Origin of the sequence: Arcobacter sp. CECT 8989 (assembly GCF_004116715.1) — a bacterium.
Classification (GTDB): Bacteria; Campylobacterota; Campylobacteria; order Campylobacterales; family Arcobacteraceae; genus Halarcobacter.
Map to the genome: position 1 here is coordinate 57,672 of NZ_PDKE01000010.1, position 57,671 is coordinate 115,342.

Annotated in this window: 62 protein-coding genes, 1 tRNA gene and 1 pseudogene (2 of these 64 cut by a window edge); 34 read left to right on the forward strand and 30 right to left on the reverse strand. The window is 28.4% G+C overall.

What is annotated here, in order from left to right; all coding sequences use genetic code 11:
• The 4 genes from CRV02_RS10265 to CRV02_RS10280 form a co-directional block, all read right to left on the reverse strand.
• Positions 1–752, reverse strand: the 5' portion of a protein-coding gene (locus CRV02_RS10265) for an efflux RND transporter periplasmic adaptor subunit (protein ID WP_129085597.1). It extends 244 nt beyond the left edge of the window; the window shows 752 of its 996 coding nt (coding positions 1–752); its start codon is at positions 750–752; its stop codon lies off the left edge, out of view.
• On the reverse strand, positions 752–982 hold the full coding sequence (locus tag CRV02_RS10270; protein WP_129085596.1) for a DUF2798 domain-containing protein: 231 nt from the start codon (positions 980–982) through the stop codon (positions 752–754). The genes CRV02_RS10265 and CRV02_RS10270 overlap by 1 nt, the downstream gene beginning before the upstream one ends.
• Entirely contained in the window at positions 979–1,581 is a 603-nt protein-coding gene (locus tag CRV02_RS10275; RefSeq protein WP_129090258.1) for a TetR/AcrR family transcriptional regulator, read from the reverse strand. The genes CRV02_RS10270 and CRV02_RS10275 overlap by 4 nt, the downstream gene beginning before the upstream one ends.
• 182 nt (positions 1,582–1,763) lie before the next feature.
• Positions 1,764–3,218 carry a YdiU family protein gene (locus CRV02_RS10280; RefSeq protein ID WP_129090259.1) on the reverse strand — a complete coding sequence of 485 codons (1,455 nt, stop codon included), beginning with the start codon at positions 3,216–3,218 and terminating at the stop codon, positions 1,764–1,766.
• 115 nt (positions 3,219–3,333) lie between these two features.
• On the opposite strand from CRV02_RS10280, the gene CRV02_RS15035 reads away from it, so the two are divergent.
• From CRV02_RS15035 to CRV02_RS10295, 4 genes and pseudogenes are all read left to right on the forward strand, one after another.
• Positions 3,334–3,465: a hypothetical protein gene (locus CRV02_RS15035; protein ID WP_258239098.1), complete on the forward strand. Its 132-nt coding sequence runs from the start codon at positions 3,334–3,336 to the stop codon at positions 3,463–3,465.
• A gap of 15 nt (positions 3,466–3,480) precedes the next feature.
• Positions 3,481–3,699 (forward strand): annotated as a pseudogene (locus CRV02_RS10285) (thioredoxin family protein); the annotation flags it as partial.
• A 125-nt stretch (positions 3,700–3,824) separates the two neighbouring features.
• A complete protein-coding gene (locus CRV02_RS10290; RefSeq protein WP_129090261.1) occupies positions 3,825–4,979 on the forward strand; it encodes a PLP-dependent aspartate aminotransferase family protein in 1,155 nt (384 codons plus the stop codon).
• A gap of 2 nt (positions 4,980–4,981) precedes the next feature.
• On the forward strand, positions 4,982–6,478 hold the full coding sequence (locus tag CRV02_RS10295; RefSeq protein ID WP_129090262.1) for an aminotransferase class I/II-fold pyridoxal phosphate-dependent enzyme: 1,497 nt from the start codon (positions 4,982–4,984) through the stop codon (positions 6,476–6,478).
• A 1-nt stretch (position 6,479) separates the two neighbouring features.
• Here CRV02_RS10295 and CRV02_RS10300 read toward each other — a convergent pair whose 3' ends face one another.
• From CRV02_RS10300 to CRV02_RS10310, 3 genes are all read right to left on the reverse strand, one after another.
• On the reverse strand, positions 6,480–6,821 hold the full coding sequence (locus CRV02_RS10300; RefSeq protein WP_129090263.1) for a cupin: 342 nt from the start codon (positions 6,819–6,821) through the stop codon (positions 6,480–6,482).
• A gap of 62 nt (positions 6,822–6,883) precedes the next feature.
• Positions 6,884–8,356, reverse strand: a complete 1,473-nt coding sequence (locus tag CRV02_RS10305) for a nickel/cobalt transporter (protein ID WP_129090264.1) — start codon at positions 8,354–8,356, stop codon at positions 6,884–6,886.
• Entirely contained in the window at positions 8,331–9,341 is a 1,011-nt protein-coding gene (locus CRV02_RS10310) for a metal ABC transporter solute-binding protein, Zn/Mn family (protein WP_129090265.1), read from the reverse strand. Before CRV02_RS10310 ends, CRV02_RS10305 begins: the two co-directional genes overlap by 26 nt.
• A gap of 140 nt (positions 9,342–9,481) precedes the next feature.
• Between CRV02_RS10310 and CRV02_RS10315 the strand changes: the two genes are divergently transcribed.
• The 11 genes from CRV02_RS10315 to CRV02_RS10365 all read left to right on the forward strand — a co-directional run bounded on the left by CRV02_RS10315 (position 9,482) and on the right by CRV02_RS10365 (position 18,276).
• Positions 9,482–9,856 carry a Fur family transcriptional regulator gene (locus CRV02_RS10315; RefSeq protein ID WP_129090266.1) on the forward strand — a complete coding sequence of 125 codons (375 nt, stop codon included), beginning with the start codon at positions 9,482–9,484 and terminating at the stop codon, positions 9,854–9,856.
• Positions 9,857–9,859: 3 nt separating this feature from the next.
• Positions 9,860–11,140, forward strand: a complete 1,281-nt coding sequence (nhaA, locus tag CRV02_RS10320; protein WP_129090267.1) for a Na+/H+ antiporter NhaA — start codon at positions 9,860–9,862, stop codon at positions 11,138–11,140.
• Between the two features lie 55 nt (positions 11,141–11,195).
• Positions 11,196–11,660 carry a copper chaperone PCu(A)C gene (locus CRV02_RS10325; RefSeq protein ID WP_129090268.1) on the forward strand — a complete coding sequence of 155 codons (465 nt, stop codon included), beginning with the start codon at positions 11,196–11,198 and terminating at the stop codon, positions 11,658–11,660.
• A 4-nt stretch (positions 11,661–11,664) separates the two neighbouring features.
• Positions 11,665–12,153, forward strand: coding sequence for a hypothetical protein (locus CRV02_RS10330; RefSeq protein ID WP_129090269.1), 489 nt, complete (start codon positions 11,665–11,667; stop codon positions 12,151–12,153).
• The gene (locus CRV02_RS10335) at positions 12,153–12,725 is read left to right on the forward strand and encodes an SCO family protein (protein ID WP_129090270.1); all 573 of its coding nucleotides are present in this window, start codon (positions 12,153–12,155) and stop codon (positions 12,723–12,725) included. The genes CRV02_RS10330 and CRV02_RS10335 overlap by 1 nt, the downstream gene beginning before the upstream one ends.
• 45 nt (positions 12,726–12,770) lie before the next feature.
• Positions 12,771–13,544 (forward strand): AraC family transcriptional regulator, encoded by a 774-nt coding sequence (locus CRV02_RS10340; protein WP_129090271.1) that lies wholly within the window; start codon positions 12,771–12,773, stop codon positions 13,542–13,544.
• Positions 13,545–13,661: 117 nt separating this feature from the next.
• The gene (locus CRV02_RS10345; RefSeq protein ID WP_129090272.1) at positions 13,662–14,396 is read left to right on the forward strand and encodes a hypothetical protein; all 735 of its coding nucleotides are present in this window, start codon (positions 13,662–13,664) and stop codon (positions 14,394–14,396) included.
• Positions 14,374–15,555 (forward strand): M48 family metalloprotease, encoded by a 1,182-nt coding sequence (locus CRV02_RS10350; protein ID WP_129090273.1) that lies wholly within the window; start codon positions 14,374–14,376, stop codon positions 15,553–15,555. Before CRV02_RS10345 ends, CRV02_RS10350 begins: the two co-directional genes overlap by 23 nt.
• A complete protein-coding gene (locus tag CRV02_RS10355; RefSeq protein WP_129090274.1) occupies positions 15,552–16,112 on the forward strand; it encodes a hypothetical protein in 561 nt (186 codons plus the stop codon). Before CRV02_RS10350 ends, CRV02_RS10355 begins: the two co-directional genes overlap by 4 nt.
• 72 nt (positions 16,113–16,184) lie before the next feature.
• Positions 16,185–17,084: a DMT family transporter gene (locus tag CRV02_RS10360; RefSeq protein ID WP_129090275.1), complete on the forward strand. Its 900-nt coding sequence runs from the start codon at positions 16,185–16,187 to the stop codon at positions 17,082–17,084.
• Positions 17,074–18,276, forward strand: a complete 1,203-nt coding sequence (locus CRV02_RS10365; RefSeq protein ID WP_164968992.1) for an APC family permease — start codon at positions 17,074–17,076, stop codon at positions 18,274–18,276. The genes CRV02_RS10360 and CRV02_RS10365 overlap by 11 nt, the downstream gene beginning before the upstream one ends.
• Before the next feature lie 9 nt (positions 18,277–18,285).
• Here CRV02_RS10365 and CRV02_RS10370 read toward each other — a convergent pair whose 3' ends face one another.
• Positions 18,286–19,578, reverse strand: a complete 1,293-nt coding sequence (locus CRV02_RS10370; protein ID WP_129090277.1) for a dicarboxylate/amino acid:cation symporter — start codon at positions 19,576–19,578, stop codon at positions 18,286–18,288.
• 130 nt (positions 19,579–19,708) lie between these two features.
• Here CRV02_RS10370 and CRV02_RS10375 point away from each other — a divergent pair, with 130 nt between their 5' ends.
• Positions 19,709–20,392, forward strand: a complete 684-nt coding sequence (locus CRV02_RS10375) for a hypothetical protein (protein ID WP_129090278.1) — start codon at positions 19,709–19,711, stop codon at positions 20,390–20,392.
• A gap of 22 nt (positions 20,393–20,414) precedes the next feature.
• On the opposite strand, the gene CRV02_RS10380 is transcribed toward CRV02_RS10375, so the two are convergent.
• Complete coding sequence (locus CRV02_RS10380) at positions 20,415–21,119, reverse strand: SDR family NAD(P)-dependent oxidoreductase (protein ID WP_129090279.1); 705 nt, start codon at positions 21,117–21,119, stop codon at positions 20,415–20,417.
• An 86-nt stretch (positions 21,120–21,205) separates the two neighbouring features.
• Here CRV02_RS10380 and CRV02_RS10385 point away from each other — a divergent pair, with 86 nt between their 5' ends.
• Positions 21,206–21,901, forward strand: a complete 696-nt coding sequence (locus tag CRV02_RS10385) for a rhodanese-like domain-containing protein (protein WP_129090280.1) — start codon at positions 21,206–21,208, stop codon at positions 21,899–21,901.
• 5 nt (positions 21,902–21,906) lie between these two features.
• On the opposite strand, the gene CRV02_RS10390 is transcribed toward CRV02_RS10385, so the two are convergent.
• Positions 21,907–24,024: a hypothetical protein gene (locus tag CRV02_RS10390; RefSeq protein ID WP_129090281.1), complete on the reverse strand. Its 2,118-nt coding sequence runs from the start codon at positions 24,022–24,024 to the stop codon at positions 21,907–21,909.
• Between the two features lie 208 nt (positions 24,025–24,232).
• Here CRV02_RS10390 and CRV02_RS10395 point away from each other — a divergent pair, with 208 nt between their 5' ends.
• Positions 24,233–24,547, forward strand: coding sequence for a F0F1 ATP synthase subunit C (locus CRV02_RS10395; RefSeq protein WP_079579822.1), 315 nt, complete (start codon positions 24,233–24,235; stop codon positions 24,545–24,547).
• Between the two features lie 272 nt (positions 24,548–24,819).
• Positions 24,820–24,904, forward strand: a tRNA-Leu gene (locus CRV02_RS10400).
• A gap of 31 nt (positions 24,905–24,935) precedes the next feature.
• Here CRV02_RS10400 and katG read toward each other — a convergent pair.
• From katG to CRV02_RS10420, 4 genes are all read right to left on the reverse strand, one after another.
• Complete coding sequence (gene katG, locus CRV02_RS10405; protein ID WP_129090282.1) at positions 24,936–27,146, reverse strand: catalase/peroxidase HPI; 2,211 nt, start codon at positions 27,144–27,146, stop codon at positions 24,936–24,938.
• Between the two features lie 100 nt (positions 27,147–27,246).
• A complete protein-coding gene (locus CRV02_RS10410) occupies positions 27,247–28,410 on the reverse strand; it encodes a GGDEF domain-containing protein (protein WP_129090283.1) in 1,164 nt (387 codons plus the stop codon).
• Positions 28,407–28,868, reverse strand: a complete 462-nt coding sequence (locus CRV02_RS10415; RefSeq protein ID WP_258239285.1) for a hypothetical protein — start codon at positions 28,866–28,868, stop codon at positions 28,407–28,409. The genes CRV02_RS10410 and CRV02_RS10415 overlap by 4 nt, the downstream gene beginning before the upstream one ends.
• A complete protein-coding gene (locus tag CRV02_RS10420) occupies positions 28,865–30,781 on the reverse strand; it encodes a TonB-dependent siderophore receptor (RefSeq protein WP_129090284.1) in 1,917 nt (638 codons plus the stop codon). The genes CRV02_RS10415 and CRV02_RS10420 overlap by 4 nt, the downstream gene beginning before the upstream one ends.
• 175 nt (positions 30,782–30,956) lie before the next feature.
• On the opposite strand from CRV02_RS10420, the gene CRV02_RS10425 reads away from it, so the two are divergent.
• Entirely contained in the window at positions 30,957–31,967 is a 1,011-nt protein-coding gene (locus CRV02_RS10425) for a GGDEF domain-containing protein (protein ID WP_129090285.1), read from the forward strand.
• Here CRV02_RS10425 and CRV02_RS10430 read toward each other — a convergent pair.
• Positions 31,949–33,379: a sensor domain-containing diguanylate cyclase gene (locus CRV02_RS10430; RefSeq protein WP_129090286.1), complete on the reverse strand. Its 1,431-nt coding sequence runs from the start codon at positions 33,377–33,379 to the stop codon at positions 31,949–31,951. The genes CRV02_RS10425 and CRV02_RS10430 overlap by 19 nt on opposite strands.
• Before the next feature lie 131 nt (positions 33,380–33,510).
• Between CRV02_RS10430 and CRV02_RS10435 the strand changes: the two genes are divergently transcribed.
• Genes CRV02_RS10435 through CRV02_RS10445 form a run of 3 tightly spaced genes read left to right on the forward strand, consistent with a single transcriptional unit; the run spans position 33,511 to position 36,232 of the window.
• Positions 33,511–34,344 carry an ATP-binding cassette domain-containing protein gene (locus tag CRV02_RS10435; protein WP_129090287.1) on the forward strand — a complete coding sequence of 278 codons (834 nt, stop codon included), beginning with the start codon at positions 33,511–33,513 and terminating at the stop codon, positions 34,342–34,344.
• A gap of 1 nt (position 34,345) precedes the next feature.
• Positions 34,346–35,956, forward strand: coding sequence for a DUF4857 domain-containing protein (locus CRV02_RS10440; protein WP_129090288.1), 1,611 nt, complete (start codon positions 34,346–34,348; stop codon positions 35,954–35,956).
• A gap of 21 nt (positions 35,957–35,977) precedes the next feature.
• Entirely contained in the window at positions 35,978–36,232 is a 255-nt protein-coding gene (locus tag CRV02_RS10445; protein ID WP_258239096.1) for a hypothetical protein, read from the forward strand.
• 22 nt (positions 36,233–36,254) lie between these two features.
• Here CRV02_RS10445 and CRV02_RS10450 read toward each other — a convergent pair whose 3' ends face one another.
• From CRV02_RS10450 to CRV02_RS15040, 9 genes are all read right to left on the reverse strand, one after another.
• Positions 36,255–38,366: a heavy metal translocating P-type ATPase gene (locus tag CRV02_RS10450; RefSeq protein WP_129090289.1), complete on the reverse strand. Its 2,112-nt coding sequence runs from the start codon at positions 38,364–38,366 to the stop codon at positions 36,255–36,257.
• 2 nt (positions 38,367–38,368) lie between these two features.
• Entirely contained in the window at positions 38,369–38,770 is a 402-nt protein-coding gene (locus CRV02_RS10455) for a YtxH domain-containing protein (protein WP_258239286.1), read from the reverse strand.
• Positions 38,771–39,133 (reverse strand): hypothetical protein, encoded by a 363-nt coding sequence (locus tag CRV02_RS10460; RefSeq protein ID WP_129090290.1) that lies wholly within the window; start codon positions 39,131–39,133, stop codon positions 38,771–38,773.
• Positions 39,133–39,396 (reverse strand): hypothetical protein, encoded by a 264-nt coding sequence (locus CRV02_RS10465; RefSeq protein ID WP_129085562.1) that lies wholly within the window; start codon positions 39,394–39,396, stop codon positions 39,133–39,135. The genes CRV02_RS10460 and CRV02_RS10465 overlap by 1 nt, the downstream gene beginning before the upstream one ends.
• 3 nt (positions 39,397–39,399) lie before the next feature.
• A complete protein-coding gene (locus CRV02_RS10470) occupies positions 39,400–40,077 on the reverse strand; it encodes a DUF2202 domain-containing protein (RefSeq protein ID WP_129085561.1) in 678 nt (225 codons plus the stop codon).
• A complete protein-coding gene (locus CRV02_RS10475; RefSeq protein WP_129090291.1) occupies positions 40,078–40,392 on the reverse strand; it encodes an HMA2 domain-containing protein in 315 nt (104 codons plus the stop codon).
• A gap of 84 nt (positions 40,393–40,476) precedes the next feature.
• Positions 40,477–42,330, reverse strand: a complete 1,854-nt coding sequence (locus CRV02_RS10480) for a GGDEF domain-containing protein (RefSeq protein WP_129090292.1) — start codon at positions 42,328–42,330, stop codon at positions 40,477–40,479.
• 8 nt (positions 42,331–42,338) lie between these two features.
• Positions 42,339–42,788, reverse strand: coding sequence for a Fur family transcriptional regulator (locus tag CRV02_RS10485; RefSeq protein WP_129085558.1), 450 nt, complete (start codon positions 42,786–42,788; stop codon positions 42,339–42,341).
• Positions 42,789–42,790: 2 nt separating this feature from the next.
• Complete coding sequence (locus CRV02_RS15040) at positions 42,791–42,913, reverse strand: hypothetical protein (RefSeq protein WP_258239094.1); 123 nt, start codon at positions 42,911–42,913, stop codon at positions 42,791–42,793.
• A gap of 142 nt (positions 42,914–43,055) precedes the next feature.
• On the opposite strand from CRV02_RS15040, the gene CRV02_RS10490 reads away from it, so the two are divergent.
• The 9 genes from CRV02_RS10490 to CRV02_RS10530 all read left to right on the forward strand — a co-directional run bounded on the left by CRV02_RS10490 (position 43,056) and on the right by CRV02_RS10530 (position 51,835).
• Positions 43,056–43,445, forward strand: a complete 390-nt coding sequence (locus CRV02_RS10490; RefSeq protein ID WP_129090293.1) for a hypothetical protein — start codon at positions 43,056–43,058, stop codon at positions 43,443–43,445.
• Positions 43,446–43,550: 105 nt separating this feature from the next.
• Positions 43,551–44,891, forward strand: coding sequence for an imelysin family protein (locus CRV02_RS10495; protein WP_129090294.1), 1,341 nt, complete (start codon positions 43,551–43,553; stop codon positions 44,889–44,891).
• A complete protein-coding gene (locus tag CRV02_RS10500) occupies positions 44,860–46,260 on the forward strand; it encodes a di-heme oxidoredictase family protein (protein ID WP_129090295.1) in 1,401 nt (466 codons plus the stop codon). The genes CRV02_RS10495 and CRV02_RS10500 overlap by 32 nt, the downstream gene beginning before the upstream one ends.
• A gap of 1 nt (position 46,261) precedes the next feature.
• Positions 46,262–47,263 (forward strand): imelysin family protein, encoded by a 1,002-nt coding sequence (locus CRV02_RS10505; RefSeq protein WP_129090296.1) that lies wholly within the window; start codon positions 46,262–46,264, stop codon positions 47,261–47,263.
• 2 nt (positions 47,264–47,265) lie between these two features.
• Positions 47,266–48,168, forward strand: coding sequence for a sterol desaturase family protein (locus tag CRV02_RS10510; RefSeq protein WP_258239287.1), 903 nt, complete (start codon positions 47,266–47,268; stop codon positions 48,166–48,168).
• Positions 48,168–49,325, forward strand: coding sequence for a cytochrome-c peroxidase (locus CRV02_RS10515; protein WP_258239288.1), 1,158 nt, complete (start codon positions 48,168–48,170; stop codon positions 49,323–49,325). The genes CRV02_RS10510 and CRV02_RS10515 overlap by 1 nt, the downstream gene beginning before the upstream one ends.
• A 124-nt stretch (positions 49,326–49,449) precedes the next feature.
• The gene (locus CRV02_RS10520; protein WP_129090297.1) at positions 49,450–49,857 is read left to right on the forward strand and encodes a RimK/LysX family protein; all 408 of its coding nucleotides are present in this window, start codon (positions 49,450–49,452) and stop codon (positions 49,855–49,857) included.
• Positions 49,858–49,867: 10 nt separating this feature from the next.
• Positions 49,868–50,791 (forward strand): 30S ribosomal protein S6--L-glutamate ligase, encoded by a 924-nt coding sequence (gene rimK / locus CRV02_RS10525; RefSeq protein WP_129090298.1) that lies wholly within the window; start codon positions 49,868–49,870, stop codon positions 50,789–50,791.
• Positions 50,792–50,794: 3 nt separating this feature from the next.
• On the forward strand, positions 50,795–51,835 hold the full coding sequence (locus CRV02_RS10530; protein WP_258239091.1) for a succinylglutamate desuccinylase/aspartoacylase family protein: 1,041 nt from the start codon (positions 50,795–50,797) through the stop codon (positions 51,833–51,835).
• Between the two features lie 55 nt (positions 51,836–51,890).
• On the opposite strand, the gene CRV02_RS10535 is transcribed toward CRV02_RS10530, so the two are convergent.
• The 6 genes from CRV02_RS10535 to CRV02_RS10555 form a co-directional block, all read right to left on the reverse strand.
• Positions 51,891–53,006, reverse strand: a complete 1,116-nt coding sequence (locus CRV02_RS10535) for an Opr family porin (RefSeq protein ID WP_129090299.1) — start codon at positions 53,004–53,006, stop codon at positions 51,891–51,893.
• A 99-nt stretch (positions 53,007–53,105) separates the two neighbouring features.
• Positions 53,106–53,597: a flavodoxin gene (locus CRV02_RS10540; RefSeq protein WP_108561364.1), complete on the reverse strand. Its 492-nt coding sequence runs from the start codon at positions 53,595–53,597 to the stop codon at positions 53,106–53,108.
• Between the two features lie 16 nt (positions 53,598–53,613).
• Positions 53,614–54,369 (reverse strand): hypothetical protein, encoded by a 756-nt coding sequence (locus CRV02_RS10545; RefSeq protein ID WP_129090300.1) that lies wholly within the window; start codon positions 54,367–54,369, stop codon positions 53,614–53,616.
• Positions 54,370–54,546 (reverse strand): hypothetical protein, encoded by a 177-nt coding sequence (locus tag CRV02_RS14840; protein WP_164968664.1) that lies wholly within the window; start codon positions 54,544–54,546, stop codon positions 54,370–54,372. It abuts the gene before it with no gap.
• A gap of 18 nt (positions 54,547–54,564) precedes the next feature.
• Complete coding sequence (locus CRV02_RS10550; protein WP_129085548.1) at positions 54,565–54,765, reverse strand: hypothetical protein; 201 nt, start codon at positions 54,763–54,765, stop codon at positions 54,565–54,567.
• A complete protein-coding gene (locus CRV02_RS10555) occupies positions 54,766–55,068 on the reverse strand; it encodes a DUF2325 domain-containing protein (RefSeq protein ID WP_129085547.1) in 303 nt (100 codons plus the stop codon).
• A 149-nt stretch (positions 55,069–55,217) separates the two neighbouring features.
• On the opposite strand from CRV02_RS10555, the gene CRV02_RS10560 reads away from it, so the two are divergent.
• Both CRV02_RS10560 and CRV02_RS10565 read left to right on the forward strand, forming a co-directional pair.
• Entirely contained in the window at positions 55,218–55,934 is a 717-nt protein-coding gene (locus tag CRV02_RS10560; RefSeq protein WP_129090301.1) for an ABC transporter substrate-binding protein, read from the forward strand.
• 7 nt (positions 55,935–55,941) lie between these two features.
• Positions 55,942–57,671, forward strand: the 5' portion of a protein-coding gene (locus tag CRV02_RS10565) for a response regulator (protein ID WP_129090302.1). It continues 697 nt past the right edge of the window; only the first 1,730 of its 2,427 coding nucleotides appear in the window; the start codon lies at positions 55,942–55,944; its stop codon lies off the right edge, out of view.

Genomic DNA, 57,671 nt, shown 5'->3' on the forward strand with positions numbered 1-57,671 from the left:
GAAAGGCTTACTTTTGCTTCTTGTCCATCAAAAACAAAACCATCTTTAATATCAGCCTTAAATTTAACAGGGAAAGTTCTTGTTAGTTTATCTCCAGCTGGAATTGCTGCTATTAATTTTGCTTTGAAACTATTATTTGCAACTGTTACATCATAGATATCATTTTTCTTTAATCCATTTATAACTGATAAAGGAATATTAAAAGTAATCTCTACTTTTGATGTATCCACAACTGTTACAGCAGGACTTCCAGCATTTACCCACTCACCTAAATCAACATGTCTTTCTACAACTACAGCATTATAAGGAGCTTTGATTCTTTTCTTAACTGCTTGTATTTGTAACTCTTGTAAAGTACTTTTTGCTGCAATATACTTTACTTTAATATCATCAAACTCTTTTTGAGAAATAGATTTATTTTCAAGTAGTTTTGTATATCTTTCATAATCTCTTTTAGTACTTGTTGCAGTTGCCTTTGCTGATTGAATTTGTGCATTTAAAATATCAGCATCAATTTGAACTAAAGTTTTGTTTTTCTTAACTTTATCTCCAATTTCAAAATTAATTGCTTTTACAACACCAGAATTTTGTGCTGCTAATACTGATTTTTTATCAAACTTAATTGTTCCAACAAACTCTTGTAACGGGTTAACCTCTGATTTTACAACCTTTGAAGTCTCTACTAATGAAGGACCTCCCATTGCAAAAAGTGAAGCAGAAAAAATAGTTATACTTAACAATTTTTTTATCATTATTTTTCCTCTTTAATTAACTTGTTTGTAATCTTTTGTACCATAGGTGCTACAAAAAATACGATTGGGAAAGCACATACAAACGCTTTTACAAATGCTTCCATCCACTTTAATATAAATCCATCAATAAATCCTAGATTAATGAATGTGATCACCATACTCATAATAAAACTCATAAACAAAGACATGAAAAAAGCAAAAGTTAGTCTTCTATATTTTGGGTCTATCATTTTTTAATCTCAATTAACTGCAATATTGTTCCAATAAACCTTTCATAATCTGCTCTAACATCAAAATTAGCTTGACTCATTTTTCTTAGGGCAAGTCCTTTGTGGTAAGTTAAAATTCCATCTGATAAATTAAGAGCTTCCTCTTTTATCTCACCATTATTTATAGACTCTTCTAAAATTTTAATAAGCTCTCCACCAAAATATTCATTTTTCTCACAATTAAACTCTTTCATTGGTAGATTCTCTTCTGCTAAAACAATTGATAAAAACTCTTTATAGCCATTGAAATGTTTCATATTCTCTTCTGAATCATTTAATACAAAATCAAAAAATAGTTCTAATTTCTCTTCAATAGTATTTAACTTTGCAACTTCTTTAGTAAACTCTTGATGATGCTGTTCAATATGCATGTTTATAATTTCAAAAATAATGTCATCTTTGTTTTCAAAATATTCATAAATAGTTCCCTTACCAATACCTGCAGTTCTTGCAACCTCAGCTACTGTAAGTTTTTTCATGCCTACTTCATGGATTAAATCAGAACAAGAAAGTGCGATTTCTCTTCTTTTTTCTTCTTTATTTATTTTTCTAGGACTCAAATCTTTATCTCCTTCCAGATAAAAAGTAATCAAAAATTTAACTTCTTGACTGACCGTCGGTCAAATACTCGAAAGAAATTATAAAGAAATAGAACTTAAATTACTTTTAAAAACTGACCACTGGTCAGTTTTTAAGTTTAGTCTTTATTTTATTATAAAAAAATGTCTAAAAAGTGGTATAATTAAGAAGAACAAGAAAGCTGTAGATTTGCATATTCTTGAGGAGTTGGTTTAGAGTATCTTTCAAACTCTTTATGCTTATTAAATGGTCTTTGGGCAATTTTTAATAAATCATTTACTAAAGAAAAATCACCCTCTTTTGCTTTTTCAATAGACTCTTGAAGCATATAGTTTTTGATTACATATTTAGGATTTGTTTTTTTCATTAATTTTTTCATAGACTCAAAATCTTGATTTTGTTTTTTACAAGTATCTTTATACTTTTCAAACCACTCTTCTAAAGGTTGTCTAATAGGAACTATATCTAAAACATTTGAAAAGTCTTCAAGTGAATTTATATTTGTAAGCTCCCAGAAGAAGCAGTTATAATCACACTTTGATACTTCTAAAGCTTCTAATAATGAAACTACTAAATTTAAATTTGAATCACCACTTAAATTATCATCTAAACCTAATCTTTTGTTCATAAACTCTAAGTAGTGTTTTTGATTTGCTGACATAAAAGTTTGTAAATACTCTATTAGTTTATTTACGTCGCAAACATCTTTTAAAGCATAAGCTAAAACTTCTAAATTCCACTTTGCGATATGTGGCTGATTATTATAAGAGTATCTTCCTTCTACATCCGTATGATTGCAAATACACATCATCTCGAAGTTATCCATAAAAGCATACGGACCATAATCAATTGTAAGTCCCGCTACTGACATATTATCTGTATTCATAACTCCATGCATAAATCCATATGCCATCCACTGAGACATTAGTTTTGCAGTTTTATCTACAAGCTCAAAATAAAATCTTTCATAGCTATAGTCTAAGTTTTTTAGATGAGAATAACTATTATCAATTACATAATCAAGTAACTGTTTTAAATCTTTCGTATCTTTTTGTTTTGCAAAATACTCAAATGTTCCTATTCGTATCCAAGAAGGAGACATTCTTAAAACTATTGCTGCTGTTTCTTCTTCCTCATAAGACCTATGAACAGGATGATTTGAACCAATAATTGCTAGTGCTCTTGTTGTAGGTATTCCTAAAGCATACATAGCTTCACTCATAATATATTCTCTAATACTAGAACGTAAAACAGCCCTTCCATCACCTTGTCTTGAATATCTTGTAAGCCCTGCTCCTTTTGTTTGTAAATGCCAACCATTTACACTTCCAAAATTTATAGCTCTTCCATCACCTAATTGGGGAACATAATATCCAAACTGATGTCCAGAATAAGCTTGAGAATAAGGAATTGAGCCTTTTAAAGTTTTCTTTCCATTTATAAAGTCTACAAACTCTTGTGTTTCACACTCACTATAATCTAGAGATATTAAATCACATGCTTGTTTAGAATAACTAATTAAGTGAGCATCATAAAGGGCTTGTGGTTCAACCTTTTGGTAAAACTTTTCATCAAAATCAAAATAATCACACTCTACTTTTAGTTCATCTAGTTTCATTAATACCTCTTTAATATTTTGGGAATTATAAAATAAGATATTTTTTATCTGATTTAACTAAACAAATACTTTACAAATTTAAGCTACATTATAAAATAAATTAAAAGGAGAAAAGATGAAAAAACTTTTATTTCTATTTTTATTTAGCTTTTCTTCACTATTCGCTTTTGAAGAACTTTCAGAGATAGATTTTGAAGAAAAACTAGAAAATAAAAATGTAATTATAGATTTTTATAGTGTATATTGACCTGCTTGTAAGGTTCTAGGTCGGAACATAAAAGAGTATAGTAAAAACAAGCAAGAAGATGTAACTATCTATAAAGTAAATGTAGGAAAAGAGATGAATATAGCAAAACACTTTGATTTACTCGGAGTTCCTGCACTTGCATACTTAAAAGATGGCAAACTTTTAATTCTTGAATACGGAATTAAAAGTGTTGAACAACTTAAAGCATATGAAAAAGAGTATTTCAGTAAGTAGCTTTACTTACTGAAATGCCACTTCTTTAATATAAGAACATCTTATATCTAAATTTAAACCACCCTATACTATTCATTTACTCTTAGAAAATTTTAGCTATAATCCACGAAAAAACTAGGACTATTATGAAAGATTTGCATGTTGAAACCTCATTAAGCCATATAGCTAAATTTGCTCCATTTGAAGATGTAGCAGGTGCTTCACACTTTCCTATTTATAATACGGGAACTTTTGATTTAAAAAAGCAAGATGGAGATAAGATTTATGACTATACAAGAAGTGATAACCCAACAAGAGAAATGCTTGAAAACCTATTTACGCAAGTAGAAGGTGGAGCTGGTTGTGTTTGTACACATACTGGTATCGCTTCAGTTGCACTTTTATTTGAAACAGTTTTAAAAGCAAATTCTCAAATTCTAGTTGAAGCAGATTGTTATGGTGGAACATTTAGATTATTAAAAGTATTTAAAGAAAAATACAATGTAACTGTACACTTTGCTGACTTTACTAAATTTGATGAGATGGAAGAGATTTTAAAGAACAATCCTATTGATTTAGTTCTTTGTGAAAGTCCTACAAACCCAGGGTTAAAAATCATTGATTTAGAAGAAGTAGCTAAACTATCTCATAAATACCATTCGCTTTTTGCAGTAGATAACTCTCTTGCAACATTTATTTCTCAAAAACCACTAGATTTAGGAGCTGATTTCTCACTATTTTCTACAACTAAGTATATCTCTGGACATGGAGCTGTAGTTGCTGGTGCAATTGTTGCTAAAACTCAAGACTTAGCAGAGCAAATTCATTACTATGCAAATGCAGGTGGAAGAAGTCAAAATCCAATGGATGTATATCTTATCACTTTAGGTATTCCAACACTTAAAGTTAGAATGAGAGAACACCAAAACTTATCAATAAAAATAGCACAATTCCTAGAAGAACAAGACTATATCACTAAAGTAACTCACCCTGCATTAGAGTCTCACCCTCAATATGACTTAGCTCAAAAACAAATGGAGTATATTCCTGGTGTATTCTGTGCTGATTTTGAAAGCTTAGAGTTAGCAGAGAAGTTTATTGAAAACACTAAAATCTTTGGAGAAAAGTGTTCATTTGGAAGTCCTGATTCAAGAATTGAAATTCCTGCAAAGATTTCTCATGCATCATTCTCTAAAGAAGAGTTAGAAGCAATTGGAATAGCAGAAGGAACAGTTAGATTCTCTATTGGTTTAGAGAATATTGATGATTTAATTGAAGATATAAAGCAGGCAGTAAAATAATAATGAGTGAAAACTATTTCAATCACATTCCTTGTGGGCAAACACTTCCTGTAAACAATATCCATGCAGTATCTGTTTCTATGCCAAATATTCAAGATGTGATTGATTATGAGGAACAGACACCTGAAATTTTAGAAGTGATAAAAAGTGGTTATCCAAGATTTATGCTTCACCCATATTTAAAAAAGTTAGCACTTTATATAAAAAAGAAGTATAGAGTAAATGATACCTATGAAGTGGTACTTTTAAGTTCTCAAAAAGCAGTTAAACTTGTAAGTGATAAATACTATATTCATAATAAAATAGAAATAGATGAGCCTTTTGGTGTGATTTTAGTTCAAAATGGAACATCACAACTGCAAAGGGTTTTAAGTTATATTCAACATGTTGGTTGTAATCTTTCTTCAAGACTAGCAGAGCTTTACCTTTTTGAAAAAGGTTTACTAAAAGAGCTTCATAAAGAAGAACTAGAAAACAAAAATGATGCAAAAGATATAATCATATCTACTTTAACAAATGCTTATAAACAACCAGAAGAAAATGTACACTTAGCTCCTTCAGGTATGAATGCTATTTACTCAGTTGTTAGAGGTATAAACTCAATACAAGCAAGAAATGGAAGAACAGTCTTAGTTCAACTAGGCTGGCTTTATTTAGATACTATGAATATTGTGAACCATCATTATCAAGAATCAAAAAGTTTTCCACACCTTGATAGACTTGATTTACTTGAAGAGTATTTAAAAGAAGAAGGACTTAAAGTAAGTGCTATTATCACAGAACTTCCAACAAATCCTTTATTAAAATGCCTTGATATAAAAAAGCTTAGAAAACTTTGTGATAAATATAATATTCCTTTGATTATAGATACGACATTTGCCACGCCTTTCAACCTTGATTTAACAGACTATGCAGATATCTTTGTAGAATCACTTACAAAGTTTGCCTGTGGAAATGCAGATGTTTTAATGGGAGCAATTATTTTAAATAATAAACACCCTTTATCTAATATGAATTGGGAGTTTTTTAAACACTGTGAACCTGTATATATTAAAGAGCTTCAAAGATTAGCTTATGAAATAAAAGCTTATGAAAAAAGAGTTAAAACTATTTCAACAAATACTAAAAAGCTTATTTCATATCTTGAAAACTCTAAACTAATAAAAAAAGTCTATCACTGTATGGATGAAGAAAATAAAGAGCTTTATTCTCAAACTATTATTGATGACAACTCATATTGTGGAGTTATATCTATTGAGTTTACAAAACCTTTAACACAAACCTATAATAAACTGAATTTTGCAAAGGGACCTAGTCTAGGTACAGAGTTTACACTTCTTATGCCTTATACTTATTTAGCACACTATGATTTAATACTTACAAAAGAGGGAAGAAAACATTTAGAAGATGTAAAACTACCAATAGATTTAATTCGAATCTCAGTTGGGGTTGAACCCATTGAAGAGATAATCAATGAGTTCAAAAAACTAGAAGAATAACTTAGAGTTTAAGTACTCCTTGAACTCTATTTGTAGTATCATTTTTAGATAAACTTAGTCTTACAACTGAGTTTTCATTTGCTTTTAGATTATGCATAACATCACCATCTAAAGCAACAATATCACCTTTTACTAAAGAAAAAATCTCTTCCTTTACACCAAAATCAATAGAACCTTCAACTATTTCAACTGTAATTGGAAACTTTGTTTTGTGGTCTTTCATTATTTGATTTTTTGTAAATACTATTCTTATCTCTTTTCTATTTTCATCATCAAACATAGGCGTTATTAAAACTTTTTCTTCGCTATATTCTATTTTGTCATAAATATTAAACTTTTGCATTTGAAAACCTTTTTATTGGAAGTATAATCAAATACAAAAGCTTAGCTGTTGATTTCAATCAATTAAAAAATCTGAGCGTTTAAAAATAGAAAGATTCCTAAGATAAACATTACTATTGGTGCAATTATTTCTAAGGCATAAGTTATTTTATGAGATTTTTCACTTAGGTTTTTAACACTAACACCTAAAAATGAACTTGCAAAAATCACAAGACCCATTCCAAAACTAATAGCAATAGAAGCTAAAATAACTGCAAAATAAGTCTCTAAAACAAAAGCATAAATAAATAATACAACAGTACCAGGACAAGGAATTATTCCTGAAGTTATAACAAAATATAAATCTTGCTTCATAAAGTTTGGCTTTAAACTATTTGTTGTTTTTGGCTTACTTGTACTCCAAAGACTTTGTGATGTTTTAACAGGTGTTGAACAACAAGAGCTACAAGAACAACCTTTATTTTTAAGCTTTCTATATAGAATATAAATAGCTAAAGCCATAATAAGTACAGCAGAAAACTTTGTCAAAATTTCAACAGAGTCATTTACAAAGTTATTTAAAACTGACTGTAAAACAAAGATAGAAACAATAACTAAAATCAAAGCTCCAACAATATGAATAAAAGCGCTAGCCTGTGAGATTGCAAAAGCTTTTGTATATGAGCTTTTATTTGCCATAAAATATGAAAAGGCTAAAGACTTTCCATGTCCAGGTCCTAAAGCATGAATAACCCCATAAACAAAGGATACAACTAAAAGCATAAGTAAAGCTAAATTATCACCATTTTCAATTCTTACAAGGTAATATTTAACTTTTTTAACAAAATCTTTTAAAAGAGATTCCTTCTCTTCTTTTTTATTTTGTTCTTCATATAAAGTTTGCTCTTCAACTTTTTCGTTTGTTTGCTCTATTTGTTCAATATTATTTTGTTTTTCAGAATTTTGAGCAAGTGCACCTTCAAGGGTAAAGTTAAAAATCAACTCTTCTCTTGTAAATACTTTTGTTGTTTTAACATCTTCTATTTTATTGATTTTAGATAACTTATCAAAATGTACTAATATAAAATAGTTTTCATCATCACTTACTCTAAAATATAAAGCATGTTCATTTTTTACTTCAAAATTTAAATCAATTGTATAATCAAAATGTAAAATAGAGTTCTTAATATAAACTTTTTTTTCTGATACATTAATAGGTAGAAAACTATTTTTATCTAAAGTCTTAGAATAAGAAAGCTGTACAAGATAATCTCTTGGAATAACATATTCATAAATAGCTTCCCCTATAAGTTCCAACTCATCTTTATCAAAGAAATTATTGGCATTTTTATCATAAACCTCTTTTAAAGAGTCAGTAAAATCTTTTGTTAAAACCCAAGTAACTTTTGCAGTATTTATTTTTTTAGGTGAAGCATCAACTTCAATATAGAATTTTGTTTCAGGAGAGTAGACAGTACAAATAGCGCACCCATAAAGTGCACTACTTGAAATAAATAAAAATAGAAATATTTTACTTATAAGAGTTTGCAATTTCATTTGCTACTTTTAGTAGATTTTTATCCCAATTTTTAGCCAAAGGGTCTATTACAACAACATTTGATTTGATAGTACCTGAGATTGTTTTAGCACCTTTTTTTGAAAATTGTGGAGCTACAAATACAACTTTAATATCATGTTTTTTTGCTTCTTCAATTAACTCAACTAATTGAGAAGGTTTTGGCTCTTTTCCTTCAATTTCAATAGCAATTTGCTCTAAGTGATATTTTTTAGCAAAATAACCCCATGATGGATGAAATACCATAAAAGCTTTATGTTCATACTTTTTTAAAATAGATTTTAATTGGGCATCTAAAGACTCTAACTCTATTAAAAATGTTTGTAAATTCTTTTTATAAAACTCTTTGTTCTCTGGGTCAATCTTAACTAGTTCTCTGTAAATAAGTTTTGCTTGATTTTTAACTAATGTTGGTTCTAACCAAATATGAGGGTCAAGTCCAGTATGTTCATGTCCATGCTCATCTGCTTTCTCTTCTTTGTGCTCATCGTGACCTTTATGTTCATCTTCGTGGTCGTGATGTGCATGGTTATGCTCTGGTCCATCATGGTCATGGTGAGCGTGTTCATCTTCATGATCATGATGAGTATGTCCATCTTCTTTATGCTTCTTTAAATGTTCTTCATGGTCATGGTGAGCGTGTGCTACCATTTCTATTTTTTTGATACCTTCTGAAGTATCGACTATTTTCATATCTTTATTTGCATTTTCAAACTTTTTTAACCAAGCATTCTCAAAGGGAACACCGATCGCAAAATAGATTTCAGAGTTTGCCAGTTTTTTCATTTGAGATACTTTTGGTTCATAAGTTGCAGGAGAAGCTCCTGGTTTAACCATAACATTTACATTTATTTTATCGCCAGCTATTTTTTCAACAAAAAACTTCTGAGGGAGTATACTTACAGTAACTTCTTTAGAAAATAAAATTGCAGTAAATGCAAAAAAAGTTATAAGAATATTTTTCATATATTACCTTTATGATATTATTTTGCAACCCAGTTGCATTTACTTGAAATATTAGTATATAAAAACTTTTATGCAACTTAGTTGTATTCTTTATCTTTCTTAGTATAGAAAATTTAAAATTAATAAGATATAATCCAAATATGAACATAGAAAAAATAGCTAACGAATCTAATGTAAAACTAACAACTGCTAGAAGAGCAATCTTAGAGATACTTATTAATACAAAGCATCCTTTATGCTATGAGGACATAAAAGATGAACTAAAAATGGACAAAGCTACATTTTATAGAAATATTTCTATTTTTGAAGAACAAAATATTATTACTTCATTTGAATCAAATGATCGAAAAAGATATTTTGAATTTCAAAAAAGTGAGCATTCTCACTTTATTTGCACAGCTTGTTCAAAAATCGAGTGTATCCATGAAAACCCTACGTTTAATCTAACAGGGTATAAAATAGATAATATTGTTATAAAGGGCATTTGCCCAAATTGTTTACAAAAAGGAAATTAACATATGATTCAACCATTGATTACTTTAGAAAGGTTTATCAATAAAGAAGCCCTAAGTGGAATCTTATTGTTTGTTGCAACTGTTGCTGCTGTACTTGTTGCTAATTCAAGTCTTGGACAAGCATATTATGACTTATGGCACTTACCTCTTGGAATAAATATTGGTGACATAGAAGTCTCTATGACACTGACTTATTGGATTGATGATGCCCTGATGGCATTATTCTTTTTAATGGTTGGTTTGGAAATAAAAAGAGAGATGTTAATTGGAGAACTTTCAACAATAAATAAAGCTTCTTTTCCATTAATAGCTGCAGTTGGTGGTATGGTAATCCCAGCACTAATATATGTAGCTTTAAACCCTAGTAATCCTTTAGGATTTGGTGTTCCAATGGCAACAGATATTGCTTTTGCTCTTGGTATTTTAATGCTTTTAGGAAAAAGAGTTAACCCCGCATTAAAACTGTTTTTAGTTGCCTTAGCAGTAGTTGATGATTTAGGTGCTGTTTTAGTTGTTGCAACTGTTTACACAAGTGATATTCAATCACAATACTTCATCCATGCAGGTATTATTTATGCGCTTATCTGGCTTTTAAATAAAAGAGGTGTAACTAATCTTTTACCTTATCTTTTATTAGGTATTGCTCTTTGGGTTTATATTCATGCAATTGGTATTCACGCAACTATTGCTGGTGTTTTATTAGCTTTTGCTATTCCAATTAGTTCTAAAATTGATGAAAAAGAGTTTATTAATGAGACAAGGCAATCAGTAGATGAGTTTGAAAAAAACATGGATGAAGTTCCTGTTTTAAATCATCATCAAATTGATGCATTAGAGACTATTGGTTATGGATATGATAAAGTTCAAAATCCACTTGTAAGATTAGAACATAACTTACATGGCTTATCAGCATTTTTTATTATGCCTTTATTTGCATTCTCAAATGCAGGAGTTTTAATTGACTTTTCAACGGTTCATGCAAACCTAGCAATCGTTCTTGGTGTAGTAATTGGTCTTGTTATTGGTAAACCAGTTGGTATTTTAGGGTTCACTTATTTAGCGCACAAATTCAAAATTGTTAAGAAACCAGATACTATTTCTTGGAGTGAAATTTTAGCAGTTGGATTTATTGCCGGTATTGGGTTTACGATGTCAATTTTTATTACTCATTTAGCCTTTGTTAGTGAAGAAGTAATTGCCGCAGTTAAACTTGGTGTATTTGCAGCTTCATTTGTTGCTGCTGTTATTGGTGTTATTTTACTACTTAGAGTTAAAAGAAATTAACAATTTTTTAACACAAGTAATATAAAATATTCCCAAAAATTATAAAAGGCATAAAATGAAAAAAACTCTAATTGGATTATTAGTAGCTGGTTCTACCTTATTTGCTTCATCTATTGAAGTAAAAGACTCTTATGTAAGAGCTACACCTCCAGGGTTACCAAACTCTGCTGCATTTATGACAGTTGTTAATACTACTGATAAAGATGTTGCTATTGTTAAAGCATCATCAACAGTATCAAAAGTTGTTGAATTACATACTCATGATATGAAAGATGGTGTTATGAAAATGTATCAAGTTCCAAAAATTGATGTTGCTTCAAAAGCTGAAACTGTTTTAAAACCAGGTGGTTTCCATATTATGTTAATTGGATTACATAACCCTCTAAAAGTGGGTGAAAATGTTGAGTTAACATTAGAACTATCGAATGGAGAAACAAAAACTATCACAGCTCCTGTTAAAACTGTAATGGGTGGAATGAAACACCACGGACACAAAATGAATCATGGAATGAAACACTAGTTTCATGGCTGATAAAAAACAAAGCAATCTTAAAAGTATAATGCTGCAACTAGGTGTTGTACTTTTAATTGTTGCAGGATACTTTACATTAGACTTCAATAAGATTTACCAATCTTTAAAGGGTGAAGTAAAATATATAACTCAAAACGAACAGTGTGATTTACATCAAACTTCTTGTACTGTAAAAATACAAGATGGAACAGAGTTCACTTTAAGTGTAGAACCAAAAACAATTCCACTAATGAAACCTCTTAAATTTACTATTAAAAGTAATAATAAAAAACTAGAGAACTTAACTCTAAGTATATATGCAACAAATATGTTTATGGGTGAATTTAACCTTCCAATTAAAAACTTAGGAAATGGAAACTATGAAGCTATAGGAACACTTCCTACTTGTCCAGTTGGAAACATGCAATGGAATGCAGATATAAAAATAGAAAAAGCCACTGAAAATATTGGTGCAAGATTTCAATTTAAAACGGATATATAATGAAAATATTTTTAAAACTAGGTATAATTTTTTTAGTTGCAGCAATTTTAATTTCTGTACTAAAACCTTTTGTAGATGATTATCAAGAAGAGCAAAAGTATAACTTCACAGTTAATACAATAGATGGCGAAGTATCAAAAAATGATTTTAAAGGAAAAGCTTTAGCTATCTACTTTGGATACACTTACTGCCCTGATGTTTGCCCTACTTCATTGAGCTCACTATCTCAAGCACTTAAATCTTTTGATGAAGAAAAAACAAAAGAGTTCACAGGTTTATTTATTAGTGTAGACCCAGACAGAGACAAATTAGCAAACTTAAAAGAGTATGCAAAATACTTTCATCCAAACTTTATTGGTGCAACATCAAATAAAGAGAATATTGATGATATTACAAAAAGATATGAAACATATTATGAAAAAATAGATTTAGATGACTCTGCCATGGGTTATTCTGTTTCTCATACTTCTTATATATATCTTTTTGATAAAAATGGAAAGTTTAGTGCTAAAGTTGACCACTTCTCAGACCCAAGTAAAATCAAAGAGAGTTTAGAGGCTATTTTAAAATAGCAATATTATTCTAGTACATTTCTAATAGTTTTGCTATAATGTAATATGGGCAAACTATTAGAAAACATACTTTTTGAGAATGTAAAGTCTTCAAATGATAGCTTTACAAAACACTATCATGATACATATACAGTAGGTCTTACTTATGAAGGTGTGTTAAAATCATATAATGCCTATCAATCTTATAACTCATATGAATACTCAATTAGAATCAATAACCCAGGTGAAGTTCATTGTGGTACATCTCAAGAGTGGTCTCATGTAAATTTTTATCCAACTATTGAGTTAGTTTCAAATATCTATGAACAGATATTTTATGAAAAAAAGATTCCAGTATTTGAAAGACATATAGTTGAAAATCGAACACTTTTTATAAAACTCCATAACTTTTTTACAGCTTACTTTAAAGATAATAATTCAATGATAATAGAAACACTACTTATTGATGCTTTATCTGAATTAATACTTTCTAATACTTTATATACAAAAGAGTATAAAAAAATATTTGAAGATAAAAAAATAGTAAAAGATACATACGAATATATAAAAGACTCAATAGACACAAACTTTTCCCTTGATACCCTCGCTTCCAATGTAAACCTAAGTAAGTATCATTTCCTAAGGCTTTTTAAAAATGAGTTTGGTTTAACACCCCATGCTTTTATAGTAAATGAAAGACTAAATCAAGCAAATACTCTTATAAAACAAGGTTTATCTATAAGTGAAGCAAGTGTTAAAGTAGGATTTAATGACCAATCTCACTTTGGAAGAAACTTTAAAAAATATTTTGGATACTCACCTTCATATTTAAAAAAATAATTTTCTACTATGACTTTTTTAATAAAAATTATAAAAATATAATATTCTTTTTACTTTTTAGTAATAATTTATTTAACTTTATATATTATTACTAAATTTATTATTAAAGGAAAGCACTTGAAAAAAATATATTTTTCTCTTTTATTAGTTGTTGTCACCCTAGTACTAAGTGGTTGTGGTGCAGCAAAAAAATCAGTTATGGTTCCCAACCTAAAAAAAGAATATAGCAATAAAAATATTATTGTTGTAACTCCAAAAATAAAAATGTATGAGATAGGTACAGCAGGTCAAGAAGAAATTGTTGAATGGTCAGATACTGCCATTGAAAATATGAAACAAAGTTTTAAAAATCAAATTGAGAACCAAGAAACTCTAAACTACAAGGAATTAAGCTATTCATCTTTAGACCAAATCCAATTAGATAAATTAAAAAATACAAATAATCTAATGGGAAGAGTTTCTTCAAGTATACAAATGCATGCAAAAGATGCTTCACATTTAAAATTTGACGCAAAAGTAAAAAACTTTGATTATTCTATTGGAAACTCTCTTTCTAATATTTCTAAAGAGGGAGACTTATACTTATTTATTAATGGTTATGATAAAGTTCAATCAAGTGGAAAGGTTGCAGTTGAAACTGCAAAAGCTGTAGTAGGAATGCTTTTCTTTGGAGTTGCTTCAGGAGACTTTGGTGGAATTACTTACTCTACCGCAACATTAGTTGATGGGCAAACAGGAAAAGTTTTATGGAATAACTATTATTTCTCAAAAGGAGAAGTTGATTTAAGAGAGAAGAAAGGGACAGATACTGTTGCTAAGGCTTTAATAGATGAATTACAAGATAATATCTAAATCAATTTTTATTGCTTTAGTCTTAATCTCATTTACTGCTTGTAATTCATATAAAAATGCAAATATGTACAAGAGTAACCCTGAGGCTACAAAAGATGAGAATAATCTTTTAGCAAAGGTTGATAGACTAAGTAAAAAAATTGATGAACATGAAAATACTCAAAAAGAGGATAACTACAATAAATATCCCAATGAAATATTACAAAGACTATTAAAAGATGATAAGCTTATTTCAAATTCAAATATAAATTTTGATATAAAAGTAATTAAAAACCCATCTGTTAATGCCTTTGCTCTTCCTAATGGAAAAATTTATATTCATACCGGTCTTCTTTCATTAATTGAAAATGAAGCACAATTAGCTTTATTAATTGCTCATGAAATGAACCATGTTTTATATAAACATTCATTAAAGCAACAAGCTAATGCAAAGGCTATTGCAACCTTTGGACAACTTTTTTCTGTATTATCCTCTCCTTTTGATGGTGGAATTATTGGGGCATTAATACAGGTATCATCAATTTATGGCTATTCTCAACAACATGAAAAAGAGTCTGATGAAAAAGGATATCAGCAAATAGTTCAAGCAGGATATGATCCCCAAGAAGCGTCAAAACTATTTAACTTAATGCTAGAAAATATTAAGCTAAATAAAATTAGTCAGCCATATTTTTTCTCTACTCACCCAAGAGTCGAAGAGAGGATTGAAAGTTCAAAATCTTTAATTGAAAAGTACTATCAAGGAAAAACTGGAATAATAAAAGATAAAATATATCAAGCGTATTCTAAAAATATTTTAATTGATGATATTGAATTAAATCTAAAACTTAGAAAATTTGAAGTGGCTAATTACTTAATTAAAAAGCTTCATAAAAGATATGAGAGCTCTACTCATAGTAATTATTTTCAAGCTGAATACATGAGATTAACAAAAGATAAGAGTTTTGAAAATACACTACAAAAATATAATGAGGCATTAGAAATTGATACTTCTTACTACAAAGCATATAGAGGTATTGGCTATTTATATTTCCAATTAGATAAAAAAGAAGAAGCTAAAGATGCTTTTAAAAAATACCTATCTTTAAATGAAAATGCTAAAGATAAAAACTATATTCAATACTACATAAACCAATGTGAAAAAGGAAAAAAACAATGACAAAAATAATAAGAAGTATATTATTAATTCTAGTTACATCTGTATTTATTACAGGTTGTGCAACATGGCAAGAAGTTAAAAAAGATAAAGTAGTTTCTGCACATAAAGTCTCTTTTGAATTAAAAGAAGAAAATTGGTATGCATTAAAAGGAGAAAAGAATTATTCAATTACTAAGGATGGTGTTTTATTACAAAAAATTTCTTTAAATGTTTTAGATTTAGAAAAAGGTCTTTCAAAAACTAAAAAAAATATTCCTTCAGATATTTTATCTCATCAATTAGCAGAATTAATTATAGAAGAATTAAGACTAGTAAATGACAAGAACTCATTCAACTTAGTATCAAATAATCCTGAACAGTTAGATACAGCTGAAGCAGTACAAATTATCTATCAAACTAAAGATAATGATAATAATACAATAAAAACAAACTCATCTTATTTTATTTTTGATAAGAATCTATATCTACTTTCTTACTCTGCCCCTTTATTACACTTTTATGGTAAAGACTTAGATTTATACCAACAATTTAAAAAAACAATCAAGCTAGACAAATAAGTCTAGCTTAGCAATTTTATTCTAGACAACAATTTGACTAAATAGTATAATCCAATCAAAAAAGATAATATAATGACAGATTCAAATAAAAATATATTTTATATCCTAATGTTTTTTGCCATGATTGGATGGGGTGGTTCGTGGGTAAATGTAAAAGTATTAAGCTCTTATATAAACGAATACGATGTTATGTTTTTTAGATACATTATTACAGCAGTTACTATGGTTCCTATTATGCTAGTACTTAGAAAATCTTTTAAAATTGATTTAAAAAGCTTTATTTTAGTCGTTGTAACTTCTGCAATACTTATTGCATATATGAAATACTTTTATTTAGGTACTAAACTAGGAACTGCAAGTTTAGGTGGAGCTTTTGTAACAACGCTTATTCCTATAAATACTTTCTTAATCCTTGCAATTTTTGGAAGTAAAAAGATATTCAAAAAAGACTATTTTGCATTAGCTCTTGGGGCATTGGGAGTTTTAACTATGTTAAATGTTTGGAGTGCAAACCTTGATGAAGTATTTGTAATTCATAATTTATATTTTATCTTAGCTTCTATTCTTTGGCCACTTCTTACAATAACTAGTTCAAAAGCTACAAAGATATCACCAATTGTTTTTACTTTTTATATGTATATTGTAAGTAGTTTTATGGCTATTTTCTTTATGGACTTCACTACCATTGCTTATGATAAATTTGATTCAGTATTTTATATAAATCTTTTTGCAATCACTATTTTTGCTTCAACTTTTGCGAATACTATTTTCTTTTTAGGAATAGAAAAACTTGGAGCTGCGGATGTTAGTAGTTTTATATTTTTAGTTCCTTTTGCTGCAATTACACTTAGTGCAATATTTTTAAAAGAAAATATCACTATTTCAATTATTATTGGGACAATTATGACTATAATTGCAGTGAAAATATTAAATAATATAAAAATTTATAAAAAGAAAAAAGTTGAGCATTAATCTAAATACTAAAAAATTAAATACCTTTACCCTATCTGGACTAATCATTGGTCCTATTTTGGGTTCAGGAATAATCCTTCTGCCACCTCTTATTTACAATATGGTTGGTTCCTTTTCACTTGTTATTTGGGGAACAATTCTTATTTTAGGATTTATCTTTGCACTTATTTTTGGAAAACTTGCAATTCTTTTTCCAGGAGAAGGTGGAGTAAGTTTAGCTACAAAAGAAGCCATGGGGAAAAAGTATCAACTACTTACTTCCTTTTATCTTATTTGTGCAGTTTTTTTTGGTCCAGTTGCTGTATTAATTATTGCTGCAAAGTTTATACAAAATCTTTTTCCAAATATTAGTATTGAGCTTCTAGCCTTCTTTATTTATATTATTACTTACCTCTTTTTACGTTCAAAGGTTAACTTTATAGGAAAGATAATGTTAATAGTTAGTTCAACTATTACGGTTCTTTTTTTATTATCAAGTATTGTTGTTTTAGCAAATGTAGAAACCTATACCTTTTCATTACCAACTCTTAGTTTTAATAAGTTTGGATATGCTTTATTAGTTGTATTTTGGTCAATAGTTGGATGGGAAGTAATTGGAAATTACTCTAAAGAAGTTGAAGATACGAAAACACTTACAAAATCAATTATTTTTTCTGCGACTATTATCTCTATAGTATATATCTTTTTAACTCTTGCAATTACACTTGGAGAGTTTCCAAAAGATGAAGAGTTTAAATTAGTTTGGCTTATTGAACCACTATTTGGAACATATTCAAGTTTTATATTAGCTGTTATTTCAGTTATTCTTTGTATTGGTACTTTAATTTTATTTGTTGGAGCAGTTTCAAGATTAGTGGCTTCACTAAAACTAACTTCTTATACCTCAGCTCATTCAAGTAATAATGTTCCAGTAGGAGCTTTGAATGTATTGTCATCATTATACATTATCACTTTATTTTTAGTCTATTTAGACTATATAACTTTAGATGAACTTGTTGCGTATTCTGATGCATTTTTTATTGCAAATGCTCTAATAGGATTAGTTACTGCAATAATTCTTTTTGAAAAAGGCTTTTTAAGAACAGCTTCGATAGCCCTTAGTATAGTGTTTTTCTCTATATTAATCTTTTCAAATATAATTATTTTATCAGTAATACTTATTCTTTTCATTCTTGTATTTTTGAAAAAATAGTCTAAAGATTTATGCAGATTTTAAATCTTTAGATATCTTAGTTCCTACAGGATTGTAGTCCGTCAACCTTCTCATCACAATAGATGCAGTTAAGTCTCCAGTAACATTTATAGTTGTTCTACACATATCTAAAATTCTATCAACTCCTAAAATTAAAGCTATTCCTTCAACTGGCACACCAATTCCTTGTAAAATAGTTGCTAAGATTACAATACCAACACCAGGAGTACTTGGAGCTCCAATTGAAGCCCCAACTGTAGTAAGAGCTAAAACAACGACTTCAACTAATGATAACTCAACTCCAAAAAGCTGTGTTAAAAATAGTGCTGCTATAACTTGATAAATTGCAGTTCCATCCATATTAATTGTAGCTCCAAGAGGTATTACAAATTTTGATATTGGAGTTGGTATATTTAGTTGTTCTTCTGCTGTTTTCATAGACAAAGGCATAACAGCAGCTGATGAAGAAGTAGAAAAAGCCATAAGCTGAACTTCTCTGATTCGGCTTAAAAAGTCTAATGGTTTTACTTTCCCTACACTATAAACAATAATCAAATAAAAACATAAAAGAGAAAAAAGTCCAAGTAATACTGTAAATACATACATTGACATAGAGAAGATTGCATCAAATCCTATTTTGATAGTAATACTACATAACAAACCAAATACTGCATAAGGAGCTAGTTTCATAGCCCATTGAACAATTGTCATAGAAAATGCTTGAAAAGATTTTGCTAAGTCCAGCATAGGTTTAGAGTCTTCATCTTTCATATTCATTAAAGCTATTCCTACAAAAATTGCTAAAATCACAAAGGCTAAAATATTTCCATCTAAATTTGCCTGTGCTGTATTTACAGGTATCAGTCCAACAATTAAATCAGGTAAAGATATTTCATTAAATGTAGTAACTTCTTTAATAGCAACAGTTGCTGTTGAAATAGTATTTAATATCTCTTTTGATACAAAATCACCTGGCATAATTATATATGAAATAATAATTCCTATAGTAACAGCAACCATAGTAGTGAAAACAAAATATGGGGCAATTTTTATTCCTAGATTCTTTAAAGTATCTATATCTTGAGAACTTGTTATTCCTAAAATTATTGAACTCATAACAAGTGGAATTACAACCATTTTTATTAAAGCTAAAAAAATATTTCCTACTAATGCAACCCAAGGTGCAATATTCAGTGCAATATGTTCTGGTACTAATGCAAAAGCACTAGGAGAAAGTATAAGACCTAAAACAACTCCAAATATCATTCCAAGAAGAACTTGAAACCAAAGTTTTTTCAACATAAATACTTGCCTTTTATATCTAAAATAATTATCTATTATACATAAACTTATTTTAATGACCTATATCAATAAATTAAAACTCTTTTTCTGATAAAATTTCATGAATAACTATTCAGTTAAAAGGACTAAAATGATTAAAAAATTATCACATGCATGTATTGGAACACTTTTTTTAGCAAGTAGTTTACTTGCAGCAGGAAAACTACACAAAGGTGAAGTTTTAGAGTTACAAGACTCTGGTGCATATATTTATATTAAAGTAAAAAAACAAGATGAAGAGATTTGGGCAGCAATCCCTAAAACAGATGTAAAAGTAGGAGACAAAGTAACCCTTAAAGAGTCAACATGGATGACAAACTTTAAAAGTAAAACACTAGAAAAAACTTTTGATAAAGTTTTATTTGGTGAGATTGAAGGTCAAAAAAAGGCTATTCATGGAGTTGACAATGTACATGGAATTCATGGACAAGCTATGAAAAAACCTAATCCAAAATTTGATGATATAACTATCTCAAAAGAAAAAGCTATTAAAACTGATATTGCAACTATTCAAAAAGATATTAAAAAATTTAAAAATAAAAATGTAACTTTAGAAGGAGAAGTGATTCAAGTATCAAATAAAGTTATGGGAAATACTTGGATAAAAATCCAAAACAATAATAATGCAATCATCTTTAGGTCAACAAATGAAGATGAAAAAGTAAAAAAAGGTGACAAGATAAAAGTTACTGGAACAATCAATACAGATGTAGATTATGGATATGGCTTTAAATATAAAGTTATTGGAGTAAATGCAAAGGTTGAAAAAATCTAATTTCCAAAGATAGGTTTTAAACCTATCTTGGATAAAAGCAATTGTTTATATCAATTGTAATTCCATTTATATACTCTGGACAATCAGTTGCTAACCAAAAAATAGCTGCTGCTACTTCTTCAGGTTCTGCAAATCTATTTGTTACCACAGCTGCTTTAAATGCAGCTTTTCTAGCTTCATCATTATCTTTTTGCATATCTGTTTCAGCTGCACTTGGAGCAACACAATTTACAGTAATACCATCACTTCCTAAAAGCTTAGCATAAATTTTTGTAGCATTTATAAGCCCTGCTTTTGCAATCCCATACCAAACATCAGGGTGACCTATTTGTCCTGCGATTGAAGCTGTATTTACTATTCTTCCATAACCTTTTTTCTTCATACCTTCACTAAATAAGTTCATAAGTTCAACAGGAGCATGTAAGTCAACATTCATAATATGCTCTTTTGCTTCTTTTGGATAGTTATTGTAAGTATATTTTGGTTGCATATAACCTGCATTGTTAATCAAAATATCAATATCCCCTACTTCTTTAACTAAAGCACTTAGTCCATCTACATCAGATAAATCATACTCTATAGTTTTTACTTTTTCATTATCTTTATATGGAAAGTTATCATAGTTTCTAGCTAGTGTAATAACTTCGTAATCAAGCTCTAAAAACTTTTCTACAACCTTTAGCCCTATTCCTTTATTTCCACCAGTTACTAATACTCTTTTAGACATAGTTTATCCTTGTAATTATTTCTTTAAATTAAATATAGATATTATTTAGCTATTAGCTTACAATAAAATAAATTTAGGAGTTCTTTATGAAAAAGCTTATTCTTGTATTTTTTCTTTCTATTTATTCATATGCAATAAATCCTATTATGCTACCTCTTAAAGGTGTAAAAGTAGAACATACCTACTCAAATGGTAAAAAAGAAAACTATACAATCGAAAGACAAAACTACAAAGAGTGTTTAAATCTTGCCGTGGATGTAGAAACTTTTCAAAGTGAAAATCTAGCTTCATCAAAAGTTCACAAAAAGTGCAAAAAGACTTTTATTACTACAAAAGGAACAATTCAACCTCTTTTTTTACATAAAGATATCAAAACATTTGCAGAACTTGAAGTATTAGAGTTTATTGAAAATAAATCTAGTAAAAAACCTGAAAACTTTATTTTAGTAGATAGTAGAACAAAGGATTGGTTTAACAAAGGAACCATTCCAAGTGCTGTAAATATTCCATATGATGAGTTAGAGTATGATGAAGATTTTGAACTTGAATATGAAAGAGCCTTTAAACTTTTAGGGATAAAAATAGAAGATAAAAACAACTATGATTTTACCCATGCTAAAACTGCTCTATTCTTTTGTAATGGTTCATGGTGTGCTCAGTCACCAAGAGCTATAAAGACACTTATAAAAATAGGATTTCCAAAAGAAAAGATTCTTTGGTATAGAGGAGGAGTTGCTGCATGGGTAGGAGTTTCCCTACCTCTTACAGATGAATTAAAATAGAATATTTAGTTTTGACCAAACATCTCTTTAAAAGCTCTAGCTATCTCTTCATTTGATGCTGGCTTTTTTATTTGGTCTTGAGGAATTGGAGCTTTATTGAAAAGATCTTTTAAAATAGAGTCTTTTAATTTTTCTTCTAACTTCTCTTTTACTTTATTTTTCAGTTTATCTTTTACAAACTTACTTGTATCTACACTAACTTTAGGATTAGATAGATTCCCTTTAACCTTTGTATCAAAGTCATACTTTTTGATTTTTGTTTTTACTAATGCATTAATTGTATTTGCTTTTGTATTTAATGTACTACTTGGAACTTTGATTGTAGTATATTGACTTTCCATATTTACAATTGTATTTATAATATCTTTATTTATTTTACTATCAATATCTACTGTTTTATAAATCTCTTTTGTAATATCAAACTTAGCAAAAGTATTGATAATATTTGAGAATTCATTTTGAATAAATTGTCCGTTTATTAAACTTCCTTTGATATTACCAATTTTAGAAGTTGTATTATAGTTTACATCGATATTTGATTTAGAAGTAAAAATTTCAGGATAATACATCATGTGAGTTAAATCTTTAACTTCAACCCTATCTATTTTCGCAGTGAAGTTATCATTTACAAGGTTAAAGTTAATATCTCCACCAAATAGTTTTGTTTGACCATCTACATTTAACTCATCCTTAGCTTGTTTGATATTTCCTGTTAAACTTAGATTTCCTCTCATTTTTTGACCAGTTACATCTTTAAGTTTACTAAGGTCTGCTACTGTTAGTAAATAGTCACTTGTAAATACTAAATCTTTTAGATTGTAAATTGCTTTTTTCATATCAACATTTGCTAAAGTACTGTTTACATCAACAATTGAACTAGCTAAAGTTTTTTCTAGAGAAGTATCAATTACAGCATCAAAGTTGATTTTATCTTTTAATTTTTGTTCAAACTCTTTATTTACAATACTATTATTTACTAAACCATTTACAACTGTTGTAATAACCTTACCATCAAGATTATTTAAGTCTGTATTTTTAATATCTGCATCAATATTTAAAAGACCTGTTGCAAATTTAGGTTGGTCAACTAAATTTAAAACATATGCTAGTTGGGCATCGTTCATATTTAGTTTTACTGATTCAGGTTTATTGTTTTTAGTAGTTACTTTATATGTAGTATTTGATTTAAAAATATCCGTAGAACCTGATAAATCTAAATTATTGTTTTGAAACTTAACATCACCAGTAGCTGTAAAGTTACCATTTAATCTTTGATTAATTAAAGGTTCTAACTTAGATAAACTCTTAACAAAAAGTTTATAATCACTTACTAAAGAGTTTTCTTTTAAATTATAATCAGCTTTTTTAATATTTAAACTTGCAATTGTACTATCAAAATCAACTTGAGAAGATGCAGTTTCACTTGAAAGCTGAGTATGAGTTTTAGAACTAAAAGTTATAGGAGCATAGGCCTTTTTATTTGCTTTTGGCTGTATTGCAAGAGTATTTAAAATACCATTTGAAACAGAAGTATTTACGATACCATCAAGATTATTTATATCTGCATTTTTAATATTTGCATCAATATTTAAAAGTCCTGTTGCATATTTTGGTTGATTTAACATATATAAAAGTTCATCAACTCTTACATTTGTCATTTCAAATAATATTTTTTTAGGTTGGAATTTTTCAAGTTTTATATCATAATCAGTTTTACCAGAAGCAACTAAACTCTCTCCAATAACTTCTGCAAAAGCCTCATCTCCTCTTACTATACCTTTTGTAGAAAAAGAGCCATTAAGTTTTTGTTTTGTTATGTTTTGAAGTTTTGATAAATCTTTTATATTTATATTATAGTTTACGTCAATACTTTTAGCAAAAATATTTAAAGCACCAAAAACATTTATTTCTGAGTTGTCATCAATAGTTGCTTTAAATACAATTTTATCCATAGTTAGAACAAAATTGTTTACTTTTAGATTGACATCTTTTTGCCCTTCATTTACTTTATCTTCAATAATTGAAGCAACAAATGAGTTACCTGGTGATGTAAATAATACCCCATATATAGCACCAATTGTTAAAACTATAATTAGAGTAAGAGAGAAAAAGAGTTTCTTCATATTTGATTCCTTATTAATAAAGCTCTATTATACTCCAATCAAATTGAACTTTTTATTATTTATTTTTTGTAATTTTTTTCTTAGAAATAAGCTTTTTCTAATGTAACTTTAAAGTTCATTGAGATAAAATCTTGCCAATCAAAGTGATAAGTAGGGATACGCAAGCCGAACGGACTTTGAAAACAAAAAATATTATAAGGAATCTAGAATGAAAAAAATCGTTCTTTTAATGCTAGCTATTGCTGGTGCTGCATTCGCTGCTGATGGTGCAGTTGCAAACGAAACTTTAAAAGCTTACTCTGTAGTTGCTGCAGGTATCGGACTTGGTCTTGCTGCACTTGGTGGTGCTATCGGTATGGGTAACACTGCTGCTGCAACAATCGCTGGTACTGCTAGAAACCCAGGTTTAGGTGGAAAATTAATGACTACTATGTTCATTGCATTAGCGATGATCGAAGCACAAGTTATTTATGCATTAGTTATTGCGATGATCGCATTATATGCAAACCCATTCTTAGGGTAATCAGTACTTACTACAGAACTGATAACTTAAAAAGGTCAAGAGTTTTTTTCTTGGCCTTTTTTTTTGCTCTTTTTTTCTCTCCAATAATAAATTTATTATAAAGTTTATAAACTAATCATTTTTGTTACCATTCTAATATATTTAGATATAATTTACTCAAAAATATTATCTCTTAAAATAGAAAACTTCTAATAAAACTCTAAAGAATACAAAAAAATAATTAGTTAAGAAAATTTATAAGATGAACAAGCTATAATTTCACTTTTAAAATTGCGACCGTGGTGAAATTGGTAGACACGCTATCTTGAGGAGGTAGTGCCCTAGGGTGTATGGGTTCAAGTCCCATCGGTCGCACCATGATAAAGCAAAAGGCAAAGCCTTTTACTTTTTATTTTATATCAAATCTATCTGCGTCCATAACTTTTACCCAAGCTGATACAAAGTCATTTACAAACTTCTCTTTTGCATCCTCTTGTGCATAAACTTCAGCAATTGCTCTTAACTGAGAATTTGAACCAAATACTAAATCAACTCTACTTGCAGTATATTTTACTTTTGTAGAACTTCTTGTTATACACTCAAACTCTTGTTCTTCATCATCTATGCTATTCCAAATATTTTCCATATCTAAAAGATTTATGAAGAAATCATTTGTTAAAACTTCTTTTCTATATGTAAATACACCTTTTGCTGAGTTATTATAGTTTGCACCTAAAACTCTCATTCCACCAACTAAAGCAGTCATTTCAACAACTGTTAATCCTAAAAGTTGAGCTTTATCTATAAGTAATTCTTCTTGGCTAACTGCATATTTCTTCTTTTGGTAGTTTCTAAAACCATCAGCAATTGGCTCAAGATGAGAAAATGAGTCAATATGAGTTTGCTCTTGCGTTGCATCTGTTCTTCCAACATTAAAAGGTACAGTTACATCAACTCCTGCATCTTTTGCTGCTTTTTCAACTGCTGCACTACCTGCTAGAACTATTAAATCAGCAAGTGAAACTTTTCTTGAAGATGAACTATTAAATTGAGATTGTATCTTTTCAAGTTTTTCAATTACTACTTGTGTTCCTTGATTAGCTTCCCAATCTTTTTGAGGAGCAAGTCTTATTCTTGCACCATTTGCACCACCTCTTTTATCAGAGTCTCTATATGTTGAAGCAGATGCCCAAGCTGTATATACTAATTGAGAAATAGAAAGATTTGTATCAAATATCTCATTTTTTAGACTCTGAATATCTTCTTCATTTATTGCTTCATAATTTGCTACAGGAACAGGGTCTTGCCAAATTAAATCTTCATTTGGTATTTCTGGACCTAAATATTTAGATTTAGGTCCTAAGTCTCTATGTGTTAATTTAAACCAAGCCCTTGCAAATGCATCTGCAAACTCTTCTGGATTTTCATGGAATCTTTTTGAAATAGGTCCATAAATTGGATCCATTCTCATAGCCATATCTGCTGTTGTCATAATTGTTTTAACTTTTTTACTAGAATCATGTGCTGCTGGTGCTAAATGTTCTTCTTTTGGGTCTACAGGAGTCCATTGCCAAGCTCCTGCAGGAGACTTTTCTAAGTTCCACTCATATCCAAATAATACATCAAAATAACCATTATCCCATTGAGTAGGATTTGCTGTCCATGCTCCTTCAATACCACTTGTTATAGTATCATCACCTTTACCACTTAAAAATTTACTTAACCACCCAAGACCTTGAGCAACTAAACCTTCTGCTTCTGGTTCTGGTCCTACATTTGAAGCATCCCCTGCTCCATGACATTTACCAAAGGTATGTCCACCAGCAACAAGGGCAACAGTCTCTTCATCACCCATTGCCATTCTTGCAAAAGTTTCTCTAATATCTTTTCCTGATTCTAAAACATTTGGTTCCCCATCAGGTCCTTCTGGGTTTACATAAATTAATCCCATCTGCACAGCTGCTAAAGGATTTTCTAAATCTCTATCACCTGAATATCTACTGTTTTCTTTATCACTTGTTGCTAACCACTCTTCTTCATTTCCCCAATAAATATCTTCTTCAGGTTCCCAAACGTCTACTCTTCCACCTGCAAAACCAAATGTTTTAAAGCCCATTGATTCTAAAGCAACATTTCCTGCTAAAATCATAAGGTCAGCCCATGAAATTTTATTTCCATATTTTTGTTTTATAGGCCAAAGCAGTCTTCGTGCTTTATCAAGATTTCCATTATCAGGCCAAGAGTTTAAAGGTGCTAATCTTTGACTTCCTGTTGAAGCTCCACCTCTTCCATCACCTGTTCTATATGTACCTGCACTATGCCATGCCATTCTAATAAATAATGGACCATAATGACCATAATCAGCTGGCCACCACTCTTGAGAATCTGTCATAAGATTTGTTAAGTCATTTTTTAATGCTTCGTAATCAAGTTTTTCAAACTCTTTTGAATAATCAAACTCTTCACCTAAAGGATTTACCTTATTTGAGTGTTGAGATAAAATTTTTAAGTTAAGTTGATTTGGCCACCAATCTTTATTGTATGTTCCTTTGTTTCCTGCTGCTGGATTTACAACTTCAGAACTTCCACCTAAGCCAGTAATTGGACACTTTCCTCCCATAATATTCTCCTTAGTATTATTTATTAGATTTAAAATAACCTATATTTAAGTTTTACTAAAGTTTTATAAAGAGCTTATTAAGTGAGATTTTTATTATTTTTTAGTTTTGATAGATTTGAATTTGATTTCGACCTTCATTTTTTGCTTTATACAAAGCTGTATCAGCTAGTTTAAATGCTTCTTTGAAATTTCTTGATTCATGGGGATGAAGATTAACTCCAATAGACACGGTTACACTAATAGTTTCCCCTTTTGCGCTTCTAAACTTTTTTCTTTGGATATTTTTATAAATTCTTTTTATTACACTAAGACTTTTAATATCATCACTTTGTTGCTTTTTAGCTAAAATAATAAACTCTTCTCCACCATATCTAATTACAATATCTTCTTTAGAACGTGTTGAACCAAGCATTGTTTTTGCAACCTCTTTTAATACTAAGTCACCTGCATCATGCCCAAAAGTGTCATTAACTTTTTTAAAGTAGTCAATATCAATTGCTACTAAAATATAATCTTCAAGATTTATATTATCTTCATTTTCTTGAAGATAGTTTCTATTATATACATTTGTAAGCTTATCAACATAAGCAGTTTTCTTAACCATATAGTATTTAATAGTTTGAATAAGAAGTATTAAGATAAATATTACAACTACAATATTAATAGAGATAATAATATCTTTTACTAAAGTAATTACCTCATTTACATCTTTTGTTTTTTCAATGGAAAAATCAATTACAAGTATAAGTTCAACTTTATCATCTTTTAAAATCGGTTCTAAGTAAGTAATTGAAAGTTGATGAAGCAAGGGTTGTTTTAATAAAATTGGTTTTTTTGTTTTGTAAATATCAAACCATTTTTCACTCTCTACATCAAACTTTTGATTTAAAAATGCTTTTTGCTCAGCTGGTGCTCCATCAGCTAAAAACCTAAACACATTATTTTTATCTTTATAAAGTAGGTATGCATATTTAATATTTTCAGTTAAAAGAACAGATAGTTTATTTTCTAAATTTATTTGAGTCATTTCTGATTTTTTTATTGTTTCAACATAATTTTCACTTCCATTAAGATTATTTGTAATTGAGTTTGCAGTATTTTTAATAATCCCAATAATATCAGCAGTTACTACTTCTAAAACTTTATTTTCAAACTTTTTCTCAAATTTTGTTATTCCAGATAATAAAAGAAAAAGAGAAATAGAAACAAAAATTGAAAGAAAAATTAAAAAGAATCTATTGAAGAAAATGCTCTTTGTATTCACTGTAAGTCCTCAATATATCTATCATACTCTTTAGGTAAAGCTATTGATTTTTTAGTGAGTCTATTTTTTACTAAAACAATATTTGGTCTACTTTTACTCCAGAAAAATGCTCCTATAAAACTATTGTTTGATAATAGTTGTTTATAGTTATTAGTTAAAACAAAAAGTTTTTTATTTTTTTGGCATTGAAATGATTTACTATATTTTACAAAAACAAAATTAGCTTTTTCGCAAGTTCTTACTATTTTTACTTTAGATGAATATACTTTATTGTCAAGCTCTTTCATATTTGGAATATATAGATTAATAGGAACAGAACCTAAAATATCTTTTGCTATTTTTAAAACAATTTTTGCTTCTAGTTCTGTCTCTTTTTGATACTCATCTAAAAGATATGTATAGTTATTTGCATTTAAGAAACTAACAAAAAGAATGGCTGTGAATATTTTTTTAATCAAAACAGCCACCTTATAGAAAATAATACTTTTCTCTCATAGTCGTCTAATGCTATATGTTCTGAAGTTAAACCTTTCATAGGAGAAAAAGAAGTAGCTGTAAATAATGAAGCAGTTGGTTTATTTAGAAGATTTTCACCCTTTAAACTAAAACTTAGATTTTTTGTATAATAGTAAGTAAACCCTAGATTAAGGTTATAACTATCATCAACTTCTACATCTAAATATTCATATGAGTTTTTATATATCAATGAGGCAAAATAATCAATATTTTGATATTTACCCATATATTTCAAATACCCACCTCTATTTGAGTTTGTATAGTTTCTATTTAAATTGCTTGTATAATAATTTAGTTTTATTTTATTGTTCTTATCGAATTTATATTCATAATCAAAGATTACTCCACTTGTTTTTACTTGATCTTGAATATTAATAAATCCAATAGGAGTAAGATATGCAAAGTCATCTATCTTTACTTTATAGTAATCAATATTCAATTTTGAGTTACCTAAACTTAAAACCCCTTCAATATTATGATATTTATATTTTTGAGTGTTTATTGTAGAAAGTTTTTTATCTTTGAAATCTATATTATAAAAAGTTGGAGGAATATAACTTTTTGTATAAAAGGATTTAAAACCTAAATAATCAGTTGGAAGATAAATAGCACCTACTCTGTATAGACTTTGTGTTTCATCATCTAAGTCTTGTCCTGCTCTGTGGTATTTATCAATTTTATAGTTTCCTATTAAATGAAAATTATCAAAAAGTTCATAATCATCTTGAATCATAAAAGAGTATATTTTTTCTTCATCATAGTCATTGTATTGTGCTATATTTTTATCTAAGTTTGATTCTCTATTTTTAACTTTATATTTTTTATCTTTTAAACTTATAGCAGTAAATATTTCATGTTTACCAACTTTAAACTCTTTAGATAAAGAAGCATTTATCTTTTCTAGTTTTAAATCCTCTTTAAAATAACTTGTTGAAAGAAAAGGATTTGTTAAATCAACATTTGGAACAATAAATAAACCTTGGTCATTTTCTTCTTCATACTCAAAATTATTTATATCATAAGAAAGCGTTGCTTTTAAAGAGTTATCTCTTAAAAAAGAACTACTAGCATGAATAAAAAAGTTGTCTGAGTTTAGTTTTCCATCATTTGGAACAAAATCAGAAGAATAGCCAGTGAAGATATCTTTTTTTATCTTTGAATACCCAATATCAATATTTGTTCTTTGAGAGTTCAAATTTAAGAAAAAGTATTGAGAATCTAAATTATTCTCTACTTGTTGGAAATTTATTTCTTTATATGAATTATTATTGTTATTTGTAAAATGTAATAGATATCCCCACCCATTTTCTAAAATTGAAGAGTGAGTAAAACTTTGAGAGTTTGAGTTTTTATTTGAATGAATTGTTTTAATTTCATTTCCATTCTCTTTTTTTGCGCTTTTTGTATAAACTCTAATAAACTGTATTCCTGTCTCATTACCTAAAGTAAAAGAACCTTCACCATAATAAACTTCAATATGATCAATCATAGATACAGGCATTTGAAGCCAAGTTAAAGAAGGAGATTGATTATATATTGAGCTTACTTCATGGTCATTAATATATAATCTAAAAAAACCTGTTACATCTGTTTTACTTCCAGAAAGAGAGATAGTATTTAAACCAAATCTATTTATATTTGAATTACTTGATGGAATCTCTTTTAAAACATCAGCTAAGTTATTATATTGCATAAGTTCAAGTTCTTCTTTTGTATAAACAAGAACATATCCCATTTTTTCATTTAGTGTTTCAAGTGAGTTTTTTGATGAACTTTCATACTCTTTTAACAGATTATCTAGCTCTTGAGAAAAAACTGTAACAGTAAAAAAAATAATAAATAAGAAAACTTTCATAAAACCTCATATACTGATATTTGTAATAAAATTATTTTACCTTAAAAAACCTTTTTTATTATTAATTTATTCACTAAATAAATAAAATAATTTATAAAAATGAAAGTTACACTTAATTTTATTTTCATTATTTATAAGTTAATATTATCAATAATAATTAAAAAAGAGAATATAAATGGACACAATTTCTAAATTAGAGAAAGGGAAACTTGACCTATTTGAGCACTTTTGGAGCAATTCAAAAGACAATATGTTTCTAGCAACTTTAGATAAAGATGGAGATTTTATTGCTGAAGAAATGAATCCATCACAAATGCAAAACCTTGGACAAACTGAACAAATTATCAACAAAAAACTAAAAGAGTTTTTAGGTGAAGAAAATGCTTGTTTTTTAGAAGAAAAGTATTTAAAGTGTCTTGAAGAAAACAAACCTATCATGGAAGAAGAGACTGTAAGTATTGATGGGGAAGATAGATATTACAACACTATGATTATTCCAATAAATGATAAAGATAGTGGAGAAAAAAGAGTAATAGGTATCTCAAGGGAGATTACAGAATTAAAACTTGCAAAACAACGACTTGAAAAATTAAATCAAGACCTTGACTCTCTTTTAGTTCAAAAAAGTGAAGAACTAGAAGGTGCAAATAGTAAACTTAAAACTTTAGCTTTTGATGATACTTTAACAGGTGTAGGAAATAGAAGATACCTAAATGATCATGCAAATAAAGCTATCTCTTTAGCTCATAGATATGATAGTTGCCTTACATTTATGGTATTAGATATTGATGGACTATCAAATATTAATGAGTCTTGTTCTCATACATTTGGAGATACTATTATAAAAAATTTTGCTTACTTATTAAAAACTAGTATTAGAGATTCGGATATCTTAGCAAGATATAGTGGAGAAGAATTTATTTTACTTCTACCTATGACTTCACTAGAAGACTCTCAAATTCTTGCAAAAAGACTTCTTGAAGAGACAAGAGACATGAGCTTTGAGTATGAAGGTAAAAAAATTCAAATAACTACAAGTATTGGGCTTTCAACTATTGATAATCCACAAGATAACTTAGACACTTTGCTTAGTAAAACTTACGATGCTTTAGCAAAAGCAAAAGAAGAAGGTAAAAATGTTTTAGTCTCTTATCTTGATAAAAACTCTTATAATATTGAAACTTGATTTTTCCCATGATTTTTAGATAGATACATAGCTTTATCAGCTCTTGATATAGCTTCATCTATCGTATCATCTTCTTCTAGTTTTGTTACACCAAAACTTGCTGTTACATGAGTCTTAGCTATTTTATTTAACTTTGTATCACTCTCAATAAGAACTCTTAATTTTTCTGCTAAAAATTTAGTATCAGAAACACTTGAATCAATAAGAGAAATAAGAAACTCTTCTCCTCCCCATCTTGCTAATAAGTCAGTTTTTCTAATCTCTGATTTTAATATCTTTGAGAATTGAACTAAGATTCTATCACCAACATGATGACCTAATTTGTCGTTTATCTCTTTAAAGTTATCTATATCTATAAAAATCAAACAAATATCATTTCTTTTTCTTTTCATCAGATTAAAATGAGTATTAAGCTTAAACTCAAAATCTCTTCTATTTGAGATTTTAGTTAAAGCATCATTATGTGATAAAAACTCTAACTTTTTACTATAGTTTTTAATTATTAAATAAACTAAAAATGCTATTACAGATGTAATTAATAAAGAAACAAATATATTAAAGTATAAGACATTTGTAACCTTATAAGTAAAATCTTTTAGATTTGCCTCAACAGTTAAATATAAATCTAGTTCGGGAATATATCTAGAGTTAAGAAGATAGGTATCACCATCTTTTTCATACTCAATAATAGAAGACTCTTTACTTAAAAGTTTCTCTTTAAAGCTCTCCATATTATCTTTTTCGTATGATATATAGTCATAGTTTATATTTCTTTCTGATAGAACAATTTCACCATTTTTATTATAAAAACTCACAATAAAGTGATTGTGGGTTCTAAATGTTTTGAGTATATCATTTATATAAGATGTTTTAAGAGCAACACCAATTACTCCTAGAAGCTTTGAGTTCTCGTCAAAGATTTTATAGTTTATAAACATAATTAAATTATTTGACATAAATTTATTCAAATCTAAATTTATCTCATGTTTTTTGTCACTTTTTATAAAATCAAAATACCATTCATTTAAAGGGTTTTCTTCTTTTAAAACTTCTAAAAGACCTTCTTGTGAATAGTAGTTTTTTGTTTTTGCAGAAACAAGAAAAGTATTAAATAAGGCATACTCTTTTTTTGTTGTGAGTAAATATTTTTTTATTTTAGATATATCTTGTTCTTCTTTTAACCAATCCTTTAAAAAACTATTATTTGCCATAGTAGAAGAGAGTAAGTGTGGTTTTATAATATATTTTTGAATATCAGAATAAATATTATCTAAAGAAAGAGGTAAAACTTGACTCTTTAATTGTTTCTGAACAGAAGAAAAAGAGATTGTATAGTTTAAAAAAGAGATGGAAATTGATAAAACAATTAATAAACTTGTGATTAAAAATACTACTTTATATTTTGATTTCATCTATTTCCCACTTTAGTAAGTTATAAAATTATTATATCTTTATTATGTTTAATAAATAATCAATTTTTAATCTTTTTGTCACTACAATTGATACCAATTATTAAAATTATAATTTATATTTAGGCTAATATTTGCAAGAAGAAATTATCAAAATAGAAAATCTATCTCATAAATATGGGAATAAAACAATTTACACTAATCTAAACCTTTCCATAAAAGAAGGTTCTGTTTATGGCATTTTAGGGAAAAATGGAGTAGGAAAGTCTACCTTAATTAATATCTTAATGGGTTATATAAAACCAAAAGAAGGAACATGCTCTATCCTTAATGAGTTTTCCCATAGTTTGTCCTCTGAAACAAAAAAGAAAATTGCCTTACTTCATGAAGGTTTTATTGCTTATGACTTTATGACTATTAAACAAAATGAAGAGTTTTATTCCTCTTTTTATGAAAACTGGGATAAAAATATATTTTATGAGCTAATTGATTTAATGAATCTATCTTATGAGCAAAAAGTTTCAACTCTCTCTTTTGGTCAAAAATCTCAAGTAGTACTAGGAACTCTCTTTGCACAAAATGCAAAACTTCTAATACTTGATGACTACTCTATGGGATTAGATGCAGGATATAGAAGGCTTTTTATTGATTATTTAAAAGAGTATATAAAAGAAAAAAAAGTAACTGTCTTAATAACTTCTCATGTAATGGAAGACTTAGTAGATTTAATTGATGATATTGCAATAGTACAAAAAGGTGGAGAAGTATATCAAGATAAAATGTCAAACTTTATAGACCATTTTAGATGTTATGAGATTGAAGATGAGAAGATAGATGAAGCACAAATTCATAGAATAGAAGAGTTTAAAGGCAAAAAGAAAATATATAGTTTTGAAAAATTTGAAAACCTAAAAGAGATTCAAACTAGCTTTGAGGATAAATTCTTAGGTTTTGTAGGAAAGTATTAAAATGATTTATTCAATTGTAAAAAAAGAGTGGTTAAAAATTAAATATCTAGTACTTTCTATGTTTGCCCTTAGTATTTTTGTGTTGGCATACTTTTGGTTTAAAATAGACTTTCTTTTTTCAACTATAGAACCAAAGTCTATGATGTGGTATAGATTTATTACTTTAGAACAAAAGCCTTATCAGTACTTCTCATACCTATTTTATGTAACTGCTATTTTAATATCTTGTTTTCAATTTATACCAGAGAAAATGGGAAAGAAAATTAAAATTATGATTCACCTTCCTATTGATATGCATAAATCTTTATTTATGCATCTATTTGTAGGCTTTTTCTATCTCTTAGCAGTTTGCACACTTTTTACTATTTCAAGTTATTTTATTTTATTAAATTATTATCCATATGAACTGATTTTTATAGCGTTAAAAGATTTAGGTTTTTATCTACTCTCTTCTATAATTTTATACCTTGGAATAAGTGCAACAATTATTGAAAGACAAACTTCTTTTAGTATGTTAAAACTGTTTATTACGCTATTTGTAACTGTAGTTTTTCACAAAAATATATATAGTTCATTTGATTTATTTTGGCTTGTTTTACTGATTTCAATGTTCTTTATTACATTAGATAGTTTTTATAGTATAAAAGAGCAAAGAGTAAAAAGTAAAATATATAAGCTCTTAGTTCTTGTATCTTTTTCACTTGTTTCATATTTTTCATACAATACCTACATAAATAAATATAAACAAAGTTCAAATAAATACTATATCTTTTATTCTCCCATTAAAAAAGAGTTTGTTTATCAAAAAAACTTTGGAGGACATCATTTTAAGTATGGAATAAAAAACAAAGGAAGCTTCGATAGAGAAACATATGAGTCTTATTTACCTTTTGTTTATTGGAGAAATCTTGATATTCAAAAAAAGCTTCCTATTATAATTGATAATGAAAGTTTTGATAAAAAAACTATCAAAGAATCAAGATTAAGCTTTTCATATAAACCAGAAGAACTAAAAAGGCAAGAACTAAATTTCTTTCCATTTATAAATCCAATAAGTAATATAGGAATGATTAGATTTCCTGAAGAGTTTATTTTGTTTAAAGACAAAGAGATAAGAGTATATAACTTTGAAGAAAAATTAGATTTAGCTCTTACAGATAAAATCAAAAACCTAGTAGATAACCATAATGTTTCATTTCCTATAAAAAACATTTGGGGAAAAGCAACAAATCTAAAACCATTTGATTTAGGCTACTTTTTTCTTGATGCAAAAGATAAACTTTTTAAAATAAATAGAGCTGACAATAAAATATATCTAAAAGAAGTTGTTTATCCTAAAAATATTGAAATAAAACATATAAAAATAAGTGAAAATAGACAACAAAAACTTGCAGGATTTGCAATTTCAAAAAATAACAAATTTTATTTAATAGATTACAAAACCTTAGATTTTAGGGCATTACAGCTAGATAATTTTGATTATAAAACAATGAGATTGCAACTTATTTCAAATCCTAAATATTACCTAATAAGATATACAGATGAGAAAAGCTATCATGTCGCAATTTTTGACAAAAACTTTGAAAAAATTGATCAAGAAATTTTTAAATAAACCAAAAAAGAAAGGATATACTTGAAGAGTAAAGTTGAACCAGAAAGATATTTTGTAGTAAGTGATTTTGAAGATGGTTGGGGTATGGAAGATATCCAATGTGAAGAACAACTATTTAGTTACTGCACAGAAGCACTATTTATTCCAGAAGAATTTATTGAAGAGTTAAATGTAAATGATGCATATAATTTAGAGATAGTTCTATCAAGTATTGATTTGGAAACAGTTGATGAAGATTGGTATGTAAATTTAATGAAAATTTCTAAAGATAGTTAAAAGTAGAAGAAAACTTCTACTTTTATTTATTTACTTTTACACCTCTAATTGAGTTTAAAAGTAAACCTATAGTAGTACCATTATGAAGTACTGCTGTTTGTATTGGAGAAAATAATCCAAAAGTAGCTCCAGCTAAAATAGCTGAGTTAATCCCTACTGTTGCATTGAAGTTATTGTTAATTAACTTCATAGTGTTATTTGCTAACTCTTTTGCTTCTACAACCGCTGAAATATCATCTTTTAATAAACTTACATCTGCAGTAGCTTTTGCTATATCAGCTCCCCTACTCATAGAAATACCAACATGAGAAGAGATAAGTGCAGGTGCATCATTAATACCATCACCAACAAATGCAACCTTTTTACCCTCATCCATAAGCTCTTTTACAATTCGTGCTTTGTCAGTTGGTAAAAGTTCTGCTCTAACTTCATCAATATCAAGTTCTTGAGCTATCATTGAAGCTTTTTTCTTAGTATCACCTGTTAGCATTACAATGTTTTTAACACCAAGCTCTCTTAATCTTTTAATAGAAGATTTTGCATTTTTTCTTAAATTATCTGCTAAAGAGATTGTTCCAAGAAGTTTTCCATCAAAACCTATGTAAAGAAGTGTCTTTCCATTGTCTAACGATTTTTGAATTCTTGATTTTGCATTTCCAAAATCAATCTTTTCATCATCTTCTAAAAAGTGTCTACTTCCAATAACAACTTGTTTTCCATCAACTTCTGTTTTTACACCATGGGCTACAATAAACTCAACCTCTTCATGGTGCATATGAACAAAACCTTTCTCCTTTGCTGCTTTTACAACAGCTTCAGCAACAGGATGGAAATAGTGTTCTTCAGTTGAAGCAGTAAGATTTAAAACATCCTCTTCACTCCACTCATCATCATAAGACTCTACAGAAATAACTTCAAGTTCCCCTTCAGTTAAAGTTCCAGTCTTATCAAAAACAAAAGTATCTGCACTATTTAATGACTCAATAGATTTTGCACCTTTAATCATAATACCATTGTGCCCTGCTTTTGAAATTGTTGTTTTAAAAGCAACAGGAGTAGCAAGCTTTAAAGCACAAGAATAATCTGCTTGTAAAATAGATGCTGTTCTTTCAAAATCTCTTGTAAGAACATATGAAGTACCAGCAAGTCCAAGTGTTACAGGAACTAACTTATCAGCTAGTTTTGTAGCTTTTAACTGTACTGAAGACTTTTCATTTAATGAGTTTTCTATATAGTGTTTAATTCTTTGTGTTGCAGTATCAGCTCCAACATATTCAGCCCAAACTCGTAATCTACCATCTTCAATAATAGTTCCAGAGATAACTCTATCTCCTCTTCTTTTAATTACAGGTTCAGCTTCACCAGTCATAGAAACTTCATTTACACTTGCACTTCCATCTAAAATATGACCATCAACTGCAATTGTATTTCCAACTCCTACAACTACAACATCACCTGTTTTAATCTCACTACTTTTAACTAAAACTTCTGTGATTTTGCCATCAACTTCTTTTTCAATCCATGCTTCTTCAACATTTGGTTTAGCAAGTTCTTTTAATAAATCATCACTTTTATGAACAGTTGTTTCTTCGATATATTCACCTAACTCTAACATAGCATTTGTAGAGTTAGCAGCTAAATAATCTTTTCTATATAAAGAAATCCCAACTGCTGCACTTTCTAATACTTTTGAAGTAAGTCCCTCCTCAAAAAGTTCTTTACTTCCTTCAATTAATAAAGGTGCTGCAGCAACAGAAGAAACTGTAGCTTTTATTAAATCATTTTTTGTAAATCTTTCTGCAAGTAAAGCAGAACTAGCTCGTACAATTCCTTTTATGCTAGGGTCTTCATCACTAACACAAGAAACGCACACAGCTTCATTTTTACATGATTCTAATAAATCATCAAGAGTTAAATCTTTTAATCTCTTTTCTACTGTTTCTAAAACTTTAGAATATTTAAAGTTAACAACAACACTTTTTGCTAACTTATTAACTCTTACACTTTCTACACCTTCTAATTTTTCTAAATCTTTTTTTAATATATTTTCATCAATATATTTATCATCTAGTAAAGAGTATTTGTATCTAACCCTTGAATTAGTTTGGTGTACTATTTTAAATTTATTACTCATAACTATTGGTTTTGGTTTGCTTCCATTTGTGCTTTTGCATCTTCATATCGCTCTTTTAACTCTTCCATTCCAGCTTGAAATAGTTCAGTTCCTTTTGAAGCTGCTTTCATAATAGTCTCTTGAGCACCTTTATTTGTTAATAGAAAAGTTACTGCTGCTCCAACTAAAGCACCTTTTACAAAATCAGAGTTATTAAATAATCCTTGATTTTGTGGGTTTTGTTGAGGGTTTCCAAACTGTTGATTTTGATTAATATATGGGTTTTGATTTATATTCATAGAAGGAGTTGCTCCAACTCTTGTATTATCAATATTTGGGTCATACATATTTTGTTGATTCATATTATTCATTTGATTTTGATTTACATTCATATTTTGTGGGTTTTGATTTACATTTTGATTCATCTATTGCTCCTTTGCAATTAATGTTGCTTCTTCACAACACTCTTCTTCACTAGGTTTATTTAGTTTATCATCTAAAACTTCTAATGCATAAATTCCTGCCATTCCAATAGAAATAGTAGTCATTGCTTTAAAGAATCCACCCTTTTGAGATAAATAATCAGCAGTAGCAACAGCAGCTCCTGTTGCAATTGCTCCTTGAGAAGTTCTTTTTAAAGTATCTTTTACTGCTTCTTTTGTAGTAATTTCTTCATTTTTAACTTTTCTCATATTAATAGTACTTGATGCAACAGCTGAAGCAATTGCTCCAGTTATTACACTTCTTAAAACAGGATTTGATGGATTATTAATTAAAGGTTGATTCATTATTTAAAGTCCTCTTCTTTTTCTTTATTATTTTCTTTCTCTAACTTTTGCTGCTCTTTTTTCTCTTTAATACAAGCAGCTGTTGCGTTGATAGTATCTTTTACCTCATCAACAGTCTCTTTACTTTTTTCAATTGAAGTATTAGCTACATCCTTTGATTTTGAAAATAGTGATGTTGCTTTTTCTTTTAACTTATCTGATTTTGTAAAAGCATATACTGCACCTGCTCCTACTGCTATTCCTAATACAAATGGTAAAGCCATGACTTACTCCTTATCTTTTTTATTCATGTAGTCATTAAAAAATGCAACCCCTGCTGCACCTAGTGCTGCTCCTGAAAGCATTGAAAGATTTAATTTAGAAAATAGGTTTGTTAATTTTGTTTCATCCATGTTTCCATTTAACATATCTTCTAATATCATTTGATATTCACCAATTTTTTCCATTACTTGTTCTTGGTTAAAACCTTGCACATCATTTGCTGTTGAGTAATGATTTAAAATACAGTTTCTAAAAGCTGGTAAATGATTGTTGTATGAGTGTGCTTGAAGTTGATAGAAAACATCTCTTATGTCTGCTTCTTGAACATGAGTTAAAAGATTATCATACATAGCGATATTTTGAATCTCACTTGCCACACCTAATTCACAAGCTTCAACAAAACTATTTGGTGCTTCAATTTTTAAATGCCAATCATTAACTGGCACTTCCACATTATACTTTTGTAATAAAAAGATTAAAGCTTGGTAATGCCTAGCTTCAGACTCTTTTATATGTACAAAAGGTTGAACTAAACCAAACTTCTCGATTATCCTTACATATGCTTCATATGCTTTACACTCATCATAAATTGCAATTCTAAGTGCTTGAGAAATTATTGGTTGAGGATCATTTACATCTATTCTTTGGCTTATTAATAAAGCCTCATCTAAATTTGCTGGCAATTACACAACCTCCTTTGCTAAACTATTTATTAACTCTGTGATTTCACTTAAGTTTCTATTTACTATTAAATCATCCCATAGATTAGGAGGAAAAACAGTTGGATCATAAGTGATAGTTACAGAAGCAATTATTTTTTTAATCTTAATACTGTTTATTCCATCAATCTTTTGTGGTAAGTTTTCAATATCTTCTAAAGTGATATTTCCACTTTCATTTTTAATCTTTGGATTTACTCTTACTCTTAATCTTCCAGGAGTATGAGCTATAACAGTAAAATAGCTAGCTATTTTAATAATATCTTCAGTACTTATCATTTAATTCCTTTTTGTAATTATTGTATCTTAATCTTAATAATAACTTATTATAAATTTAGAATCACTATCAATAAATGTTATTTATTAATAGAACACAACTTTATTTCTTCCTGTTTTTTTCGCCTCATATAAAGCTTCATCTGCTCTTTTATATACAGTTTCAAATTTTTCATCATATATACATACTGTACATCCCATTGAAATAGTCACTTGAATCTTATGTTCATCTATTTCAAAAATCTCTTTTTCTACGACTTTTCTTACTCTATTTGCTATTTTTATAATATTTACACTTGATGTATCGTCAATTAAAAGTAAAAACTCTTCTCCACCAAATCTTCCTAAAATATCGTCTTTTGATATCTCTTTAGAGATAAGTTTTGCCAGTTCTTTTAAAATACAATCCCCAACATAATGTCCATAAGTATCATTGATTTTCTTAAAGAAGTCAATATCAAATATAATCATAGAGAAGTCTTTATCTTCAAGCCATCTTTTTGCATAGTTAGTTATTGTTGATTTATTATAAACACTTGTTAGTTCATCTGTACTTGCTTTAAAAGTTAAGTGATTTATTTTATGATTTAGAGTTGATACATCATTCATACAAATTAAATATTTTCTAATATCTAACTTAGAAACTTGAAAAGTAAAGTACATCTCTTGGTCATCTATTAGTTTGAACTTCGCTGGCATATCTTTATTGTTGTACCTTTTTGCAACTGCCATAAAGTTTGCTTTTGTTTTATTATCTATTAATGCAATATTTTCTAAAAAATTGTCTGTATTAAAAAATATCTCTTTAAACTTTCTATTAACGCTTTGTATCTCTTTCCCATCAGTTATCATAATAATATTTTGTTGGGTATCAAGAACAGACTGCAAGAAGTCTCTCTCTTTTTTTAAAGTTAAATCTTGTTGAGCATTTATCACACGGAACATCTCATTTATCTTTCTAATTAAATAAGAGATTTCATCATCATAACTAACTCTTAACTGATATTTTAATGTCTCATTTAAAGATACTTTCTTTACGATATTTGCAATATAATTTATTCTATTTACAAAAAGTTTATTTATAAAAATAAAAAATACAATCATTGTAAAAAAAAACATAGCTAAAAACAAAAATAGAATATATTTTAACTCTACAATCATATTATTATAAACATCTCTACTATTTTGAAATCTTATATAGAAGTTTTGTTTTTCTAAAACATCATAAAACTTTAAATAGTAAAATAGCTTATCAGTATCTTGAACTTTTATCTTATAATCAATTACATCATTTTCAAAACTTATTTTACTAAAATCATCTACTCCATAATTGCTAACTAAACTTGCATAATCACCTATAGTATCACTTATTTTAGTCAAAAAAGAGGAATTAATAGCTCTACCTGTAAAGACATAACCAGCCACTTCATTATTTACTAAAACCTTTTCAAAGCTAAATAATACTTTTTCAAAATTTAAGGTTACATATCTATTTTTACTAGATAAAGAGAGTTTGTTAAAACTTGTTTTATTTAAAAAAGAGAAAAGCTCTTCAGGAACAGCCATTTGCTCTTCTGAGCTTAAATCGTAATATTTTGATATTAGTGGTTTTTTATTTTCATCAAGCAAAATAAAATACGATAGATTTAGTTTTTTCATAAAATCAGGTTTATTTATAAAAAAACTATTTAATGATTGAGTATCATTGTTTTTTATATAGTTTAATAGTAAGTCATGAGTTGAATACTCATAGCTTATATTCTCTACTTTTTCATAATAATTGTTTAATATACTTTGAACTTTTTTCACATTGTTAATAGTGATTTTCTCTTCTATACTTTCAATATTTACAACCCTACTTTTAACAATAAAAGAGATTAGAACAAAAGAGAAAATAAAGATTATTATAAAAAGAAGTGAAACTTTTTTATTTATATTCATTTTTTATTTTATTGACAATCTTCACACAGTCCATAAATTATCATTGCATGGTCTTTTAAAATAAAGTTATTATCTTTTGCAATTGATTCTTGTTTTTCTTCAATAATATCATCAGAAAACTCAATAATTTTATGGCAAGAAGTACAAACTAAATGGTCATGATGCTCTGAAATTTTAAGTTCATATCTTTTTACACTATCACCTACATCTAAACTATCAATAATATTTAAGTCCTCAAAAAACTTTACTGTTCTATAAACAGTTGCAATTCCTACATCAATGTTATACTCTTCTTTTACCTTAAATGCTATTTGCTCAGCAGTTAAATGTTCATCTGAGTAAAAAAGAATTTTTAAAATATAATCCTTTTGAATTGAGTTTTTAAATCCTAATTTTGATACGTGTAGTTTGAAGTTCTTTAAAAATGCATCAAATGTCATTCCGTGTTTACTGTTCATTCTTATCCTCTTATATATATAATTACAAAACTAACTACTAATGCTAGTGTATAAACTTTCCAAAGCCTACCATGAATTTTGATATTTTTTTTATGTAAATTTGATTCTTGATACTCTTTTTTCATTTTCAACCTTAATAATCAGTATCAAAATACTATTCTAAATATTCTTAATTTTATATTAATGATAGTAATTATCATTTTAAACTACTTTTAAGACTTCTTGCCTTATAATTTTGATAGCTATTATCAAGTAAAGGATATAAAAATGATTGCACTACCTGCTATAAACACTCTTGCAAGCAATGCACTAGTTGGAACAATTGCTACAAAGTTAATTGATTCAGTAATTAGTTCTAAGATTTCTCAAAAACAAGATAGTAAAAAGTGGTTAAGAGAAAAGAAACTTAATACTTTTTCTATATTAAGTGATGAAATAGTAACTATGACTTGCGAAAACTTATCAGAAAAAAAGGTAGCTATTAGGTCAATTATTTCTAAATTAGTATTGCTAACTAATGAAAAAGAATTAATTAATACATTAAATAACTATATGTTTATCTTAGAAGAGTATGAGTGCTATAAAGATGAGATTGACATGAAGTCAATTAATACTCAACTTATAAATACAATTAGAAAATCTATAAACAATTTATAATATTGATAAAGACTATCAATATTAAGTATGATTTAAGTGTAATTTTTTTAGAATACATCTTATTATTTGATAACGACTATCATTTAGAAAACTAAAAGGAAAAATATGAACAAAACAAAATTATTAGCAGCAAGTATTAGTTTTGCAGCGGCGCTAGCATTTTCTGGTTGTGCAGCATCGAATGCAGATTCTAAAGCACATTCTCACCATCATATGGAAAAAGGTGATATCTTAAGTTCTTATGCACAAATTGCACATGATAACTATAATGATGCACTAAATGATGCAAAAGCATTACAAAATGCTATTAATAAATTTGCAGCAAATCCTACTGAAAAAACTTTACAAGCAGCAAAAGATGCTTGGTTAGTTTCAAGAGAATCTTATGGACAAACTGAAATCTTCAGACTTGCAAATGGTCCAATTGATGCAGAAGAAGGTTGGGTTGCTAATAAATATGGTGCATTAGAAGGTCAATTAAATGCTTGGCCATTAGACGAAAATATGATTGATTATACTATTGATGCTAATGGTGCTAAAACAAGTGGAAATATCATTGATACAAAAGGTAAATTTAACCCAGGTGGTGAAGATTCATCTGTTGTTGATGTAACTTCTATTACTGTTGATGCTTTAACTGCTTTAAATGAAAATGGTGGAGAAGCAAACGTTTCTACAGGATACCATGCTGTTGAGTTCTTATTATGGGGACAAGACCAAGATTACTCAAACTTTGTAAAAGATTCAATCACAAACGGAGCTAAAACTGCTGGTCAAAGACCACTTTCTGATTTTACTTCTGATGTAAACTCTCAAAGAAGATTAGCTTACTTAAAAGCATCTGCACAAAAAATCGTTTCTGATTTAGAAACTGTTACTTCTGCTTGGAATAAAGATGGTTTATATCAAGCTGCATTCCAAGGAAAATTAACAGGTGAAAATGCTTCTAAAAACTTAACTAAAGAAGAAGCTTTAAAACAAGTTATCGCTGGAATGGGTGTATTTATTAAATCAGAACTTGCAAATGAAAGAATTGCAGTTGCTGTGTTAACACCATCAGAAGAAGATGAGCACTCTTGCTTCTCTGACAATACTCATAGAGATATTGTAACAAACTACTTAGGTTTCAAAAATATTTTAACTTCAACTTATAATGGTAAAGCATACGGTGCTGCATTATTAGATAAAGTTTCAAAAGAAGACAAAGCTAGAATTGTTGCATTAATGACTTCTATTGAAGAAAAAATTGCAAAAGTTGATGAGACTGCAAAAACAAAAGAACACTTTGATTATCAAATTCAGCCAGATAACCCAATGGCAAAAGTTATTGTAAAACTTAAAAATGAAATGAGAAAACTTGGTGATGAAATGGTTACAGTTGCAAAAGCAAATGGAATCTCTTTAAGTACAGACGATGTTACAGATCCAGAAGAAACAAAAATCTAATTTCAAATCAATTTCAAAAACCCTTATAAATAAAAGCCTCGTAGCACTTTTTGCTACTGGGCTTTTTGCGGTTTTAGCAAATGGTTCTGAAATAACTGAAAGCCAAGATAAAAAGACTCTACTTAAACATGTAGAAAATCTAAGTGATGAAGAGTACGATAAGTTTATATTAGGAAGAAGTTTTTTTAAAATCCCTTGGGTTGAAGCTCCAAGTGCAACAACAGCAAGAGATGGATTAGGACCCCTTTTTAATGCAAACACATGTAATAGTTGTCACCCAAGTAATGGTAGAGGAAATCTTTACAACGAAAATGGAACACTTTCACGTGCAGTAATTCCTAAACTTTCAATTCCTTCTAAAGGATTAAAAGAAGAGTTAGAGTTTCTTAAAACAAATGCTTTAATACCAGAACCAAGTTATGGTGGTCAAGTTGCTATTAATGGAACAGCTAAAGTAAAATATGAAGCAAAACCAGAAATAAAGTTTGAAGAGATTGAAGTAGAATTCCCAGATGGAGAAGTTGATACTATCTTAAAACCAAACTATGTATTAAATGATTTACAATATGGAGAGCTTCACAAAGATACGATTATCACTTTTAGAATTGCACCATCACTAAATGGTTTAGGTCTTATAGAAGATATTCCAAATGAAAAAATCTTAGCAAATATTGATGAGTTTGATAAAAATAAAGATGGTATTTCAGGACGTGTAAACTATGTTTATTCTCCTATTACAAAGAAAAAAGAGATAGGAAAATACTCTTGGAAAGCAGCCAATACAACAATCTTACATCAAAGTGCTGATGCAGCTATAAATGATATGGGATTAACAACTTCTATTTTTCCAAAAGATAAATGTACAGACATACAAGTAGCTTGTAAAGAAGCTCCTAAAGCTAGACATCAAATAGATTTACCTGATTTTAGACTTCAAGCTGTAGACTTTTATATTAAAAAAAGACAAACATATAGTGCAAAAAAAGATAAAGAGTATGAAGAAGGGTTAAACTTATTTAAACAAGTCTCTTGTGCAAAATGCCACATAGATTCATTTACTACAAAAAGTGGACTTGAGATTTCACCTTTTACAGATCTTTTATTACATGATATGGGTGAAGGTTTAGCAGATGGAAGAACAGAGTTTGATGCAAGTGGAAGTGAATGGAGAACTCCTGCTTTATGGGGTTTAAGTTTACATGAAAAAATCAATAATAAAAAGCCAAGATTACTACACGATGGAAGAGCAAGAAATTTCCAAGAAGCAATTCTTTGGCATGGTGGTGAGGCACAAGCTTCTAAAGAAGCTTTCATGCACTTAGACAAACAAAAAAGAGAAAAACTACTAAAATTTTTAGAGAGGTTATAAAATGAAAATATTTAAAATAGTTCTAACAATACTTTGTTTAACTTCTATATCTTTTGCAAATGAAAAAGTTGAAAATATAGATATTAAAAATAAAGAAATGTTAAATACAATCTATGAACAAGTGATTTTAAAAGATTCACAAAAAGCCGTAGAGGATATTAAAGCTTTAGAAAAAGAAGTTACAAATAGCAAAACTGAAGAGGCAAAACAAGAGTTTAAAAATCTTGTTAAATCATGGAAAAGTGTTCAATCGACATATATTTTAGGTGAATTAAATGAAGATTATATTGATACTCCAAGATTAATTGATATTTACCACCACGGAAATGAAGATATTAAAGTTCAGTTAGACCGTGCAATAGAGAGTAAAGATGCACCAAAAATCGCTCTATTTAAAAACTCACTTAAATCAATCAACGCTTTAGAGTACGTATTACATACAAAAGATATTAAAGACAAAAGAGTAAATGAAATCACACTTACTATTATAAAAAGAATTAAGTCTCATCTTGAAGATATTAATAATGAATATAAAGCCCTTCACAAAACTTTTTTAAGTGATTTAAAAAAGGCAAATGGAATTCTAATCAATAAACTTATTCAAAACACTTATAAACTAAAAGAGTGGAGAATTGGAGATGTAGTTGGTTTAAGTAAAAAATACAAAGACAATTTTGATAATAAAAGAGGAGAATATTTTATTAGTAAAAACTCTTCATTAGCTATTGATTCTATTTTAAATACTTACAAAAATGTTTTCAATAATAAAGCTTACTATGATTATGGAAACTACCTTGTGGACTTAACACATAATGAGCAAGTTGATGTTTTAAGAAACTCAATTACTAAAGCAATCTCTTTAAATGAAAAAATTAAAAATGATGATTTTAAAGATGCAAAAGAGCTTTATGAAGTAACAAATACTATTCATGTTGTTCTATTTTTAGATTTAATTGAAGAGTTATCAATCAATGCAAAAATCATTGATGCAGATGGTGACTAAAATTGAATGACCTTTTACTCTTTGAGTATTTAATAAACCCAGATAAAAGAACTTTCTGGGTTTATATTATCTCATCAGTTGCTATTGCAATGGTTTATTTATACTTTAATAAGAAGTATATTAGAACAAATTTATCTAAAGCTTTGTGGCTTCATCCTAGTGCAAAACTTGATTATTACTACTTTGTTCTTTCATACTTTATTAAAATCGCAATAATTTTTCCAATAGTAATTAGTGCAAATAGTGTTGCTTTGTTAGTGCGAAAACTTCTTTATTTAGAGTTTGGATTTAATCACATAAATTCTCTTTCTTATGAAGCAGTAATTATTTTATATACAGTAACACTTTTTGTAATAAGTGACTTTACTAGATACTGGCTACATAGATTTTTACATACTATTCCTTTTCTTTGGGAGTTCCATAAAATACATCATAGTGCAAAAGTTTTAAACCCTTTAACTTTTTATAGAGTTCATCCAGTTGAAAATATTCTTTTTGGATTTCGATACTCTTTAAGTATAGGTCTTACAACAGGTGTATTTTTATACTTTTTTGGTTCAAAAATTGGAATTGTAGAAATAGTTGGAGCTAATATGTTTGTATTTGTTTTCTCAATTTTGGGTTCAAACTTAAGACACTCACATATCCCTCTTGGTTATTTTAGCTTCTTAGAAAAGTGGCTTATTTCACCAAAACAGCATCAAATTCACCATAGTAAAAAGTTTTTTGATAAAAACTATGGTGGATACTTAAGCATTTGGGATAGAGTTTTTGGAACGCTAAAACTATCCAATGAAGTTCAAGTATTAAAATTTGGACTTAGAAAAGAGCAAATGAAAGAGTACAGGTCAATAAAAAACTTATTACTATTACCATTTATAAATATTTTAAGAAGGAGAAGTTAGTGAAATATTTAAATTTAGTTGCCCTTGCAACTACTGCTTTACTTGTAACTGGTTGTACAAACTCTACTTTATCAAAAGAAGAGATTCAAAAGCAGATAAAACAAAAAGAACAATTAGGAAAGGTTTTATTTTTTGATAAAAATCTTTCAAAAAATAGAACTCAAGCTTGTGCCACTTGCCATAACCCTGAGAGAGGTTTTGCAGATGATAGAGACAATGGAGTAAAAGCTATGGCATCACTAGGTGATGATGGGAAATCATTAGGTGATAGACAAGCTCCAAGTGCAGCTTATGCTATGTTTAGTCCAAAGTTTCATTATGATAAAAAAAGTAAGCAATATATTGGTGGACAGTTTTGGGATGGAAGAGAAGATACTTTAGCAGGACAAGCAGGAGGTCCTCCAACAAATCCCATTGAAATGGGAATGCCATCAAAAAAAGCTGTTGTAGATAGACTAAAAGAAAACCCTTATTATATAGAGACTTTCAAAACTATTTATGGAGAAGACATTTTCTCTTCAAATGAAAAAGCATATACAGCAATGACTGATTCAATTGAAAAGTTTGAACAAACAAAAGAGTTCGCTCCCTTTGATTCAAAATATGATAGATTTTTAAGAGGAGAGTATGACTTAACACCCCTTGAAGACTTAGGTAGATCACTATTTTTCTCAAATGCAAATAACTCTTGTGCAAATTGTCACCTTAGTAAAGCAGAAGATTCAGAAGGTGAAACTTTTACAAACTTTGAGTACCACAATATTGGAACACCAATAAACCATGAGTTAAGAGCTAAAAATGGTGTAAAAGATATTGATAAAGGTTTATTAGCAAACCCAAAAGTTACTGATGAAAAACATTTAGGGAAACATAAAGTTCCAACACTTAGAAATGTAGCAGTAACTGGTCCATATATGCACAATGGTGTATTTAAAGATTTAAGAACTGTAGTTTTATTTTATGATAAATATAACAATAAAGAAAGAACTATTAATCCAGAAACAAGTAAGGCTTGGGATAAACCAGAAGTTGAAGGAACTATCTCTTTAGAGGACTTAAAAGCCAAAAAACAAAACGAAAGAAAAATAGATGCCTTAGTTGCATTTATGAAACTTTTAACTGACAAAAGATACGAACACTTATTAGAAGAGGAATAATCCTCTTCTTTTAATCCTATAAAATAAAAACTATATAGATTTTTGATTTACTTTTTTAATAATTTTATGATAGCATAATGTAATAAATTAAATTTATTACATCTTAATATGAGAGTATTTACTTATGAAAATCGTAGGGAAAAAAGAGTTAATTTCCATAATTGATTTAGAACTTTTTGAATTAGATGCTAAAGTTGATACAGGAGCAGATTCTAATGCTTTGCACTGTGATGATATTAAGATTGAAAATGACGTAGTACACTTTACACTACTTGATGATATTCATCCTTCTTATCATGGCAAAAGAATGAAAATGCCCCTTTATAAACTAAAAAAAGTTAGAAGTTCAAATGGACAACTACAAATAAGACCATCTATAAAAGTTACTGTAGAATTTATGGGGAAAAAATATAAGAGTGTAATTACTCTTACAAATAGAGCTGATATGAAACTACCTATGCTAATAGGCAGAAGATTTTTAAGTGAAAAATTTCTAGTTGATGTATCAAAAGAGTATTTATCTAAACAATAAGTGAGAAAAAATGAAAGTATATATTTTATCAAGAAATTCTAGTCTTTACTCAACACAAAGATTAGTAGAAGCTGGAGAGCAAAGAGGTTGGGAGATAAGAGTAATCGACTATCTTAAATGTACAATTGAGATTATTAAAGGTGAACTTTTAATCAACTACTTAGGTAAAAAACTTCCTGTTCCAGATGCTATCATTCCAAGAATTGGTGCAAGTAGAACATTCTATGGAACTGCTATGGTTAGACACTTTGAGATGATGGATGTTTTTAGTACGTCTGGAAACCTTGCTATTGCTAGAAGTAGAGATAAACTTAGAAGTTTACAAGTTTTATCAAAAAATAGTGTTGATATGCCAAGAACTGTTTTTGCCTCAAATAAATCTAGTGCAAAAGATGTTATTGCTTTAAGTGGTGGAGCACCCTTAGTTTTAAAAATTTTAGAAGGAACTCAAGGGGTTGGTGTTGTTTTAGTTGATAGTGAAAAAGCTGCAAAATCAGTTCTTGATGCCTTTTATGGAATGGATGTAAACTTATTAGTTCAAGAGTTTATTGAAGAAGCTGGAGGAGCTGATATTAGAGCTTTAGTGGTTGGTGGTGAAGTTGTTGGAGCGATGAGAAGACAAGGTGCAGAAGGTGACTTTAGATCAAACTTACACCAAGGTGGAAGTGCAACTTCTTATAAACTAAATAGAAAAGAGAAATCAACGGCTTTAGCAGCTGCAAAAGCTATGGGTCTTGGGGTTTGTGGAGTTGATATGATTCCATCTAGTCGTGGTCCTCTTGTAATGGAAGTAAATTCAAGTCCAGGATTAGAAGGAATAGAAAAATCAACTGGTATTGATATTGCTGGAAAAATTATGGACTATATTGAAAAAAGTGTACCAACCCCTGGAGATAAAAAAAGAAGAATTAAAAGAGATAGTATCGGAGCATAAACTATGAAGAAGCTAATAATAGCTGATACTGAAATAGAAGCAAATTCAAATATAACTTTGGATTTAAAGCTTCCAAAACTTTATCATTCTCCCATGAAACTACCTATTAGAATCATAAGAGGAAGAAAAGATGGTCCAACTATTTTTGTAAGTGCTGCAATTCATGGGGATGAATTAAATGGTATTGAAATCATTAGAAGACTAAGAAAATTAACTATTCTTAAAAAGCTAAAAGGAACTTTAATTTTAATACCTATTGTAAATACCTATGGGGTTACAACCTTATCAAGATATATGCCAGATAGAAGAGACTTAAATCGCTCTTTTCCTGGTTCAAAAAAAGGTTCACTAGCTAGTAGAATTGCAAAAATATTTTTTGATGAAATCGTTACAAAATGTGATTTTGGAATAGATTTACATACTGCTTCTATTCATAAATCAAACTTACCACAAGTGCGTACAGACTTGAACAACCCTTTTACATATAATCTTGCAAAGGCCTTTGAAGCACCTGTTGTTTTACACTCAGAGCTAAGAGATGGTTCTTTAAGAGAAGAAGCTCAAAATAAAGGAATTCCTGTTTTACTTTATGAAGCAGGAGAAGCACTAAGATTTGATGAAAAATCAATTAGAATTGGAGTAAAAGGCATTGTAAATGTCTTAAGAGAGACTCAAATGCTTCCTAATACAACAAAAAGAAAAAAGTTTTCTCTTCCTATTATTGCAAGAACGAGTCAATGGATTAGGTCAACTGAAAGTGGAATTATACGAACTATTAAAGGCTTAGGTGAAACAGTTAAAGAAGATGAAGTTATAGCTTATGTTGATGAACCTTTGGATGATATGAGTTATGAGATAAAAGCTGCCTTTGATGGAATAATAATTGGAAAATCAGAAATTCCTTTAATACAAGAAGGGGATGCTATTTTTCATATTGCAAAGTTTAAAAACCTAGAAACAGCAGAAAATAAAATAGAGTACTTCCATGAAGATGCTATTGTAGATAATGAATTTTCAGAATTAGGAAAAGAAGAGATTATATAAAATAATCTTACAAGGAAGAGCTTAGGAGTCTCTTCCTTGTTTATTAATCATTAGATTAGAATGAATACTCAACTGTTAAAGTTAATTTATCGTAATCATTGTCACTATCTTCAGCATCAAGATTTACGTATAATGCACCAATAGATAAGTTATCAGTAATACCATAATCTACAGTAAAATCAAACTCTTTATCTTTGTCACTACCATATTCCATCTCACCATACATAGCTCCTAGTTCAACACCAGAAATCTCATAGTTTACATTTAAATAAGTAGTTTGTGCATCTGCTTCATAAACTTTTTCACCATCTCCACCTCTTAAGGCATCAAATGGATTAATGTTATCACCTAGTGCAGCCATAGAACCAACTCCACCATTATTGTCTGTAGTTACATATCCAAGATTAAATCCAAATCCTGCAATATTTAATCTACCTTCAATATGAGCGATATCTCCATCTTTAGTTCCAGAAACATCTTCATTTGAACTTGCACCATGCACAGTTACACCAAACATATCAGTATCATAATCAACTTTTAAACCATACCAGTTAGCTAAATTATCTGCATCGTAGTAATAAGGGTTTACAACTAAACCTTTTACACCTTCATATTTTGCATCTAATACAGCAGCAAAGTCAATCTCTTTACCTTCAGACGTTTCACCAAAGTCAGCAAAATCTTCTAAAGGAGCATCTGCATCTGCAACTGCATTTCTATTTGTATAACCTAAAACAACTGTTGTATCAGGAATTGCTGTAACTCCAAGAACTGCTGCTTCATGGTAATCACCTAACCACTCTAAATCAATCTCTTGTCTACCAAGAGTTAATCCTAAATACTCATTTGCATATGAGATATTAGCAGTGTGAACAATTGCTTCTTTTTCACTTCCATCAGAATAATCATCTTCTTCTACTTCTGAAAAATCATGATTTCCTCTAAATCCAACTGCTGCTTTAAAACCATTTAACTCACCAGTTTCATAAGAAAGTCCAATAGACCCCATTGAAAAACCAGAATCTTTGTTTCCACCACTATTATCTTGTTTTTCACCATATAATGTGATATCACCACTTACAGTTCCAGCTTTAAAAGCCTCATCAAAACTATTTGCAACTAAATTACTTGTTAATAGTAATGATGCTGCGATTAAACTTATTTTTTTCATTAAATTTCTCCTTGTGTGTAATTCAACCAGTATGAATTGAATTAGAATAGTAACAAAATAAACTTTAATATTTCTTGATTATAAGAACAATTATCAATACTATATTAAATTTTTTATTTCATTACACCAATTTTCAACTCTTTCATCTGTTAAATCTTCTTGATTATCTTCATCAATTACTAATCCAACAAACTCTCCATCTACCTCAGCTTTTGAATAGTCATACTCATAACCATCAGTTGATGTTTTTCCTATAATCTTTGCATTTTGTGCAACTAAAGTTTCATACATAATTCCTAAAGCATCTACAAACTCATGTCCATAACTCTCTTGATCACCTAAACCAAAAAGTGCAACTTTTTTATCTTTGAAATCAATTTCTTGAATATCATCGAAACAATCTTCCCAATCATCTTGTAGCTCACCCTCACCCCAAGTTGATACACCTAAAACAATTGATTCACAATCGTTCATCTTTTCTACACCATCACTTGAAATATCTATTAATTCAAATCCATCTAGTTTTTCATGTATTTTATTTGCAACCTCTTCAGTATTTCCTGTACTTGTTGCATAGAATATTGCTTTCATATTTTTCCTCCTAAAATTATCTTAAAGTTGAACGCATAGAGTATGGAACTAACTTTATGTTGTACTCGCTGCTATTAATATCATTACATCTAACACTTACGTGTTTACAAAAATCATCATTTTTGGGATATACTAAATAAACTTGTTTGAAATCACTCTCTTTTATGCATTTGATTGCTTTTTTAATATGTTTATCAATATCAAGTTTTTTGCTATTTATAAACTCCCAAAAAGTGAATATTTTAGTTTGAAACATCTGTTCGTGGGAGATAATGTCAATTGAATCATCACTAACATTTACTTCTCTATTATGGGAAGAGTTAAGAATTTTATTAGATACAAATCTTTTAAAACAACTATTTCCATCTAAAAAGAAAGAGAGGTCATTTTCTAAAAGAATTGTTATTAAGTCAGTTGATTTTTTTAAATTATTAATGTTTTTGGTAAAAATAGAGTATTTTGTAGGAATAGATTCTGTCCTTAATCTAACTTTTTTTAGAAATTTATTTATTAATACTGTTTTTTCAATATCAATCTTTATATTTGAAGAGTAAGAAAAATTACATTGTAAATTAAAATATACTTTACTAATAAAAGTTTCAAATAAAGAGCTTTTATTACATAAAGAAATTTCCTCTTTTGAAAACTTCAGTGAGCAAGGTACTTGTTCATTAAAAAGTTTTAAAAACATTAATCTTTGATTTACACTACTTTGAAATTTATCAAAAGAAGGAAGAAACTCATTCTTACTATTAAAGCCAAATCTTTTCATTTATGCTCTTGACTCAAAAAGTAATTCATTTGTTAATGTAACAACTCTTTGTTTATCTAAATCTTTATATCTCATATTCATTAGCTTTACAATTGAACATAGCATTTTTGAATTTGCCTCTTGTCCTGAGTTTCTAATAACACTTCTTATCTCTTTTCTTAAAATTAAATTTGACATCTCTTCTCCTTTTGTCTTTTACTTTTTACCTAAGATTCTAATATCTATATTTGTTGTAAATTTATACTTAATATAATTTCTATCTAATATATGAGTTATAGCCAAGAACTCATCTAAATCAGCATCAGAAATATCCTTTAAATTTACAACTCTACTTGTTGTTGACTCATACTTATAGTTTTTAAAACCATTAAGTTCATTTATTACTAATTCACTCATCTAAGCCTCACATTTTTTAATATTTAAAAACTTACAAACCTCACAATACACTGAGCTAGCACTTCTTTTTGTACAAATAACTGGAATATTTTTCTTTTTTGCTTCCTTTCTATATTTGTACATTGCATTATGATTTACAAAGTCTGTTAACATTAATACATAATCTGTATTTTGTGGAATATCTTTTCTACAAGCACTTGATTTTTTTCTTGTGTCCCAATGAGTTATTGAAAAGTTTCCTAACTGATCTAAAATACCTTTTATAGTATCTATTTTGTCTCCACCAATAATTAAAACTGACATCTCTCTATCCTTTAAATGATAATGAATATCAGTATATTAACAGTACTAAACTTAAGGTTTCATTATATTGATAACCATTATCATAAAATATTTGAAAACTTTTATTACTTTTTTTATATAATTAATAATAACTATACTTGAGGTCAATAATGAAAATTTTATTTACAATTTTATTATTTATTAACACTTATTTATTTGCCATTGAAATACAACCTCTTACTGAACCATGGATTCCATATCAAATAGAAAATAAAGATGGCTTATCTGGAATTAGTATAGACTTAATAAAAGAGATACAAAAAAGAATAGGAAATAAAAAAGAGATAAAAGTCTTTCCCTGGAAAAGAGCATATAATATAACATTGAGAAAAAAAGGTTATGCCTTATTTTTAACTGTAAAATCAAAAGAGAGAGAAAAGCTTTTTAAATGGGTAGGGCCTATTGCATCAGTTAAAATGAGATTCTTTAAAAATGCCTCAAGAGAAGATTTAGACATAAGAACTCTTGAAGATGCAAAAGAAGTAAACTCCATTATAGTTGAAGGAGACACTGTAACAGTTGATGTGTTAAAAAAACTAGGCTTTAATAACCTTGATTTAAATACATTAACTAGTCATAGATTAAATAAACTCTTAGAAAATAAGACAGACCTTTTTCCTACAGATGAAGTATCTTTTATCTATAATCTTAAACAACAAGGGTTAGATAAAAAAATCATTCCTGTAAAAATGGAAGCATTTTTCGAATCAAAACTATATATTGCATTTAATAAAGAGACAAGTGATGATATAATAAACCGTTGGAAAGCAGCTTTTGAAGAGATTAAGGCTGATGGAACATATAACAAAATTTTAGAAAGATATTAATAATATTGTGAATAGAAGAAGTTTAAAAAGGTTTTCTTATACTTTTATCCCTGCCCTACTGTTAATACTGATTTACTTATTTGTAGATTTTGCTTTAAAGAAATACTTCTTAGAAACAAATGAACAATCTATAGAAGATTATGAAACAAGAATAAATACTACACAAAATATAGACAAGACTGCAAACATAATTGCAAAATCAAGTGTAATTTACCTTTCAAACTTTGCCATAGATGGTTTAAAAGATAAGATTGAATTAGACTTTCAAAACAGTTTTATAGAAGCAATAGTAATAAAAGACATTTATTTAAATGAAAATCTCATATCTGCTTATAGAGATGACAATAATGAAATAGTTTTTACGAATAAACTTCCAAAAAAATATAAACTTTTTGATTATATTAAAAAAGATATTATCGAAAAAAAAGAGTATACCTATAACAACTTAGGTGAATTAACAATATACTTTAAAGATAGTTCTTATTTTAAACAAGTAATTGCATTTTCAAAAAGTGAAATAGAGTTTTTAGAAAGAAATAATAGTTTTAAAATATGTGTTGCTCCTAATTGGGCACCTTTTGAAAGAATTGAAGATGGCAAATATATAGGTATTGCTGCAAATATTTTAGATATTATGACAAGACAACTTAGTATTGAAACAAAACTAGTACATACAAATTCTTGGGAAGAATCATTAAAGAAAGTAAAAGATAAAAGGTGTGATATCTTACCTCTTGCATTTCCTTTAGAAGAAAGAAAAGAATTTTTAAACTTTACAACTCCATATATTAGATCAAATATTGTTGTTGCTACAAAGGTAAATGTCCCTTTCTTCGATAATATTACTCAGGTTAAAAATAGAAGTTTTGCTGTTTTAAAAGGACACTACTTATTTGAAATGCTTAAAAAAAAGTATCCAAATGTAGATATTATTAAAGTTGATACTGTTGAAGAAGGATTGATTAAAGTTGAAACAGAAGAAGTCTTTGGTTTTATTGATAACTCTGTTGTTATCAATCATATTATTCAAAAAAACTTCATAGGTTCTGTTGCTGTATCAGGTAAACTAAATGGAGAGATGAACCTTGCTCTTGCTACTAGAAAAGATTTTCCTCTTTTAAATAGTATATTTGAGAAAGCGCTAACAATCATCTCAAAAGAAACAAAAGAAGAAATCCTTAATAAGTGGGTTAAAACAACTTACCAGATAAAAACAGACTATACTTTAGTTTGGCAATTATCACTCGTCTCTTTATTTATTATTATAATAACTTTATATTGGAATAGAAAACTAACTCTTTTAAATAGACAGCTACAAAAAGAGAGAAATAAAGCTTATGAAGCAACAAAAGCAAAAGCCAAATTTTTAGCAAATATGAGTCACGAGATTAGGACACCTATGAACTCTATAATAGGAATGAGTCATCTAGTTTTAGAAACTGATTTAAAAAAAGAACAAAGAGAATATATAGAAAAAATAGATAAAGGTGCAAACTCTTTACTTCGAATTATCAATGATATTCTAGACTTTTCTAAAATTGAAGCGGGAAAAATAGAGTTTCATAGTGCTCCTTTTAGATTAAGAGAAGTAATTAGTGATTGTATTGACTACATTGATATTGACCTAGAAGAAAAAAATTTAGAATTTATTTTAGAGTATGATGAAAACTTAAGTGACTACTATTATGGAGATAAGTTAAGAGTATCACAAATCTTTACAAATATTTTACACAATGC

Excerpts from the sequence above, each read along its gene's own strand:
- CRV02_RS10270 (WP_129085596.1), bottom strand. The coding sequence starts at position 982 with ATGATAGACCCAAAATATAGAAGACTAACTTTTGCTTTTTTCATGTCT.
- CRV02_RS10280 (WP_129090259.1), bottom strand. The coding sequence starts at position 3,218 with ATGAAACTAGATGAACTAAAAGTAGAGTGTGATTATTTTGATTTTGAT.
- CRV02_RS15035 (WP_258239098.1), top strand. The coding sequence starts at position 3,334 with ATGAAAAAACTTTTATTTCTATTTTTATTTAGCTTTTCTTCACTATTC.
- CRV02_RS10290 (WP_129090261.1), top strand. The coding sequence starts at position 3,825 with ATGAAAGATTTGCATGTTGAAACCTCATTAAGCCATATAGCTAAATTT.
- CRV02_RS10295 (WP_129090262.1), top strand. The coding sequence starts at position 4,982 with ATGAGTGAAAACTATTTCAATCACATTCCTTGTGGGCAAACACTTCCT.
- CRV02_RS10300 (WP_129090263.1), bottom strand. The coding sequence starts at position 6,821 with ATGCAAAAGTTTAATATTTATGACAAAATAGAATATAGCGAAGAAAAA.
- CRV02_RS10305 (WP_129090264.1), bottom strand. The coding sequence starts at position 8,356 with ATGAAATTGCAAACTCTTATAAGTAAAATATTTCTATTTTTATTTATT.
- CRV02_RS10310 (WP_129090265.1), bottom strand. The coding sequence starts at position 9,341 with ATGAAAAATATTCTTATAACTTTTTTTGCATTTACTGCAATTTTATTT.
- CRV02_RS10315 (WP_129090266.1), top strand. The coding sequence starts at position 9,482 with ATGAACATAGAAAAAATAGCTAACGAATCTAATGTAAAACTAACAACT.
- nhaA (WP_129090267.1), top strand. The coding sequence starts at position 9,860 with ATGATTCAACCATTGATTACTTTAGAAAGGTTTATCAATAAAGAAGCC.
- CRV02_RS10325 (WP_129090268.1), top strand. The coding sequence starts at position 11,196 with ATGAAAAAAACTCTAATTGGATTATTAGTAGCTGGTTCTACCTTATTT.
- CRV02_RS10330 (WP_129090269.1), top strand. The coding sequence starts at position 11,665 with ATGGCTGATAAAAAACAAAGCAATCTTAAAAGTATAATGCTGCAACTA.
- CRV02_RS10335 (WP_129090270.1), top strand. The coding sequence starts at position 12,153 with ATGAAAATATTTTTAAAACTAGGTATAATTTTTTTAGTTGCAGCAATT.
- CRV02_RS10340 (WP_129090271.1), top strand. The coding sequence starts at position 12,771 with ATGGGCAAACTATTAGAAAACATACTTTTTGAGAATGTAAAGTCTTCA.
- CRV02_RS10350 (WP_129090273.1), top strand. The coding sequence starts at position 14,374 with ATGAATTACAAGATAATATCTAAATCAATTTTTATTGCTTTAGTCTTA.
- CRV02_RS10355 (WP_129090274.1), top strand. The coding sequence starts at position 15,552 with ATGACAAAAATAATAAGAAGTATATTATTAATTCTAGTTACATCTGTA.
- CRV02_RS10360 (WP_129090275.1), top strand. The coding sequence starts at position 16,185 with ATGACAGATTCAAATAAAAATATATTTTATATCCTAATGTTTTTTGCC.
- CRV02_RS10370 (WP_129090277.1), bottom strand. The coding sequence starts at position 19,578 with ATGTTGAAAAAACTTTGGTTTCAAGTTCTTCTTGGAATGATATTTGGA.
- CRV02_RS10375 (WP_129090278.1), top strand. The coding sequence starts at position 19,709 with ATGATTAAAAAATTATCACATGCATGTATTGGAACACTTTTTTTAGCA.
- CRV02_RS10380 (WP_129090279.1), bottom strand. The coding sequence starts at position 21,119 with ATGTCTAAAAGAGTATTAGTAACTGGTGGAAATAAAGGAATAGGGCTA.
- CRV02_RS10385 (WP_129090280.1), top strand. The coding sequence starts at position 21,206 with ATGAAAAAGCTTATTCTTGTATTTTTTCTTTCTATTTATTCATATGCA.
- CRV02_RS10390 (WP_129090281.1), bottom strand. The coding sequence starts at position 24,024 with ATGAAGAAACTCTTTTTCTCTCTTACTCTAATTATAGTTTTAACAATT.
- CRV02_RS10395 (WP_079579822.1), top strand. The coding sequence starts at position 24,233 with ATGAAAAAAATCGTTCTTTTAATGCTAGCTATTGCTGGTGCTGCATTC.
- katG (WP_129090282.1), bottom strand. The coding sequence starts at position 27,146 with ATGGGAGGAAAGTGTCCAATTACTGGCTTAGGTGGAAGTTCTGAAGTT.
- CRV02_RS10420 (WP_129090284.1), bottom strand. The coding sequence starts at position 30,781 with ATGAAAGTTTTCTTATTTATTATTTTTTTTACTGTTACAGTTTTTTCT.
- CRV02_RS10425 (WP_129090285.1), top strand. The coding sequence starts at position 30,957 with ATGGACACAATTTCTAAATTAGAGAAAGGGAAACTTGACCTATTTGAG.
- CRV02_RS10430 (WP_129090286.1), bottom strand. The coding sequence starts at position 33,379 with ATGAAATCAAAATATAAAGTAGTATTTTTAATCACAAGTTTATTAATT.
- CRV02_RS10440 (WP_129090288.1), top strand. The coding sequence starts at position 34,346 with ATGATTTATTCAATTGTAAAAAAAGAGTGGTTAAAAATTAAATATCTA.
- CRV02_RS10450 (WP_129090289.1), bottom strand. The coding sequence starts at position 38,366 with ATGAGTAATAAATTTAAAATAGTACACCAAACTAATTCAAGGGTTAGA.
- CRV02_RS10455 (WP_258239286.1), bottom strand. The coding sequence starts at position 38,770 with ATGAATCAAAATGTAAATCAAAACCCACAAAATATGAATGTAAATCAA.
- CRV02_RS10460 (WP_129090290.1), bottom strand. The coding sequence starts at position 39,133 with ATGAATCAACCTTTAATTAATAATCCATCAAATCCTGTTTTAAGAAGT.
- CRV02_RS10465 (WP_129085562.1), bottom strand. The coding sequence starts at position 39,396 with ATGGCTTTACCATTTGTATTAGGAATAGCAGTAGGAGCAGGTGCAGTA.
- CRV02_RS10475 (WP_129090291.1), bottom strand. The coding sequence starts at position 40,392 with ATGATAAGTACTGAAGATATTATTAAAATAGCTAGCTATTTTACTGTT.
- CRV02_RS10480 (WP_129090292.1), bottom strand. The coding sequence starts at position 42,330 with ATGAATATAAATAAAAAAGTTTCACTTCTTTTTATAATAATCTTTATT.
- CRV02_RS10485 (WP_129085558.1), bottom strand. The coding sequence starts at position 42,788 with ATGAACAGTAAACACGGAATGACATTTGATGCATTTTTAAAGAACTTC.
- CRV02_RS15040 (WP_258239094.1), bottom strand. The coding sequence starts at position 42,913 with ATGAAAAAAGAGTATCAAGAATCAAATTTACATAAAAAAAATATCAAA.
- CRV02_RS10490 (WP_129090293.1), top strand. The coding sequence starts at position 43,056 with ATGATTGCACTACCTGCTATAAACACTCTTGCAAGCAATGCACTAGTT.
- CRV02_RS10495 (WP_129090294.1), top strand. The coding sequence starts at position 43,551 with ATGAACAAAACAAAATTATTAGCAGCAAGTATTAGTTTTGCAGCGGCG.
- CRV02_RS10500 (WP_129090295.1), top strand. The coding sequence starts at position 44,860 with ATGTTACAGATCCAGAAGAAACAAAAATCTAATTTCAAATCAATTTCA.
- CRV02_RS10505 (WP_129090296.1), top strand. The coding sequence starts at position 46,262 with ATGAAAATATTTAAAATAGTTCTAACAATACTTTGTTTAACTTCTATA.
- CRV02_RS10520 (WP_129090297.1), top strand. The coding sequence starts at position 49,450 with ATGAAAATCGTAGGGAAAAAAGAGTTAATTTCCATAATTGATTTAGAA.
- rimK (WP_129090298.1), top strand. The coding sequence starts at position 49,868 with ATGAAAGTATATATTTTATCAAGAAATTCTAGTCTTTACTCAACACAA.
- CRV02_RS10530 (WP_258239091.1), top strand. The coding sequence starts at position 50,795 with ATGAAGAAGCTAATAATAGCTGATACTGAAATAGAAGCAAATTCAAAT.
- CRV02_RS10535 (WP_129090299.1), bottom strand. The coding sequence starts at position 53,006 with ATGAAAAAAATAAGTTTAATCGCAGCATCATTACTATTAACAAGTAAT.
- CRV02_RS10540 (WP_108561364.1), bottom strand. The coding sequence starts at position 53,597 with ATGAAAGCAATATTCTATGCAACAAGTACAGGAAATACTGAAGAGGTT.
- CRV02_RS10545 (WP_129090300.1), bottom strand. The coding sequence starts at position 54,369 with ATGAAAAGATTTGGCTTTAATAGTAAGAATGAGTTTCTTCCTTCTTTT.
- CRV02_RS14840 (WP_164968664.1), bottom strand. The coding sequence starts at position 54,546 with ATGTCAAATTTAATTTTAAGAAAAGAGATAAGAAGTGTTATTAGAAAC.
- CRV02_RS10550 (WP_129085548.1), bottom strand. The coding sequence starts at position 54,765 with ATGAGTGAATTAGTAATAAATGAACTTAATGGTTTTAAAAACTATAAG.
- CRV02_RS10555 (WP_129085547.1), bottom strand. The coding sequence starts at position 55,068 with ATGTCAGTTTTAATTATTGGTGGAGACAAAATAGATACTATAAAAGGT.
- CRV02_RS10560 (WP_129090301.1), top strand. The coding sequence starts at position 55,218 with ATGAAAATTTTATTTACAATTTTATTATTTATTAACACTTATTTATTT.